Origin of the sequence: Novosphingobium sp. (assembly GCF_036803765.1) — a bacterium.
Lineage (GTDB): Bacteria > Pseudomonadota > Alphaproteobacteria > Sphingomonadales > Sphingomonadaceae > Novosphingobium.
The window spans coordinates 1-57,106 of record NZ_DAIRTS010000007.1; the positions used below are offsets into that span (position 1 = coordinate 1).

Consider the following 57,106-nt stretch of genomic DNA (forward strand, 5'->3'; position numbering starts at 1 on the left):
GTGTGCGGGTCGGCGGGGGGCGACGCGGGGGCTGGGGTCGACATGGCTTGCGGGACTGGCTCCATTCTTCCATTAGTGGGGTGCCGGTGACGGCGAGGCAAGGCGCCTTGCGACGGCACGATGATACCAGACGGGAAGCAAGTCCTTGGCCATGGCCGCATTCGACATTCGCAGCTGGACCAGCGCCGACGGCCTGCGCCTCGCCTATCGGGCCTATCCCGCAGCATCCGGCACAGGTGCGCCGACGCGCCTGCCGGTGGTCTGCCTGCCCGGGCTGACCCGCAATGCCCGCGATTTCGAGGATCTCGCCGCCCATCTGGCCTCGGGCGGGCGCGATGTATTCTGCCCCGACCTGCGCGGTCGCGGCGAGAGCGACTATGCGCGCGATCCGATGAGCTATCAGCCGCCGGTCTATGTGCAGGATCTTGCGGGGCTTTTCGCGGCCGAGGGGATCAAGCGCTTCGTCGCGGTGGGCACCTCGCTCGGCGGCATCCTGACGATGATGCTGGCCGCAGGCCAGCCCGGGCTCGTCGCCGGCGCCGTGCTCAATGACATCGGCCCGGTGATCGAGCCGGCTGGGCTCGACCGCATCCGCGAATACGTCGGCCAAGGTCGCAATTATCTCACCTGGATGCACGCCGCGCGCGGGCTGCGCGAGACGATGCTCGACATCTATCCCGACTTCACCATCGACGACTGGCTGCGCATCGCCAAGCGCCTGCTCGCGCTGGGCAGCGGCGGGCGCATCACCTTCGACTACGACATGAACATCGCCGAGCCGATCGATGCCGCCGCCGAGGCGCAGGCCAAGGCGCTGGCCGAAGGGGCGGAGCAGCCGGCCGTGGATCCCTGGCCGCTGTTCGATGCGCTCTCGGCCGTGCCGCTGGTGCTGGTGCGGGGCGGGATGTCCGACATCCTGTCGGCGCAGACGGCGACGCAGATGGTGGCCAAGGCGCGCGATTGTACGCTGGTCACCCTGCCGCAGGTCGGCCATGCCCCGACGCTCGACGAGCCGGAGGCCCGCGCCGCGATCGACGCGCTGATGGCGCGGCTGGACTGAACCGCGAGGGCCGCCGGTCATGGCACTCCCGCTCGAGCCCGCGCGCCGGCTGCATGTCCTTCACCTGCACTCGACGTTCGACGCCGGCGGCAAGGAGCGGCGCAGCGTTGCGCTGATGAACCGGTTCGGCGGCGCGCTCGAGCATACCGTGGTTTCGGCCCAGGCTGACGCGCTCGGCGCCCGGTCGCTGCTGGCGCGCGGCGTTCTGGCGCATTTTCCGCTGGGATTTCCGCCGCTGGCCGGCAAGCCGGGCGTGCGCCGGCTGCAGGCGCTGGCGCGGGCGATGCAGGGGTTCGACCTCGTCTGCACCTACAACTGGGGGGCGATGGATGCGGTCATGGCGCATGCCGCGTTCGCCCCGCTGTTCGGCCTGCCGCCGCTGGTCCATCACGAGGACGGCTTCAACGCCGACGAGGCCGAGCGGCTGAAGCCGCGGCGCAACTGGTATCGCCGCATCGCGCTGGCGCGGGCCGGCGCGCTGGTCGTGCCCTCCAGACTGCTCGAGGATGTGGCGCTGGGCGCCTGGCACCAGCCTGTGGCCAAGGTCCACCGCATCGGCAATGGCATCGACACCGCCGCCTTTGCGCGCAAGCCGCGCCCCGATGCGCTGCCGCGCGTCATCAAGCGGCCGGGGGAGAAGTGGGTGGGCACGATGGCCGGCCTGCGCGCGGTCAAGAACCTGCCGCGCATGGTGCGGGCGTTCCGCCATCTGCCTGAGCACTGGCAACTGGTGATCGTGGGCGAGGGGCCCGAGCGCGAGACGATCCTGCGCACCGCGATCGATCTCGACATCGGCCACCGTGTCCACCTGCCCGGCGCCGTGCCCGACCCGGCGGCAGCGGTGGGCCTGTTCGATCTGTTCGCCCTGTCGAGCGACAGCGAGCAGTTCCCGCTTTCGGTGGTCGAGGCGATGGCCGCCGGGCTGGCTGTGGTAGCGCCCGCGGTGGGCGACGTGGCCACGATCGTCAGTGAAGAGAACGCCCGCTTCATCACCGCACCGGGTGACGAGGCCGCCTTCGCCGAGGCGCAGCTGGCGCTGGCGCAGGACGAATTGGCACAGCGGCGGATCGGGGCCAGCAACCGCGTGCTGGCGCAGCGCGAATACGATGAAAGCGTGATGGTTCAACGCTATGCGCAGGTCTACGCGCAGGTGATGGGACGGACACGCTTTCCCTGACGGGCTGGCGGTCGGCCCATGCAGTGCTTCACCCCCGGTTCAGCGGTGCCGGGCGAGGACTGGGCCTGCCATCATAGACGTTGAAATGGTGGCGCCATCCGCTAAACACCGCGCCCACTCGTCTTTTTGTTTTCATCCTTCCCGCCTCTCAACGCCGAAAGCGCAGCCTTGGCCCTCAGACCGAACCGTCCCCAGCCCTCCAACGATCCCCGCGCCCTGGCGCGCGCTGCGCAGGGCGATGTTTTCGCACGCGAAGTCGACGATGCCCTGCGCGAGGACGAGGCGCTCAACGCGCTGCGCAAGTGGGGCAAGCCGATCGGTGCGGCGGTGGTGCTCGGCCTCGTCGCGCTGGGCGGGTGGCTGTGGTACGACAACCACCAGGCCAGCCAGCTCGGCAAGCAGAGCGAGACGATGACGCTCGCGCTCGACCAGGTCGAGGCGGACAAGGTCGCTGCGGCCAATCCCATGCTCGCCGGCCTCGCCAAGGACGGCACGCCCGGCTATCGCGCCGCGGCGCAGCTGCTGCAGGCCGGCCTTACGCAGGACGCCGCGCAGAAGGGCGATCGCCCGGATGCCGCCAAGCTGGATGCGGCGGCCAAGGGCTTTGCCGCGGTTTCGGCCGACAGCAAGGCCCCCCAGGCATACCGCGATCTCGCCACGATTCGTGAAATCGCGCTGCGCTTCGATGCCATGCCGCCGCAGCAGGTCGTCGACCGGTTGAAGCCGCTGGCCGTGCCGGGCAACCCGTGGTTCGGCAGCGCCGGCGAGCTGGTCGGCCTGGCCTACCTCAAGCAGGGCCGGAACGATCTGGCTGGTCCGCTGTTTGCCGCCATGGCCAAGGACAAGACCGTGCCGGATTCGATCCGCCGTCGCGCCCGCCAGGTTGCCGGCTCGCTCGGCATCGACGCGGTCGAAGATGTTTCGGCCGTGATGGCGCAGGCGCAAGGCCAGTAATTCGTCGCCTGGCACGACGCGCCGGATCACGGCGCGGCGCCGGGCGAACAGGACAAGGAATACCAAGGCATGATCCGCATTTCCCGCCAGCGCCCGACCGGCATACCGCACGGGACCACGATCGCGACCGCTGGCACGACCGCCGGCAAGACTGCTGGCGTCATGCGCGCCGCTGTCCCCGCGATCTGCCTCGGCCTCGCGCTCGCGCTGTCGGGCTGTGGCGGCAAGGGCAAGGTCAAGGCAACTCCGACCGTGGGCAACCGCGTGCCGGTGCTCTCGCGCATCGAGGCAGGCACCAAGGTCGACACCTCGCTTGCGGCGATGGACGTCGTCGTCCCCGCCCCCGAGGTGAACACCGACTGGGCGCAGGGTGGCGGCACCGCCAGCAAGGCGTCGGGCCACCTGTGGCTGGCCGATGCACCCAAGCGCCTGTGGACGCACCGCATTCCCGGCTCGTCGCCCAAGCAGCGCCTAGCCGCAGCGCCGGTGGTCGGCCTGAATACGCTTTTCGTGATGGACACCGACGGCGTGGTCCACGCGCTCGATGCCGATGACGGTCACGAGAAGTGGAAGCAGGCCTTCCGCCTGCCGAGCAAGAACGAGTCCGTGTTCGGCGGCGGCGCGACCTTCGACGACGGCAGCGTCTATGTCACCACCGGGCTTGGCGAAGTCGCCGCGATGGATGCGGCGTCCGGCAAGATCAAGTGGCGCGTGAAGCCGGCCGGCCCGCTGCGCGGCGCGCCGACCGTCGCCTTCGGCGCGGTCTACGTGATGACGCAGGACAACCAGATCTTCGCGCTCAATGTCGCCGACGGCACCGGGCTGTGGAACGAGAGCGCCTCGACCACGCAGAGCGGCGTGTTCGGCGTCGCTGCGCCGGCTGCGGGCCAGGGCACGGTGATCGCCGGCTACAGCTCGGGCGAACTCGTCGCCTATCGCTATGAAAATGGCCGCCAGCTGTGGTCCGACGCGCTGGCGCGCACCTCGATCGCCACGAGCGTGTCGACGCTGACGGACATCGACGCCGACCCGATCATCGAGCGCGGCCGCGTCTATGCGCTGGGCCAGGGTGGCCGCATGGCGGCCTACGAACTGGTCAGCGGCCAGCGAATCTGGGAACTCAACCTCGCCGGCATCTCGACCCCGGCGGTTGCGGGCGAATGGATATTCACCCTGACCGACGAGGCCAAGCTGCTGTGCATTGCCAAGGCCACCGGCAAGGTGCGCTGGATGACGCAGCTGCCGCGCTACAACAAGCCAAAGAAGAAGGAGAGCCCGATCTTCTGGACCGGGCCCGTTCTCGCCGGCAACAAGCTGTGGATCGCCAATTCACGCGGCGAAGTTTCCGCCGTGACGGTGGGCGACGGCACCATGGCGGAGTTCGCGCACGTGGCCGCGCCGGTGACGCTGGCGCCGATCGTCGCCAACAAGACGCTGTATCTGCTCGACGACAGCGGCAACATCACCGCCTGGCGTTAACCGTCTTCACCGTTTTTCCACTCCTGGGAGGCTAGGTCGGCGGGCATGAACGAATTGCCCGCCAGCCTGCCGCCCGAACCGCCGGCGACGCGCCCACCCAGCGATGTATCGGTGGGCGTCGGATTTGCCGGGCTGGCCGGCCTGCTGCTGTGGGTGATGATCTGCCGCAACTGGCCGGGCATCGCCGAGGCGCTGGCCCTGCCGGGGCCGCGCCAGCGCATGGCAGGGTCGAGCGCGGCCGTGCTCGCGCTGGTCTTCTCGGCCACGCCGATGGTGCTGTGGTCGCTGCTGGTCGACAAGGTTCACACCCGCGCCTCGACCGGGATCGACTGGTCCAGCCCGCGTTCGCTGTCTACCGTCATCGACGACGCGGTCACCAAGCTCGCCGGGCTATGGGCGACCTGGGCGTTGATCGCCTTCATCTTTGCGCTCGGCCGCTGGTACTGGCGGGGGCAGTATCTTTTCGCGATGGACCTGCTGCAGGATGCGGCGCCCTTCCTGTTCCTCGGCGCGATCCCCTATGTCCTGTGGCTCGACCGCGTGCTGGTGGAGCCGCGCGACGGCGCATGGCACTTTGGCGCGATGCTGATCGGGCGCGAGGCCTACGATCCCGAGCAGGTGCGTCATCATGCCCGCGCCTGGGCGGTCAAGGGCTTCTTCTGCGCCTTCATGATCTCGATCCTGCCGGGCGGATTTGCCGCCGTGGTCGAAAGCGACTGGACTGGCCTGGGCCACGATCCGGTGCGCTGGACCAACGCCACGATCGACGCGATGTTCATGATCGACGTGCAGATGGCGATGGTGGGCTACCTGCTCACGCTGAAGCCGCTCGATGCGCAGATCCGCACTGCCAATCCGCTGCTGTCGGGCTGGGTCGCAGCACTGATCTGCTATCCGCCGTTCGTGCTGATGGGCGGCGGCGGCGTGCTCGACTACCACCCGAATACCGCCGAATGGAGCGTCTGGTTTGCCGGCCACACGACGCTGCTGTGGGTCTGGGGTACGCTGCTGGTCGTCCTCACCGCGATCTATGCCTGGGCGACGATCGCCTTCGGACTGCGATTTTCCAACCTGACCTGGCGCGGCGTGCTGACCAACGGGCCTTATGCCTGGACGCGGCACCCCGCCTATCTCGCCAAGAACACGTTCTGGTGGCTGGTCACGCTGCCGTTCCTCGCCACGACGCACTCGCCGGTCGATGCGCTGCGCAACACCGTGACCCTCGCGCTGGTAAGCGCCGTCTATTACTGGCGCGCGCGGACCGAGGAACGGCACCTGCTTGGCGCCGATTCCAAGTACCGCGACTATCACGCGTGGATGAGCCGCCACGGTGTCGTCACCGCGCCGCTGACCCGCGCCGCTGAATGGATCGGCCGGCGCCGCCAAGGGTCAATCGTGCCCGCGACCCGAGCCTGACTTCTTGCCGCCGCCGTCCTGCTTGTTGACCGTCGCCCAGGCGCGGCGCTCGGCCTCGTCCTTGCCGACGCCGCGGTCCTCATATCCTTCCTCGATATGCTCGGCCTTGCGCTTCTGCTTGTCGGTATAGGCGTCCTTGTCACCCTGCGGCATGGTTCGTCTCCTCGACTGTCCTGCGATTGATACAACGGCAAGGGCGGGGCGCGGTGTTGGTTCCGGCGATTTGATCCAGCGCAGCGATGGCGGGGCGGCCGCGCGATAGGACGAGGCAACCCAGCGGGATCAGCAAGGCAAGGCCGTCATACAGCCGGCTGCGCCGGTCCGATCTGGGGTTCTGTCCCGGCCATGCCGTATGAGGGAGGTTCGTCCCATGCCTGCACCCGTCGTTCTCCGCCGCCTCATTCCCGCCGTCTGCGCCATGGCGCTTGCCGCCTTCGCACCCGTCGCGGCCCACGCCGCTGAACGCCCTGCGGCCCATGCCAGTTCGGTCGATGCCCAAGCCCTGCTGACCCGTGCCGTGGCCGAGCTTTCGGCGGTCGGCCCGGCCAAGGCGCTCGCCGAATTCAATGATCCCCACGGCTCGTTCCAGACGCGCGAGCTCTATGTCTTCGTCTTCAGCATGAGCGGGCGCTACGAAGCCTCGGGCGCCGATCCCCGGCTGGTCGGCGTCGAGGCGATCGACATGACCGACGCCGAGGGCAAGCCCTTCGTGCGCGACATGATCGCACTGGCCAAGGCGCGCGCCGGCGGGCGGGTGGACTATGTCTGGCTCAACCGCGTCGACAATCGCGTGGAGCACAAGCGCTCGCTGGTCCAGCGCGTGGGCGATCACATTGTCGGCGTGGGGTATTACGCCGGCTGACGCGGCACGGGCACGTTTGGCCGTGCGGCGGGTTGGAGCTTTCGGCCGCGTGCGCCATCGGGGCGCCGGGGCCGGATGCAACCATGCCGAGGCCCGTGTTCCAGGAAAGCCATATTCTCGTCGCCGAGCGTGCCCGGCTCTCGCGTGCCATAGCGATCGCGCGCGTGTTGTGCATTGTCGGGATCGTCTACGTCCATGCCTGGACCGGCCTGTGGGGGCCGGCGCTGACTGCGCTCGATCGAACCCCGCAGGGCCTGATGCGCTGGGGCCTGATCGAGCTGCTTGCCCGCTCGTCGGTGCCGTTGCTCAGCCTCATATCCGGCTGGCTGGTCGGACCCTCGCTGGCGCGGCGCGGTACGCGCAGCTTCATCAGTGGCAAGGCGCGCACCGTGCTGCTGCCGATGGTCCTGTGGAATGCGATCGCGATCGTGGTCGTATCGGGCGCGGCGTGGCTGGGATGGCTCTATGCCCCGCAGCCGACATCGTGGGTCTGGCTGTTCAACGAGTTGACCGGTGCGCTGCATCCCAACGAGATCAACGTGCAGATGCCGTTCCTGCGCGACCTGTTCGTCTGTCTGGCCCTAGCGCCCTTGCTGGTGCGCTGTCCTGACCGCGTGCTCGTGGCCATCGCCGCCGGTGCCATCGGCTGGGGCCTGGCGCCGCCTCTGCTGCCGCTGCTGCTGCGCCCCACGATCCTGGCGTTCTTCGCGCTGGGGATCGTCGTGCGGCGCCGCGACCTGGCGGCCCGGCTCGGCGCCATGCCGTTGGTCCGGGTGATCGTGCCTTATGCCGTCATGGTGGCGGTGAAGCTCGCGCTCGACATCGTCGGGGCCTCAGCGGGCCTCGATACGCCCGTCGTCACCGGCCTGACCGACATCGCATTGCGCGCGGCGACCGCGTGGTGCTTCTGGGCGCTGGCCTGGCGCCTGGCGAACCGCCAGTTGGGGGAGCGGTTGATGCGCCTCGAGCCGGCGATGTTCCTGCTGTTCTGCGTGCACCTGATCCTGATCTGGTGCGCCGGCCCCGCGATCGGGGCGCTGACCGGACCGATCGGTGCGCCGCTCTATCCGGTATTCTTCCTCGTCCAGCCGGCCCTCGCGCTGGGCGGTGCCCTCGTGATCGGGCGCCTGCTGGTACGACTGAGCCCGCCGCTCGCGAAAGTGCTGAGCGGCGGGCGGCTCGTGCCGCCGCCGTCACGCGGGACGGCGGCGGGCTGAAGCGTCAGTCTTCGTCTTCATCTTCGGGGAGGGCATCGCCCTCTTCCCAGTTGTCGTCTTCCTCGGCTTCGTCCTCATCCTCGTCCAGCGCATCGATCAGCGCCTGGGCGAAGAGGGGGATGTCTTCCGGCTTGCGGCTGGTGATGAGGTTGCCGTCGATCGCGACCGGCTGGTCGACGACGTCGGCCCCGGCGTTCTCGAGGTCGGTGCGGATCGAGGGCCAGCTCGTGACGGTACGCCCGTCGACGATGTCGGCTTCGACCAGCAGCCAGGGACCGTGGCAGATGGCCGCGATCGGCTTGTTGAGGTCGTCGAATTCCTCGATCAGTTCGATCACCCGGTCTTCCAGACGCAGCGAGTCCGGGTTCATCTGCCCGCCGGGGAGCAGCAGGGCGTCGAAATCGTCAGCCTCGACCGCATCGAGGCTGGCGTTCACCTTGACGCTTTCGCCCCAGTCGGTGTGGTTCCAGCCCTTGATGCTGCCGCTCTTTGGGCTGGCGACGACCGTTTCGATGCCGGCCGCCTCGAGCGCCTTCTTGGGTTCGATCAGTTCGGATTGTTCAAAGCCGTCTGTGGCCAGGATCAGGACACGCTTTGCCATGGTTAAACTCCACGAATGGGGGGACTTGCCCACAATGGCCGGCCCCTGTGACAGTTCCGGAGGTTTCGTTTTGTTCACCGCATTGCTACACCGGTTGAGCCATGGCCATTGACCCGACAGATCCCGATCCGTTCGACGCCATCGTCGATGCTCCGTTCGATTCCGCGCTGTCGGAACGCTATCTGGTCTACGCCCTCTCGACGATCACGGCGCGCTCGCTGCCCGACTTGCGCGACGGGCTGAAGCCGGTTCATCGCCGCCTGCTCTGGGCCATGCGCCAGCTGCGGCTGGACCCCGGCAGCGCCTTCAAAAAATCGGCGCGCGTGGTCGGCGACGTCATCGGCAAGTATCACCCGCACGGTGATGCCTCGGTCTATGACGCGATGGTCCGCCTCGCGCAGGATTTCGCGCTGCGCTATCCGCTGGTCGAGGGGCAGGGCAACTTCGGCAACATCGACGGCGACAATGCCGCCGCCTACCGCTATACCGAGGCGCGGCTGACCCCGACGGCGACGCGGCTGATGGCGGGCCTCGACGAAGGCACGGTCGATTTCATCCCGACCTACAATGGCGAGGAAGAAGAGCCGGAGATCTTCCCCGGCCTGTTCCCGAACCTGCTCGCCAATGGCGCCAGCGGCATCGCCGTGGGCATGGCGACCAATATCCCCAGCCACAACGTCGCCGAGATCGTCGATGCGACGCTGCTGCTGATCGACAATCCCCACGCCGAACATGCCGACCTGATGCAGGTCTTCCACGGCCCCGATTTCGCGACCGGCGGCGTGGCGGTGGACAGCGCCGCGGCGATTTCCGCAGCGTATGAGACCGGGCGCGGGTCGCTGCGCGTGCGCGGGCGCTTCTCCACCGGCCGGACCGAGGCGGGGGAGTGGGAGGACAGCGGGATCGAGAAGCTGGGCAGCGGCCAATGGCAGCTGGTCGTCTCGGAAATTCCCTATATGGTCCAGAAGGGCAAGCTGATCGAGCAGATCGCCGCGCTCATCGCCGATCGCAAGCTGCCGATCCTCGAGGACGTGCGCGACGAGAGCGACGAGCAGATCCGCATCGTCCTCGTGCCCAAGAGCCGCAACGTCGATCCCGACCTGCTCAAGGAGTCGCTCTATCGCCTGACCGACCTCGAGACGCGCTTCGGGCTCAACCTTAACGTATTGGATTCACGGCGCACGCCGGGGGTGCTGGGCCTCAAGCTGCTGCTGCAGGAATGGGTCGTCAGCCAGATCGACATCATGCTGCGGCGCGCCACGCACCGGCTGGCCAAGATCGCCGCGCGGCTCGAGCTGCTCGAAGGCTACATCATTGCCTACCTCAACCTCGACCGGATCATCGAGATCATCCGCAACGAGGACGAGCCCAAGCCGGTGATGATGGCCGAGTTCGGGCTGACCGACCGCCAGGCCGAGGCGATCCTCAACATGCGGCTGCGTTCGTTGCGCAAGCTGGAGGAAATGGAACTACGCCGCGAGCACGATGCCTTGCTGGCCGAGCAGGACGACCTCAACAAGCTGCTCGAGAGCCCGGCGCGCCAGCGCACCAAGCTCAAGCGCGAGCTGAACGCGCTGCGCAAGGAATATGGGCCGGAGACCGCACTGGGCCGCCGCCGCACGACCATCGCCGAAGCCGCGCCGACGCGCGAATTCTCGATGGACGCGATGATCGAGAAGGAGCCGGTCACGGTGGTCCTCTCGGCGCGTGGTTGGATCCGCGCGGCCAAGGGGCACCTGCCGCTCGATACCGAGTTCAAGTTCAAGGAAGGCGATGGCCCCGCCTTCGTCCTCCACGCGCAGACCACCGACAAGCTGCTGGTCGCGCTCGACAATGGCCGCTTCTACACCGTGGGGGCCGACAAGCTGCCCGGCGCGCGCGGCTTTGGCGAGCCGATCCGCACGATGGTCGACATCGATCCCGAGGCGCACATCGTCAACCTCGTGCTGTACCGGCCCAAGGGGCAGCTGCTGCTGGCGGCCAACAGCGGGCGCGGTTTTGCCGCCGAGATGGACGAGCTGCTGGCGGAAACGCGAAAAGGGCGCGCCGTCGTCTCGACCAAACCCGGCGTGACGCTCAAGATCGTGCGCGAGATCGCTGCCGAGCACGATCACGTCGCGGTCATGGGCGAGAACCGCAAGCTGGTGGTCTTCGCCCTGTCCGAAGTGCCGATCCTGGCCAAGGGGCAGGGGGTCACGCTGCAGCGCTATCGCGATGGCGGGCTGGCCGATGCGATCACGCTCCGGCTTGAGGACGGCCTCAGCTGGGCCATGGGGGGCGATACCGGTCGCACCCGCGTAGAGAAGGACCTGCTGCCGTGGAAGGTCGCGCGCGGCGCGGCCGGACGCCTGCCACCGACCGGCTTCCCGCGCGACAACCTGTTCCAGTGAAACGAAAAAGGCCGCTCCCGGCAAAAGGAGCGGCCTTTTTCACGTAACGACGATCAGAGCCGTGCGGCGTGCCAGCGCAAGTGATCGTCCATGAAGGTGGAGATGAAGTTGTAGCTGTGGTCGTATCCCGGCTGCAGGCGCAGGGTCAGGTCGATGCCCGCCTGTTCGCAGGCCGCAGCGAAGAGTTCGGGACGCAGCTGCTCGGCGAGGAAATTGTCCGCATCGCCCTGGTCGATCAGGATCGCCCCTGCCGGGCGCTTGCCATCCTCGACCAGCGCGGTCGCATCGTGCGCGCGCCAGGCGGCCCGATCGTCGCCCAGGTATCCGCCCAGTGCCTTGTGGCCCCAGGGAACCTGGCCCGGCGCCACGATCGGCGCGAAAGCGGACAGCGACTTGAACCTGTCGGGGAAAGTCAGGCCCAGCGTCAGTGCGCCGTGCCCGCCCATCGAGTGACCGGTGATGCCCATGCGCGTGGGGTCGATCGGGAAGTTCTCGGCCAGCAGCGCGGGCAGTTCCTCGCTGACGTAGTCCCACATGCGGTAATGGGCCGCGAACGGCTCCTGCGTGGCGTTGACGTAAAAGCCCGCGCCCAACCCGAAATCATAGGCACCGGCCGCGTCATCGGCGACGCCGTCACCGCGCGGCGAGGTGTCGGGCGCGACGAAGACGAGGCCGAGTTCGGCACAGAGGCGCCGGTACTCACCCTTGTCGGTGACATTGGCGTGCGTGCAGGTCAGGCCCGAGAGATAGAGCAGCACGGGCAGCTTGGCGCCGGCGGCGGCCTGCGGCGGGACGAAGACCGAAAAAGTCATCTCCGTACCCGTCGCGGTGGACGCGTGCTTGTAGACCCCCAACGTGCCGCCATGGGCCTTGGTCGTGGAGACGGTCTCGATGCTCACTGGATTTCCCCGTAGTAGTGCAGCGCGCAGAGCTTGTGGCCGTCCGGATCGCGCAGGTAGGCCAGATAGTACGGCGTGCCCTTGCGCACACCCGGCGGGTTTTCGCAGGTCATTCCGCCGTTGGCCGTGCCGGCCGCGTGCCAGGCATCGACCTGTTCCGGCGTCATCGCAAAGCCCATGGTGAAGCCGTTGGCGCACGATGCCGGCTCGCCGTCGATCGGGCGCGTCAGGATGAGGACACCGCCGTTGTGGCGATAGACCAGGCGCCCCGATGGGTCGTAAAAGCCTTCGGGGCCGCCGAACGCGGCGAAGGTGGCGTCATAGAACGTCTTGGCCCGCGCCATGTCGTTCGTGCCGATCATCATGTGGCTGAACATATCTGCAATCTCCCTGCGCGAGAGGGCACGACAGGCCCGATCGCCGCGCTGGGGTGGGTTTGCCCGGCACTCGCGCGCCGGGTCAAGCCCTTCGCGTCGCTGTGGTGTCCTGCCCGGCCGCCAGGGCGTCGATCGACGCCAGCGCGCTGCGCAGTTCCTTGAGGCCATAAGGCTTGGTAATGACGGGAACGCCCGGCCAGGCGTCGAGCGCCAGCCCTTCGCCATATCCGGTGGCGAACGCGAACGGCACCTTCATCTCCGCCAGGCGGTCGGCGATCGGCGCGCTGGTGTCGGCCCCCAGGTTGAAATCGAGCAGCGCAAAGTCGAAGCGCGTCTGCTCGATCCGGCGCAGCGCGTCACGCACCGAAGGGGCGGTCGTGACGGATGCAGCGCCCAGTTCGCGCAGGGCGTCCTCGCCGTCGAGCGCGATGATCATGCTGTCCTCGACGAGGAGGACATCCTTGTCCTTGAGCGGGGTGTGCGAAACCGCCGCGACGTTGGCGAGCGGCGCGACCGGGCGTTCGCCGCCAAGGCCGGCGACCGCACGCGCGGGAATGGAGAAGCGGGCACGAACGCCGGATACGTCGTAGCTGATCTCCGCCGTGCCGCCGAGATCGTAGGGGATCGAGCGCTCGATGATGGTGCTGCCAAAGCCGCGCCGGGTGGGGGCCGTCACCGGCGGCCCGCCGCGCTCTGCCCATTCGAGAACCAGACTGCCATCGGGCTGTAGGCTCCACCGCAGGTCGACCTCGCCCGTCCCGGCCAGCGCGCCGTACTTGGCCGCGTTGGTCATCAACTCGTGAATGACCAAGGCCACGGTGACGTAAGCGGTGGGATAGAGCAGGACGTTGTCGCCTTCGGCGCTCACGCGTTCCGACTGGTTGCGCAAGTACGCGCCAGCCTCGACCTCGATGAGGTCGGCGATGCGGGCGGGGCCCCAGCGGTCGGCAGTGACCTGGTCGTGGGCGCGGGCAAGCGAGCGGATGCGATCATCGAGCGTCGTGATGAAGCCTTCGACATCGGCCGCACCATCACGGGTCTGCGCGATCAGCCCGCGGATCAGCGAGAGAATGTTGCGCACGCGATGGTTAAGCTCGGCGATCAGCAGTTCCTGCCGTTCCGACGCACGGGCGCGTTCGACGCCGGCGGTTTCGGCCAGGCGGACCAGCACCTCGAGCATGCCGACGCGCAGCGCCTCGGCCACGCGGCGTTCTGCGGCGGTGAAGGGAACGCTCGATCCCTTGACCAGCTGCGCCCACTCCTCGAAGCTCTTGCGCGGAGTGAGGCGCGGGCCATAGGGGCCGTGGACCAGTTCCTTCTCGGGCTTGCCGCCCCAGCGCACTTCGCGCAGCCGCTCGGCGCGGAACAGCACGACATAGTCACGCGGCTCGCGCGATAGCGGGATGGCGAGCATGCCCGAGGCCACGCTGGCGTGTTCGGCGGCCTCGGGCAGCAGGGCCTGGATCGATTCGGTTGCGAAGACCTGGCCCGCTGCGAGGCGGTTGAGCATCCGCACCACGGCATCGAACTGCGCCTCGTTGGGGGCAAGGCCGATCAGCGAGGTCTGTCCGCGCACGTGAACACCGATGCCGTCCGCGGGGATGGCATCGCCGATCACGTCGGCCAGCCATTGCGGGTTGTCGAGCAGGTCGTTGTCCTGCGCGACGGTCGCCAGCACGCGGTCGGTGACCAGGCGGCTGCGCGCCTCGTACTCGCGCGCCTCGGCATTTTCGCGGGCGTCGAGCATGAGCGAGAACATCTGCCCGAACAGTTCGGCCGCGCCGCGCGCCGCCATGCTGGGCAGGCGCGGGCTGTAGTGATGGCACGCGAACAGGCCCCACAGCTTGCCACCGACCAGGATCGAGATCGACAGCGAGGCCTGGACGCCCATGTTCTTGAGGTATTCGATGTGGATCGGCGACACTGCGCGCAGCACCGACAGCGACTGGTCGAGCAACTGGCCGGCCGGATCGCGCTGCGGCACGATCGGCACCGGTTCGGCGCCGACATTGGCGATGACGCGGAAGGTGTTGCGGATATAGAGCTTGCGGGCCTGGGCCGGAATGTCGCTGGCGGGGTAGTGCAGCCCGAGGAAACTGTCGACGCCATGCCGGACGGACTCGGCGACGACTTCACCCGATTCCTGCTCGTCGAAACGATAGACCATCACGCGGTCGAACCCGGTGATCGCCCGCACCTGCCGCGCGCCTTCGCGCCAGAAGGCCTTGGTGTCATCGACCTGCTGCAGCCGGCCGAGCATGCCGCGCACGACCGACACGGCTTCCATCGGCTCGGCCGCGGCCGGTTCCGCCTCGATCACGATCTCGCGCCCGGCGTAGTGGACGGCAACGTCGAACGGCGCATGATCGGGCAGCAGCGCCAGCGCGAAGATACGCTCGACCGCATCGGGACCACGCAACCCGGTCAGCCGGTTGCGGATCGTGTGTATCGCCTCGGGCAGGATAACGTCATGAAGCCTAGCGCCGAGTACGGTTTCCGGACGCATGCCCGCAAATCGCTCGATATTCTCGGATACGCGCGCAACCAGCCAGTCTGCGGTCACCGAGATCAGGAACCCGAACGGCTGGATGATCCCGAGCACGTGAATAGGCTCGCGGTCGCAGTTCGACAGATCTACGGTGAATGAATCCGTCCCGTCACCGGAAAGGGGGGCAGCGGGCGGGGGCGTGTACGTCATGTGCGCTATTTAAAACGCACATTCGGTACGAAAGTGCCACAATTATTTTTCCCGGTCGTTTCCCGCAGGATGCGTCAAGACATGCCGGGGATGGGCTGGGTGCTCACGGTTTCCGCCTCGAAACTCGCCATGGGCCAGGCGCAGTAATCCGCGGCATAATAGGCGCTTGGGCGATGATTGCCGCTCTCGCCGAGGCCACCGAACGGCATGTTGGCGGCCGCACCCGTCGTCGGGCGGTTCCAGTTGACCACACCGGCGCGCACGAGGAGGCGGAAGTCCTCCCACAGCGCGCGGTCGGCAGTGACGAGGCCGGCCGATAGACCGAAGGCCGTGTCGTTGGCTGCCTCGAGCGCGGCGGCGAAATCGGCGACGCGGCGCACTTGCAGCACGGGCGCGAAGATCTCGCGGTCGGGCGTGGCGATGCCGGTGACATCGAGGATCACCGGCGCGAAGAACGCCGCGCGGTGTCCCTCGGTCCGCGCCTCGGCGAGAACCATGCGCGCGCCTGCATCGACCAGCGCACCGACTGCGGCACGGGCGCCTTCGGCCTGCGCATCGCCGACGAGCGGCCCCATGAACGCATCGCCTGGTTCGTCCCACGCGGCGATCGGCAGCCTTGCGGCGACCGCCGCGAGAGCGTCGACGACAGCGTCGCCCCAGGCGCCCTCGGGCAGGATCAGGCGCCGCGCGCAGGAACAGCGCTGGCCGCTGGTGACGAAGGCGGAATGCACGATCAGGCTGGCGACGGCGTCCGGCTCGCCGTCCCAGGCGATCAGCGGGTTGTTGCCGCCCAGCTCGAGGGCGAGAATGACATCGGGGCGATCGGCAAACTGGCGGCGGAAGATCTGCCCGGCGGTGGCCGACCCGGTGAACAGCAGCCCGTCGATCCGGCCTGCGAGCAATGCCTCGCCGGTCTCACGCCCTCCCTGGACCACAGTGAGCACGCCCTCGGGCAAGCCCGCCTCGCGCCACAGCTCGGCCATTGCCGCGCCAGTCGCGGGCGTCAGCTCGGACGGCTTGAACACCACGGTATTGCCGGCGAGTAGCGCCGGAACGATGTGGCCGTTGGGCAGGTGTCCGGGGAAGTTGTAGGGCCCGAGCACCGCCATGACGCCGTGCGGGCGATGACGCAGCGTTGCGCTGCCGAACGGCATCGACGCCGTGCGCTCGCCGGTGCGTTCGGCCTGGGCCGCGATCGACACCGCGACCTTGCCCGCCATCGAGGCCTGCTCGGTGCGCGTTTCCCACAGCAGCTTGCCGGTTTCGGCCGAGATCAGTTCGGCCAGCGTCGGGTGCGCCTTGACCAGTGCGGCATAGCGTTCGGCCATGGCGATCCGCTCGGCCAGGGGCGTACGCGCCCAGCCGGGAAATGCCGCACGCGCGCGGGCGAGGGCGGCCTCGCAGGCGGCGGCGTCGGCAACCGGGCCTTCCCACACGAGGCGGCCATTGGCGGGATCGAACGACTGGAGCATCTGGGTCACGACAATCAACTCACGATCACGGCATCGCCGGCACTGACGCCGAGCGCGGCCAGGGTTGCCTGGGGCAGGATCACTTCGGCCTCGGCGACGCGCGCCGGACTGAGCGCGGCGCGGAAGCTGGCGAGGCCGGGGGTGGAGACGAGATGCAGCCGCTCGTCGGCGCCGGCCGAGACCGTGCCGCCGGTGGCGGGAAGCGTGCGCGCGTCGCGCACTGTACGGATCTGGTCGCGCGGAGCGGTCACGGTCGGGCCACCGTCGAAGATGTCGATCAGGCCCGGGCGGGTGAAGCCCTCGTCCTCGAGCATCGCCAGCGCGCGTTCGCCGTGGCGGTGGACCTTGCCGATCGCCTCGCGCGCGGCGGGATCGACCAGCTCGAGATAGATCGGATGGCGCGGCGCAAGATCCAGGATGAACTGGCCGTCGGTGGCGGTGATCATCCGGTCCGCATCCTCGAACGGCAGGCGGAAGAACTTGGCCGAGATGCCGTGCCAGAACGGGCTTTCGTCACGCTCGTCGAACCAGCCACGCAGTTCGGCCATGATCGTCGGCGCGAACAGGTCGCGATGCGCGCCGATCAGGGCATAACGCGCGCGGGCCAGCAGCGAGCCGGCGCCCGCCTGCCGCTTGCGCGGGCGCAGGAACAGCGAACCGACTTCGGACGAGCCGGTGCATTCGTTGACCAGCACTAGCGCCTGGTGGTCGAAGCGCGTGCCGGTGGCTGAGGAATATTGCGCCAGGGTCATGACGCGGAACGAGAAATGCGGGCGGTGCAGGCCGACCCCGCCCTTGATCCCCGCCACGCCCTCGATCGTGCCCAGCTCGGTATCCTCGAGCATGAGCGTGTACCAGGCCTCCGTCGGTGCGACCGAACGGGCAAAACTCTGTTCCGACAGCGCGAGCCGCTCGGCCAGCACCGCGCGGTCCTCGGGCAGGCTGGTGAAACCCTTGCCCGAGAGAAACGCGAGGTCGAGCAGGGCATCGATGTCGGCCGGGCCGGCCGGCCGCACCACCAGCATCAGGCAGCCGCCACTACCGGCGCGGCGTCGACCTTGCCCCAGCCCTTGGCGCGGGCATCGGCGAAGGTCGCCTCGAGACGAGCCAGCGCCTCGTCGACTTCGCTGTCGGTGATGAGCAGCGAGGGCAGCAGGCGGATACAGTTGTCGCCGCCGCCTGCGACCAGCAGGCCGTGTTCGCGTGCCAGGGCCATGACCTCGCGGTTGTTGGCGTGGAGCTTGAGGCCCATCAGCAGGCCCTTGCCGCGCTGCTCGACCACCTGGTCGGGGAAGCGCGCGGCCAGTGCGCCAAAACCGTGGAAGAAACGCTGCGACATGGCGGCAACATGCGCCAGCGCGGCGTCCTGCGCAATCACGTCGAATACGGCCAGCGCGACGGCCATGGCCAGCGGATTGCCGCCGAAGGTCGTGCCGTGCATCCCCGCGGCCATGCCGCTCGCCGCCTCGCGCGTCGCCAGCACCGCGCCGATCGGGAAGCCGCCGCCCAGCGCCTTGGCGATCGCCATGATGTCGGGCTCGGCACCGGGGAACCACTGGTGGGCGAAGAGCTTGCCGGTGCGACCCATGCCGCTCTGCACTTCGTCGAAGATCAGCAGCACGCCATGTTCGCGCGTCAGGCGGCGCAGCTCGCGCAGCGTCTGTCCGTCGAGCGCACGTGCGCCGCCTTCGCCCTGGACCGGCTCGACGATCACCGCCGCCGTGGTCGGGCTGGCGATGGCCGCGGCGATCGCGGGCATGTCGTCGATCGACAGCTGCTGGTAGCCGGGGAGGCGCGGGCCGAAGCCCTCGAGGTAGGTCGGATTGCCCGACGCATTGATTGCGCCATACGTGCGGCCGTGGAACGAGCCGGCAAAGCCGATCACGTCGATGCGCTCGGGCTGGCCCTTGGCGAAATGATAGCGGCGCGCGATCTTGAGCGCGGCCTCGACCGCCTCGGTGCCCGAGTTGGCGAAATAGGCATAGTCGGCAAAGGTCGCGGCGGTCAGCTTGTCGGCCAGCTCTTCCTGCCCGGGAATGCGGAAGATGTTGGAAACGTGCCAGAGCTTGTGCGCCTGCGCGGTCAGCGCCTCGATCAGCACGGGATGGGCATGGCCCAGCGCGCACGTGGCGATGCCGGCCACGCAATCGAGGAAGCGGCGTCCGTCGCGCGCTTCGAGCCACACGCCTTCGCCACGCTCCACTTCGATCTGGGCACGGGCATAAAGCGGCATCAGGGCTTCGGACATGACTTTTCTCCCCCGCGATCGTGGCGGTTCATGGTTCTGGTTGTTTCGCGGCGCAGGGTCGCTGTGCCGATTGAAATGGAGCTTGGCGTTGTCAGGCGGCTTCGGTCATCTTGAAGATGCCGGTGGCGTTGCCGCTGTCGAAATTGAGGTCGAGCTTGCCCGTGCCGGCATCGACGCGACGGGTGATGAACTCGAAGAACGAGCCCGGCACGGTGCGCGCGACGAGCGTGCCGTCCTCGGCGCGGAACGAGCGACGCACCTCGGCGGCGCGCAGCGCGGTCTGGCGCACGCGGCCGCTGGCAGAAACCTCGACCTTGTCCTTGATGCTGCGTCCCGCTTCGCGCTCAGCGGCAGCGGTCGCCTCGACATCGACCACACGGTCGGTCACGTGGTTGAAGGCGTTGCCTTCGGTCGAAATCCACGCCGCTTCCGCGCTCTCGGCGAGCAGGGCCTCGTAATCCGCCTCGAACGGGACGGGATGCTGGCGACCGAACAGGCGCAGCACGGTCTGAAGGGCGGCGGTCGCGTCCTCGAGCGGCACCGATCCGCCGGCCGAGAACTTGCCCAGCACCTCGGCCGTGGCGGCATCGAGATGGTCGAGCGCGGGGCCGAAGACGCGGATCGCGGCCTTGGCGAAGGCGGGCGAGAACTGGTCGACGTGCAATTCGCTGACGAAGAACTGCGGCATCGTCTCGGGCAGGGTGTGATGGCACCAGACGTGGCCGGTCATCTTGAGGCGGGGCAGGGGATAGAGGCCAACCTCGACATAGCCCAGCGGCTCGAGCACGCGGCGGAACGCCTCGACGCCCTGCGGCATCGCGCAGCGCGCGCCCTGCGGCAGCGCGACCGTGCGCAGCGCGCCGTGGTCGAGCACGATGCGGCGGCCCTGGGCCGCGCAGTCCGCCACGTATTCGGCGCCCTCGGGCACGCGGTCGAGCAGGTCGGCAAAGAGGGCGAGGTTCATCGCTTCGGCAAAGCGCAGTGCGTCGATGCCGTTGACCGGGGCATGGCCGCCGGTGGGCACCATCGGCGCGGCCAGCGCACGAATCTGAACCGCCCGGCCTGCGCCGATGACATTTTCGACAAGATCGTCTGTCATGGTGTTTGCGATGGTTGCGCCCTGCGGCATCATGCGGCCTTTCGATCAAGTCTCGTGCAGATCGCCTGTTTATGCTAGGAGGTTCGGATGGCAAAACGGATTAGCATCATCTGTTGATCGGATTTTGGAATGAGCGATTCCCGCCGCGAACTGCCCTCGATGACCGCGCTGGCCTGTTTCGTGACAGCCGCCCGCGAAGGCGGCTTCTCGCGCGCGGGCGAACAGCTCGGCCTGACCCAGAGTGCGGTGAGCCGCCAGATCGCCCTGCTCGAGGAATGGTTGCAGACCCCGCTGTTCACGCGCCACGGTCGGCGCGTTACGCTCAACGAGGCGGGGCGCGGCTATCTCGAGGATGTCGAGCCGGCTCTGCGCCGCATCCGCCTCGCGACGGCCAAGGCGATGGATCGCGGCAGCCGGCGCGACCTTGCCATCGCCACGCTGCCCAGCTTCGGCATGCGCTGGCTCGCCCCGCGCCTGCCGGGCTTCACCGCACGGCATCCCGAACTGACGGTCAACTTTGCCGCGCGCTCGTTTCCGTTCGATCTGCGCGAGGAGCATTTCGACGCGGCGATCCATTTTGGCGCGGCGGACTGGTCCGATGCGGAAATGGTGCCGCTCTTTGCCGAGCAGGCGGTGGTCGCCTGCGCACCTGGCTGGCTGGCCGCGCAAGGGGTGACCACGCCGGCCGATCTGGTCGGCAAGCCGCTATTGTTCCAGACTTCGCGGCGCCATGCCTGGAATCGCTGGTTCGCGCGCGCCGGCATCGTCGGCCTGCCCCCGCTCAAGGGCCCGACATTCGAACATTTCCTGATGCTGGCGCAGGCCGCGGCCGCCGGGTCGGGCGCGGCGCTGCTGCCGCGCTTCCTGATCGAGCCCGAACTGACCGCGGGCACGCTCGTCACGCCGTTCCCGATCGAGCTGACCGACGAGGGCCGGTATTACCTCGTGCTGCGCCCCGACTGGCGCGACCACGCGGGCCTCGCCAAGTTCCGCGACTGGCTGGTCGAGGCAGCGCGTGAGGAGGGCGGCGCAGGCGCGTGATGACGTCCGTGGTCTTTCCCTTCCGTTCGGGCTGAGCTTGTCGAGGGACCGCGTGTGCCGGGACGGGCTTCGACAGGCTCAGCCCGAACGGATGCGGGGGAATGTCCGGGCCGATCCCGTTCGCCCTGAGCCTGTCGAAGGGCCATGCTGGCACGCCCTGCGCTTTCGCCCTTCGGCAGGCTCAGGACAAACAGGCAGCATCCGGCAATCAGGCCGGCGCACTGCGCAAAAGCAGCGCATGATGTCGCCACCCCGGACCTGATCCGGGGTTTCGCTTCCTTCCAGCCAAGCCGGAAAACCTTACTTGCGCACGTCCTTGGCGACCGCGTCGAGCACGCCGTTGGCGAACTTGGCCTCGCGCGCATCGAAGAAGGCATGCGCCACGTCGAGGTATTCGCTGATGACCGTTCCCACGGCGATGTCGGTGCGCGCCAGCAATTCGTAGGCGCCGCAGCGCAGGATCTGCAGCATGGTCTTGTCGAGGCGTGCCAGTGTCCAGCCCTGCGCGAGGCGCGACTGGACGAGGAAGTCGATCTCGTCGCGGCGCGCGATCACGCCCTTGACCACGTCGTCGAAGAACTCGACGTCGGCCGGCGCGAACTCGATGTCCTCGATTTCGGCGCCGAGGCGGTGCTGGTGGAATTCGTCGAGGAGGAAGCGCAGCTCGGTGCCTTCCATGTCGACCTGGTACAGCGCCTGTACGGCGCCGAGGCGCGCGGCGGAGCGGGCCTGGCTCTTGATGTTCGTCATATTCCCAGTCTCAGTTCGATCGAGCGGGCGTGGGCGGCAAGCCCCTCCGCATCGGCCAGCGCGACGGCGGCAGGGCCGACCGCGCCGATGGACGCATCGCTCACCGCGATGAAGCTGGTGCGCTTCATGAAGTCGAGCACGGAAAGCCCCGAGGAAAACCGCGCGCGCCGCCCGGTGGGCAGCACGTGGTTGGGGCCGGCCACGTAGTCGCCGATCGCCTCGGGCGTCATGCGCCCCAGGAAGACCGAACCGGCGTGGCGGATTTTCGCGAACAGCGCGTCGGGATCGTCGGTGGCGATCTCGACGTGTTCGGCGGCAAGCGCATTGGCGAGCGCGGGAGCCTCGTCGAGCGACTGGACCACGATCACCGTGCCATGCGTTTCCCAGCTGGCCTTGGCGACACGCGCGGTCGGCAGCATGGCGATCTCGACGCCGACCATGTCGACCACCTGGTCGGCGAAGGCGGCATCGTCGGTGATGAGGATCGCCTGCGCGGCGGGATCGTGTTCGGCCTGGCTCAGCAGGTCGGCGGCGATCCACTGCGGGTCGTTCTTCGCATCGGCGATGACGAGGATTTCGGATGGGCCAGCGACCATGTCGATCCCGACGACGCCGTAAAGCTGGCGCTTGGCCTCCGCCACCCAGGCATTGCCGGGGCCGGTGATGACATCGACCGGACGGATCGTCCTGGTGCCATGGGCCAGCGCGGCGACAGCCTGGGCTCCGCCCACGCGCCACACTTCGTCCACCCCGGCAAGATGCGCGGCGGCGAGGACCAGCGGATTGACCTCGCCCTTGGGCGTCGGGGTCGTCACCACCAGGCGGCCGACACCGGCGACCTTGGCGGGAATGGCGTTCATCAGTAGCGAGGAGGGATAGGCCGCACGCCCACCCGGGACATAGAGCCCGGCACCATCCACGGCGCTCCACCGCGCGCCGAGGCGCACGCCTGCGGCATCGGTATAGTCGCGGTCCTGCGGCAGTTGCGCTTCGTGATAGGCGCGGATGCGCTGGGCTGCGAGTTCGAGTGCCGCGCGCAAGTCGGGCGCCAGCGCATCGAACGCCTCACGACAGGTCTGCGCGTCGATGCGCCAGCCGTCGCCCTCGGGCAGGTGGCCGTCGAAGCGCTGGGTATATTCGGCCAGCGCTTCGTCGCCGCGCAGGCGCACGTCCTCGATGATCGTCTGCACGTCGCGGCTGACGTTCTCGTCGCTCTCGCGGCGGTCCTTGACCAGCCGGGCGAAGCGCGTGGCGAAATCCTTGTCGGTCGTGTTGAGGCGGAGCATCAGGCGGCCTTGCTCGTCGCGACTTGCGCGCGGAATGCGTCAATCAGGGCGCCCAGCCGGGTGCTGTCGGTCTTTAGCGCGGCGCGGTTGACGATCAGGCGGGCGGAAATCTTCATGATCTCGCTGGTTTCCACCAGCCCGTTCTCCTTGAGCGTGCGGCCCGAGGAGACAAGATCCACGATGCGGCTGGCAAGGCCGAGCGAGGGCGCGAGTTCCATCGCGCCGTTGAGCTTCACCACTTCGGCCTGCACGCCCATCTTCTCGAAATGGCGGCGGGTGAGGTTGGGATACTTGGTTGCGACGCGGGCATGGCTTTCGCGCGCCACGCCGCTGCCGGCCAGGCCCTCGGCCGGTTCCGCCACCGAGAGGCGGCAATGGCCGATATCGAGGTCGACCGGCGCGTAGAGGTCGGCGTAGTCGAATTCGTCGATCACGTCCGAGCCGACGATACCGGCCTGCGCGGCGCCATGCGCGACGAAGGTCGCCACGTCGAACGCGCGCACGCGAATGATCGTGACATCGGCGCGGCTGGTGGCAAAACTGAGCGCGCGCGAGGACTTGTCGAAGAACGCAGCCTCGGGCACCACGCCGGCCTGCTCGAGCAGGGGCAGCGCTTCCTCGAGAATGCGGCCCTTGGGCAGGGCGAAGACGAGCGGAGTGGCGGTGGTCATGACAGCATCGCCCCTATGGCAAGCGCAGGAAAAGGGCAACCGTATGGCGTCGATCATGGATATCACCTCTGTCGAACAGGCCATCGACTGGCAAGCCGACCACGCCGCGCGCAACGGCGCACCCGCGACCGGCCGTGTGGTGCGCGCCCAGCGGCCGCTGCTGGGGGGCGAGACGGCGGTCGGGCGGCACATGGCGGCCTGGCCCGGCCGCCCGGTCGAGGATGCCCTGCCGCTGCGCCTGGCCGGAGGGCTGCATAACCTCGTGCTGACGGGCGCGAACACGCGGCTGGCGGCGGTCTACGATGGCACGGTCACCGACCAGGCCGACGTCGACGCGCTCGTGAGCGACCTCGTCGCGACGTTCGACCAGCGCCTTCTGCCATGGCTCGACGGGCCGCCGCAGACCAACGAGGCGGGGCGCAGCGCATCGATCATGGCAGGCTTGCTGTGGCTGGCGGAGCGCACAGGGCCGCGCATGCGCCTGCATGAACTGGGCGCGAGCGCCGGCGTCAACACCATGCTCGACCGCTTCGCCTTCGACCTCGGCGGCGTGCACGCCGGGCCGGCCGGGGCGACGATGCGGATCGTGCCCGAATGGCGGGGCGAGGGGCGCCCGCCGGCGTCAAAGGTCGTGATCGAGGCGATCGAGGGCTGCGATCGCGCACCGATCGATCTGACCGATGCGGACTCGGCGCTTCGGCTGAAAAGCTACGTCTGGGCGGAAATGACCGAGCGCATGGCGCGGCTGGAGACGGCCATCGCGCTGGCCGAAGAAAAAGCCCCCCGGCTGGCGGCGCAGGATGCGGGGGATTACGTCGATGCGGTGCTGGCGCAGGAACAACCCGAGGACACGACGCGCGTGTTCTATCACTCGATCGTCTGGCAATACCTGCCCGCCGAGACCCGGGCGCAAATTACTGCCGCGCTCGAGGCCGCGGGCGCCCGTGCCACGGCGCACCGGCGGCTGGCCTGGGTGGCGCTCGAAACCGACCGCGCGACGTTCCGCCATGTCCTGACCGTCCGCCATTGGCCCAATGCGGCGGGTGCGGCCGATGGCGCGCCCGTGGTGCTGGGCGCAGCCCATGCCCATGGGGCCTGGGTCGAATGGTTCGGGGACTAGGGTCTGCGGGGATTTAGCCCATGGCGGGCTGCGAACGGCTGCTTTTCGCGCTTCCGGTGCTCACGTACCGAAAGTACGCTGCGCTCCGGGTCGCGAAAATCAGCCATTCTCGCTCAACCCTGACCTAAATCCCCACAGACCCTAGGTTACGGCCTAGCCATCCCCGGTCGGCGGGGTGCCGGCGATGGGGTGGCGGTGGAACGAGGCCCATTCCTGCACCGCCACCACGAGCAGCGCGGCGACGCTGAGCGCGATGTAGAGTGGCGCGGCCATCGGCACGAAGAGGCCGAGCGCCGCCAGGGCCACGATCAGCCCCCCGCCGATCCAGTGGGACAGCGGAAAGTTGTTGTGCGGGCTCGACGGGCGCTTGAACAGGCCGGTTCCGGCAAGAAAGGCGATGAGGCCGCCCGCCTGCGTCAGGATCAGCGCGGGCGAGGCCTGCTCGGTCGGCCGCTCCATCAGCAGGGCGTCGGCCACGGCGGTCACCACGATGCCCGCCACGATCGGCATGTGCAGGTAGGTATAGGCATTGCGCGCCACCCGGCCCGGTTCGGCATGGTGCGCGATGTGTTGCGCGCCGCGTTCGGCACCGCGGTCGAAGTAGATCCACCACATCAGCGCGGACCCGGCAAAGGCCAGCACGAAGGCCAGCGTATGCGCGACATCGGCATCGCCCTTGGCAAAGCTCGTGCCCGTGACGACGATGCCTTCGCCCAGCGCGATGATGATGAACAGCGCGCAGCGTTCGGCAAGGTGGCTGCCTGAGATGTCCCAGTCCGAGGGTTGCGAGCGCCCGAGACCCGGCACGCGAAAGCCCATGAAGGGACCGCCGTAGTCGATCACGAGCGCGGCACCCCACAGCAGCAGGCGGGTGTGGCCGCTTTCGTTCAGCGCGCCCGCGGCCCAGAACGGGGCGGAAAGCAGGAACCAGGTGGTGATGCGCAGCATGTTGCGTGCGCCATCGCTGCGCCAGCCCTCGTCGTGGCTGTGCGCCATGGCCCAGGCGACGAACAGGCTGCGCCCGAACTGCACTGCGACGTAGCACCCGGCAAACAGCCAAGCGCCGTTGCGATCGCCCTCGGCAAAGGCGCGCGGCACGGCCACCGCCATGCCCAGGCTCGCCAGCATCGTGAACATCAGCATGAGCCGGACGGGGACACGCTGCGGTTCGGTCCAGTTGGTGGCCCAGGTGGTGAAGATCCACGACCACCATACCGCGAGGAACAGGATCAGCGCCTCGAGCAGGCCGAGCGGCGAGAGGTGATTGAGGACCGCGTGCGACATCTGGGTAATCGCGAAAACGAACACCAGGTCGAAGAACAGTTCGAGATAGCTGACCGGAGCGTGGCCACCCTCGTGGTCGCGCAGCAGCGAGCCGCCGCGCGGGGGGGGGGCAAGGTCGGTCTCGGCCTTGGGGGCAGGCTCGCCCTTGGCCGCCGCTGCCTCGCCGATGGCCTCGGGATCCTGGTTCATTCGCCGGGCGCGCGGGCGCGGATCGCCAGCGCGTGGACGCGCGTGCCGGGCAGGTCGCCCAGCGCCTGATTGACGAGGCGCTGGCGTTGCAGGCGCGAGACGCCCGCGAAGGCCGCGCTTTCGATCTCCACCGAGAAGTGCGATTCGCCGGTGCCGTCGTCGCCCATATGGCCGCTGTGCGAGGCGGAATTGTTGCTTACCACGAGCCGCGTCGGCGCGAAGGCGTCCACAAGTTTGCGCTCGATTTCCTGGGCGATGGGGCCGGTCATGTCTTTCCTTTCGGGTGTCGAGCCACCATGTGCAATGGCGTGAAGCAAGACAAGTTCCATGGCCGCGTCTCGAATTCCGGGCGCATCTGCAACGCCCCCGGCTGCGACGAAGCGGGGGAATTCCGTGCGCCCGGCGCCGAGCGTCCCGGCTTCGACGGGCCGGGCAGCTACCGCTGGTTCTGCCTCGATCACGTGCGCCAGTTCAATTCGGGCTACGACTTCTTTGCCGGCATGACGCCCGACGAGATCCTCGCCGCGCAATCGCCGATCGCCGGTTGGGAGACGCATACCCGCGCCTTCCGCCCCGACGCCGGCATCGACCAGGCGCCGCGCTGGAACGACTTTGCCGACCCGCTCGAGGCGATCGCCCGCCGCGCCCGTGCGCGCAAGGTCGATCACGAAGCCGCGCAGGAGGCCGCCCGCCGCGGCTTCAACCCCGAGGACCGCGCAGCCTTCGAGGCGCTGGGCCTGTCGTTCGATGCCGACCGCCACGCCCTGCGCCGCCGCTATGCCGATCTCGTGCGGCGCTATCACCCCGATCACAACGGCGGCGACCGCAGCCTGGAAGACAAGCTGCAGCGCGTGGTCAAGGCCTACGACCACCTGCGCCATTCGCCGGCGTTCCGGTAGGGGCGTTCTCGAAAAGCATGACGCCGCGGGCCGTTAGACCCGGCCCTGCGCTCAATTCATCATGGTCTGGAGCAGCGCGCGCAGTTGCGCCGGCTTCACCGGCTTGCCCAGCAATGGCAGCTTTTGTCCGGCAAGCCGCGTCTTGAGTTCTTCCGACCGGTCGGCGGAAATGATGATCGCGGGCAGGTCGCGGCCAAGCGCGGTGCGGATGTCGTGTACCGCCTGGTCGCCGGTCTCGGCATGGTCGAGGTGGAAGTCGGCGATGATCACGTCGGGCAGCGCGCCCTGATCGACCGGGCCCAGGCGGTCGAGCGCGGCGGCACCGCTGCCGGCGGCGGTGACCTGGCAGCCCCAGCCGCTGAGCAGAGTTTCCATTCCGAGCTGGATCTGCGCCTCGTTGTCGATCACCAGGATGCGCCGCCCCTGGATGGTGCGGTCGCGGGCGGGCTTGGCATGGGCGGGCACGGCGTCGGCCTGGCACTCGCCTTCGGGCAGGGTGACGGCGAAGCAGGCGCCGGCGCCGGCCTCCGAGTTCAGCGCGAGCGGGTGCTGCAACATGGCGGTGGCGCGGCGCACGATGGCAAGCCCGAGGCCCTTGCCGGGAATGCGGTTGCTGGTGTCGAGCCGGCGGAATTCCTCGAAGATACGCTCTTGCTGATCGTGCGGGATGCCGGGGCCGGTGTCGGCCACGCTCACGCGGACCTGACCGGGGGCTGGCTGGTCGACCGTGATGCGAACTTCGCCGCGCGCGGTGTAGCGGATCGCGTTGGACACCAGGTTTTGCAGGATGCGGCGCAGCAGTCGCGCATCGCTGCGGACCCACGCGGCGACCGGCTCCACCACGAAGGCAAGGCCGGCCGAACGTGCCATCGGGGCGAATTCGGTCTGAAGCGTGGCGAGCAGCGCGGCGAGGTTGACGTTGCCGAGCACCGGGGTGATGGCCCCGGCGTCGAGACGCGAGATCTCGAAGATCGTCTCGAGCAGATCCTCGACCGAATTGAGCGAGGTCGACGCCTGGTTGACCAGGGCGCGCGTGGGCAGTGCCAGGCGCCGTTCGGTCAGCGCGGCGATGAACAGGCGCGCGGCGTTCAGCGGCTGGAGCAGGTCGTGGCTGGCCGCGGCGATGAAGCTCGTCTTCGAACGGTTGGCGAGTTCGGCGGCGGTCTTCGCCTCGAGCAGTTGCGCCTCGATGGCGCGGCGTTCGGCCACTTCGGAGGCGAGCCGCTGGTTCAGCGCCATCAGTTCGGTGGTGCGCTCCGCCACGCGGCGTTCGAGCGTTTCGGCGGTGTCCTGCAGGATTTGCCGGGCGGTGGCGGGCTCGGTCACGTCGAGAAAGCCGACAACCATGCCGCCCAGCGCGGTGACGGTGGTGCGCACGTCCCAGATTCGCTCGCCCACCTGGCACAGCCGGTTGCGCACCGGCGCCTCGCCCTCGGTGCGCCAGTCGAGCACCTCGGCGCCGTCCATTGCCAGGCTCTCGCGGCAGAAGCGCACGAGGTCGGCGTGCTGGGACAGTGCACCGCTGGCATCGCCGGACAGACCGAGCAAGCGCTGCAGAGCCCCGTTCCACGCGGTCAGCCGGCGATCGGCATCAAACATGCACACGCCCTCGACCAGGTTGTCGAGCAGGGCCTGGAGCGCGAGGTTCTGTTCGGCAAGGTCGCGGGCGCGGGCGCGGGCGTCCTCGGCCTTGGCCTCGGTGATGTCGGTATAGATCCCGACGATGCCGCCTTCGCTGGTGCGCAACTCGTTGATCTGGATCCAGCGCCCGTCCGAAAGCGCCTGGACATGGCCACCTTCGGCCACGGCATGGCGCGCGAGCCGGTCCGAGACCCAGCGATCGGGCGACGACAGCGCGCCTGCGGGGCAGCGCTGCTCGGCCAGCATCGTGATGATCTCGTGGAACGTCGGCCTTTGCTGCGCCACGTCGACAAGGTCGGGCCAGAAGCCGAGGTAGGCCTCGTTGTAGAGCACCAGTCGGTCTTCGGCGTCGAACAGTGCGAAGCCCTCGTTGATCGATTCGATCGCGTCGCGCAGGCGGGTTTCGGCGGCCTCGGCTTCGGCGCGGGCTTGGGCCAGCTTGGCATTGGCGCTGGCGAGCTGGCCGAGCGCATCCTCGAGCGCGCGGGTGCGGTCGCGAACCAGCTGCTCCAGCGTGATCGCCCGTTCGAACATCGAGAATGCCGAGTGCGACAGATCGGTCGAACGCTCGACCCGGTCGATCAGCGCGGCGTTGATCTTGCGCAGCTTGCGCACCTCGTCCTCGAGGCGCGCGATGGTCGCGGCCTCTTCTTCTTCGGGACGAGGGGCGGGCAAGGTGCTCATCGCCCGATGGCCAGCCCGCTGAACGTCTGGTTCACGTGGAGGGCGTGGAACTGCTCGCCATAGGTATTGAAGCCGACCACGCCGTTGCGGCGATAAATGTCGGAAATCGGCCGGCCGAGCTGGCGTCGCTCGGCGTTGATGCGGTTGAGCACGCAATCGAAGGCGATGATGTGATCGATCTCGCCCACGGCCTCGCGGATCTCGGCAATCGTGCTGGTCACGCTCTCGAGCGGGTCGACTGGTTCGCCCAGCGTGAGCACGATGCCCTCGTCGATCGCGCAGTAGAAGGTCAGGCTTCCGTCGGGATTGGCGGTCTGGACGGCACGCACGTGATAGTCTCCCCCGGCACGCACCATGGGCGGGCACGCGGCGAACAGCGCCATGTCGAGGGCGGTGGGGTCGGTGCCGACATGGGGCGCACCCGCCAGCCGCAGGTATTCCTGTGCTGCCGGTTCGGCATTGATTTCGGTCACGCGGCGTGCGCCGGCATCGGCGCCGGTCACCACCATGCGGACGCTGCCGGGCTTGTAATGCTGGCGGCGGAACACGTGGAGCGGACGTGTCGTCGAGACGATCGCCACCACCGCGCCGGCGCCATGGAATTCGCCATCGGCGAAGATCGCGGTCTCCTTGAACATCATGCCGTCGCCCGACGATCCGCCGACCAGCGGGATCTCGCCGAGCGCATCCTGCACGGTCATCGCCAGCATCTCCTCGCTGTGCGACAGTCCGTCGACCAGGAACAGCGCGGCGTGGTTGACGTGCTCGCCCAGTGCGGCGCTGCCCAGTTCGGCCCGCGCCACAAGGTCGCGCACCGCGCGGCGTGCCTCGCTGGCATCGAAATGGATCAGGTCGTCGAAGCGGTGGCTGACCATGTGAAAGCCATCGGCGGGGAAGGCGATGAGGCTGATCGAATCCTCGTCGTAGCCGTCCTCGGTCAGCTCGCCTGAACTGGTGCAGCCGATCATCGGGAAGCGGTCCATCGACCACAGCCGGGCGGCGCGTGCCAGCGTCTCGCGATCGTAGCGATGCGAGCAGAACATGACCGCGCCGGCAAGTTGCCCGGCATCAATCCGGCGCCCGATCTCGGCGAAAGCATCATAGGGATCAGCTGCATGGGATGACGCCACGCCGACCTCGCAAGTGCGAATATCCACGGCCCTCTCCAAAACCGTTTGCGTCCTGTTCTAGGCGCACGGTGTTAACGTGCGCCGGGGACTTTGCAATTCGTCCGGAAGGGCCGGGTGAAATAAACATGAGGGGTTGCTCAGGTGTCACCACGCGGCGGCTCGCCCGCAGCCTCGAGCGCGGCTGCCTCGGCGTCGTCGAACACGCGCGAGCGGGTCAGGAAGCGTATTCCTTCCGGGCTTTCGAGCGACATGCCGGCGCCGCGCCCGGGCACGACGTCGATCGTCAGCTGGGTATGGCGCCAGTATTCGAATTGCGCGGCACCGATCCACACGGGCACGTCGCCGGCGATGTGGCCAAGCAGCACATCCTGACCGCCGACACGGAATTCGCCGCGCGGATAGCACATCGGGGCCGAGCCGTCGCAGCAGCCGCCGGACTGGTGAAACATCAGGGGGCCGTGGCTGGCAGTCAGCCGGGCGATCCAGCCATCGGCCTCGGGCGTGGACAGGACGCGGGGCGGGGGCTGGGTCATCGCTCTATCTCCAGAAGAAGGAAATGGGGCGGGTGCCGGTGACACCCGCCCCCCAATCCCGGCCCTTTGGCCGCGCTCCCGTGTCCGCCAGGAGCGCGCCTCGGCCGGTATGGCTCAGAAGAAGCCGAGCGCCTTGGTGCTGTAGCTGACCAGCAGGTTCTTGGTCTGCTGGTAGTGGTCGAGCATCATCTTGTGGGTTTCGCGCCCGATGCCCGACTGCTTGTAGCCACCGAACGCCGCATGGGCGGGATAGAGGTGATAGCAGTTGGTCCAGACGCGCCCGGCCTGGATCTCGCGGCCAAAGCGATAGGCGCGGTTGCCGTTGCGCGTCCACACGCCGGCGCCGAGGCCGTACAGCGTGTCGTTGGCGATGGCGAGGGCGTCGGCCTCGTCCTTGAAGGTCGTCACGGCCAGCACCGGGCCGAAGATTTCCTCCTGGAACACGCGCATCTTGTTGTGGCCCTCGAGCACGGTCGGGGTCACGTAGTAACCGCTGGCGAGTTCGCCATCGAGCGTGGCGCGGCCACCGCCGGTCAGCACCTTGGCGCCTTCGTTGCGGCCGATGTCGATGTACGAGAGGATCTTCTCGAGCTGGTCGTTCGAGGCCTGTGCACCGATCATCGTGGCAGGGTCGAGCGGGCTGCCCTGGCGGATCTTCTGCACGCGGGCGATCGCGCGCTCCATGAACTTCTCGTAGATCGATTCCTGCACCAGGGCGCGCGACGGGCAGGTGCAGACTTCGCCCTGGTTGAGGCCGAACATCGCGAAGCCTTCGAGCACCTTGTCGAAGTAGTCGTCGTCGGCATCCATCACGTCGGCGAAGAAGATGTTGGGGCTCTTGCCACCCAGCTCCAGCGTCACCGGGATGAGGTTCTCGCTGGCGTACTGCATGATCAGGCGGCCGGTGCTGGTCTCGCCGGTGAACGCGATCTTGGCGATGCGCTTGTTGGTGGCCAACGGCTTGCCGGCCTCGACGCCGAAGCCGTTGACGATGTTGAGCGTGCCGGCGGGCAGGATGTCGGCGATCAGTTCAGCCAGCACCAGGATCGACATCGGGGTCTGCTCGGCGGGCTTGAGCACCACGCAGTTGCCGGCGGCGAGCGCGGGCGCGAGCTTCCACGCGGCCATCAGGATCGGGAAGTTCCACGGGATGATCTGTCCGACCACGCCCAGCGGTTCGTGATAGTGGTAAGCCACGGTGTCGTGGTCGATCTCGCCGAGCGAGCCTTCCTGGCTGCGGATGCAAGCGGCGAAGTAGCGAAAGTGGTCGATCGCCAGCGGAATGTCGGCGGCGGTCGTCTCGCGGATCGGCTTGCCGTTGTCGATCGTCTCGACCATCGCGAGCAGGTCGAGGTTGTCCTCGAGGCGCTGCGCCACCTTGTTCAGGATGTTGGCGCGCTCGGTGGTCGAGGTGCGACCCCACGACTCGCGCGCGGCATGGGCGGCGTCGAGCGCCAGTTCGATATCCTCGGCCGTGCCGCGGGCAACCTGGCACACGGGCTGGCCGGTGATCGGCGAGATGTTGTCGAAATACTGGCCCCGAACCGGAGCTACCCACTTGCCCCCGATGAAGTTGTCGAACTTCTCCTTGATCGGACTTTGGGCCGAAAACTTGGTCATGGCTTCCTGCAACATGGCGCCTCTCCTTGAATCCCCTGGCGGTGCCCGTCGGGTGGCACGCTGTCGGGTGAAGATGCGGAAAAACGGGGCAGGCAAGCAATTGTACCTTGGGTCGAATCCCCGATCGCGGCAGATCAGGCGGTCGATCGGCGCGACGAATGACCGTCAGGCAGACGCGATGCAGTCGGCTGTCGCTGCGCAGCATTTCCAAGCGAATTTAAAGCATTTCTGCGGCGTTCCCGATTGACCACGGTCGCGCGCGCGCTAGGGGGCGGGCATGGCCTTCGATCCGCACGCCGCAAACCAGACACTGCACGGCTTTCTCGATGGGCCGGCGACGAAAGCGTCGCAGGCCTGCGCGATCTATGTGCCGGCGGGCCAGGGCCGCGACATCGACCAGTCGCTGACGTACGCCGATCTTGCGCAGCAGAGCGACGCGCTGGCACGCGCGATCGTGCAGCAATGCCTCGCCTCGGGAACTGCCGGCGCGGAGCCGGTGGTCGCGCTTTTCCTGCCCCGCACCTCGCCGATGCTCTACCTCGCGCAGGTCGCGGTGCTCAAGGCGGGTGCGGCGTTCACCTGCCTCGATCCCTCGTTCCCCGATGCGCGGATGCAGGACATCCTCGACGATGCCGCGCCCGTGCTGGTCCTGTCGGAAACCGCGACCCATGCGCGCCTGCAGGCGCTGGCCGGCGTTCATTGCCCGGTCCGCGACCCAGCCGCCATGCTGGCGGCCGCACCGCTCGACGATGCCGTTGCCCTCCCGCCCGCGGACCCGGCGCGTCTGGCCTACCTGATCTATACTTCGGGCACGACCGGCAAGCCCAAGGGCGTGATGATCGAGCATCGCCAGATCGCCAATCTCGTCGCCTCGGACATGATCGAGTTCGGGCTCGGTGTGGGCGACCGCGTGGTCCAGGGATCATCGGTCGCCTATGATTCCTCCATCGAGGAAATCTGGCTGGCTTTCGCCTCGGGCGCGACACTGCTGGTCATGGACGATGCGGCCGCTCGGCTGGGCCCCGATATCGTCGCATGGCTCGCCGATCACCGCGCCAGCGTGTTCTGCCCGCCGCCCACCCTGCTGCGCAGCAGTGGTTGCAGCAATCCCGCGGTCGCACTGCCGCAGCTCAAGTTGCTTTACGTGGGCGGGGAGGCCCTGCCGGCAGACATCGCGGCGCTGTGGGGGGCAGGGCGCCGGCTGGTCAACGGTTACGGCCCGACCGAATGCGCCGTGACCTGCCTGCGCGGAGACATCGTGCCCGGGGGGCGCATCACAATCGGCCGCCCGGTGCCGGGGATGGAGGCGCATGTCCTCGACGACGCGCTCGACGACGTAGCCGATGGCGCGCAGGGCGAATTGTGCATGGGCGGGGCCGGGGTCGCACGCGGCTATCGCAACCGGCCGGACCTGACGGCCGAGAAGTTCATCGACCATCCGCGCCACGGGCGGCTCTATCGCACCGGCGACCTCGTCCACCGCGAGGCCGACGGCAATCTCTTCTACCACGGGCGGATCGACGCGCAGGTCAAGATCCGTGGCTACCGCGTCGAACTGGGCGAGATCGAGGCGCAGCTTGCGGCGCTTCCCGGCGTCCTGGCCGCCGGCGCCCGGTTGCAGGATCGCGCCGGGGTGCCCGAACTGGTCGGCTATGTCGTGCCGCGCGACCCGGCCGCGCCGCCGCTGTGCGAGGCGCTGCGCCAGACGCTCGCCAGCAGCCTCCCGCCCTACATGGTGCCCCGCCAGATCGCGCTGATCGCGGCGCTGCCGACCACGGTCGGTGGCAAGCTCAACCGCGCCGCGCTGCCCGACATGCATTTTGCCCCCTCGCGCGAGGATGAGGCGCTGGTCGCCCCGGAGGGGCCGCTCGAGGCGGCGATCGCGGCGGCCATGGCCGACATTCTCAAGCGGCCGGGCGGCGTGTCAGTGACCGCCGATTTCTTCGAGGCGCTCGGCGGGGATTCGCTGACCGCCGCAATGCTCGTCACGCTGCTGCGCGAGGACTGGCGCACCGACTGGGTGACGGTGAGCGACATCTACGACGCGCGAACCACGCGGGCGCTGGCCGCCCGTGCTCCAGCTCCGGCCGAGAGCAAGGTCGATGCCGCGCTGCCGCTGATGCGCGAGGGGACGGCGAGGCCGGTCCTGGCGGGGCTGGTCCAGACGCTGTGGCTGGCGGCGATGGTGATCGTCGGCAGCTGGGGATCCTGGGTAGCCGCGTTTCGCGTGCTGCCGCCGGTCTTCGCGCATTTCGGACTGGCCGCGCTGCTGCTCCTGGCGCCGCTCGTCGGGCTCGCCGGGTTCCTGCTCTATCTTCCCGCGACGGTGCTCTTTGCCGTGGCGCTCAAGTGGCTCGTCCTCGGGCGCTACCGGGCGTTGCGTGCGCCGGTGTGGAGCCCGTACTATCTAAGGCACTGGGTGGTGCTTCAGGCCGTGCGGCTGATTCCCTGGCCGCTGCTCGCGGGCACCGAGCTGCAAAACATCGTGCTTCGCCTGCTCGGCGCGCGCATCGGGCAGCGGGTGCACATCCATCGCAATGTCGATCTGCGCCGCGGTGGCTGGGACCTGCTTGAACTGGGCGACGACGTATCGCTGGGGCAGGGCGCGCACGTCGGGCTGGTCGAACTCGACCGCGGGGACATCGTCGTGGCGCCCGTGACGCTGGAGCGGGGTGCCGCGCTCATGGTCCGTGCTGGGGTCGAAGGATCGACGCGCATGGGCGAGGGCAGCGTGCTGACCGCGCTTTCGGTCCTCAACGCGGGCAGCGCGGTACCGGCGAACGCGGTGTGGGACGGCGTGCCTGCGCAGCCGGCAGGCGAGGCCGCGCCGCTTCCCGCGCTGACCCGGACTGGCCCACGCCTTGCGCCGACGGCCCACGGGCTGGCGATGCTCGCAGCGCAGGGGCTCTTCGTGGCGATCTGTGCGCTGCCGGCCGAACTGCTGCTGCTCGGCCTGTGCCTTGCAAGCGGCGTCGACGCCATGGCGATCTGGCGCTGGATGGCCGCGCCCACGCTCGATCCGCGCGTGATCGCGGCGGTGCTGGCAACAACGGTCCTCGGCTTGCCGCTCGACGTGTTCTGGTCCGCGCTGGTGCTGCGCGCCATGGGCCGGGTGCGCCCCGGCGTGATCGACCGCTGGGGGCTCGGCTACATCCGCGTCTGGATCAAGTCCGGCGCGGTCTTCGCGGCGGGCGAATGGCTCTCAGGCACGCTGATGTTCAAGCACTGGCTGCGGCTGGCCGGCATGGCCGTGGGCGACAAGTGCGAGATCAGCACGATCTTCGACGTCACCCCCGAACTCGTCACGATCGGCGCCGAAACCTTCTTCGCCGACGGCATCTATCTGGGCGGGCCGGAACTGCGCGGCGGCACCGTGCGGGTCGATCGCATCCGGCTGGGGCGCAACACGTTCCTGGGCAATCACGCGGTGATTCCGGCAGGCGAGACGCTGCCGGGCGACATCCTCGTCGGCATATCGACGGTCGCCGATGCGCGCGAGATCAAGCGCGGGCAATCGCGCTTCGGCCATCCCAGCTTCGACCTGCCGCGCCGTCAGGTGGTAGAGGCCGACCGCAGCCTGACGCACGACCCGTCCACCATCCGCTATCTCAACCGCGTGATCTGGGAGGCGGCGCGTTTCGTCCTGCCGGTCTGGCCGATGCTGCTGGGCGCGGCCTGGTTCGTGATGATCGGCACGGCCATGGCGCACGGCGCCGGCCTTGCCACGATGGCCTGGCTGGTCGTGCCGGGCGCCACGCTGGCGACGCTGCTGGCGCTGTGCCTGTCCGTCACGGTGCTCAAGTGGACGCTGATCGGCCGGGTCAGGCCGGGGCAGCATGCACTGTGGTCGTGCTGGTGCAGCCGCTGGGACTTCGTCTACGTCGCATGGGCGCGCTATGCCAACCTCGTGCTCCAGCAACTCGAGGGCACTTTCATCCTGCTCGCCTACCTGCGCCTGATGGGCCTGAAGATCGGCCGACGCGCCGTGCTCGGTCCGCTGTTTGCGCAAGTGGTCGATCCCGACATGATCGAGATCGGCGATGGCGCGACTGTCCACGCCAACTTCCAGGCCCACACCTTCGAGGATCGCGTGCTCAAGGTCGACAAGGTCCGCATCGAGGCCGGGGCGACCGTGCATGCCGGGTGTGTTCCGCTCTATGGCGCGGTCATCGGTGCGGGGACGCGGGTCCTGGGCGGTAGCGTGGTGATGAAGCACGAGCATTTGCGCGCCGGCCTCGCCTATCAGGGCGTGCCGGTTCGCGTGGTCGGCTGACGGACAGGCCGAATTTATCCCGTTCCGGTACAAGCCGGATCCGTTTGCCCCACACGGTATTGTCGCTACGTTGCATTTTGCTTGATTGTACGGGGGCGGCGTTCAAAGTGCATATCCGCGTGATAGGTTCGTCGCGCCACGGCCGTGACGGAGGCGTGCGTTGATCCCATCTGCCCAGGTCGGGTGCGAAAAGCATCGATCAGGTTCCTCTTCTGTGCCTGCCCGAACGCCCGCGCATGCATCCTCGTGGCGGGCGATGATCCCTGCGTTGTTGCTGGCCGTGATGGGTATCGCGGGGTTGGCCTGGGTGACGGCTTCGCGCGATTCGCAGGCAGCAGAGGCAGGCCGCGGCGAAGTCGTCGTCGTGGCGCCGCCGGGCGCGAGCCTCGCGCAGACCATCGCGATCGTGAGCCGCGCAGGCGGCGCGATGGTGGCGCCGGGGCGCTTTGCCAACGTGGTCGTTGCCGCATCGCCGCGCGCCCATTTCGCCGATGCGCTGCGCCGGCAAGGGGCCTGGGCGGTGATCGCCTCGCCGCGCCTAGCCGGCTGTGTCGCCGCAGTACCCGATGGGGGCATGCCATGATCGCCGCGTCGGGACCGGACATCCTTCCCGAGCTCGAGGCACTGCGCGTCCGCTTTGCGCGGTTCGTGCTGGTGCTGCTGTGGCTGCACGTGCCGCTGCTCGGGCTGGTCGACTGGGTGGTTCAGGCCACCCCGTGGTTCGGTGCGGCCGCGGCCGGCGTGCTGGCGCTGGTCTATCACTTGGCGTGGTGGCGGGGCGGAGCCGAGCCGTGGGTCCGCCATATCTCCGCCGTGGCACTGGTCGGCCAGCCAGCCATCCTCCTGTTCGTCCTGCGCGGTCACTCGTGGCAGATGGACATGCACATGTATTTTTTCGCGATGCTGGCACTCGTCATTGGCTGGTGCGATCGCGGCGCGCTGATGATGGCGGCCACCGTGATCGCGCTGCACCACCTCGTGCTGCTCTACCTGCTGCCGATCGCGGTGTTCCCCGGCGCGGGCGACATCGGCCGCGTGCTGCTCCATGCGGCGATCGTCGCGTTCCAGACCACGGTGCTGGTCTGGCTGAGCGCGCGGTTGATCGAGGGCATGGCGCGCACCGCCGCGATGGGCGCGGAGATCCAGGCCAAGAACGTCGCGCTCGAGGCACGGACCCGCGAGGCGGAGGACGCGACCCGCGCCAAGAGCCTGTTCCTGGCCAACATGAGCCACGAGATCCGCACCCCGATGAACGCGATCCTGGGGTTCTGCCATCTCGCGCAGCGCACCCGGCTCGATCCGCGCCAGCAGGTCTACGTCGCGCGGATCGCCGACGCGGGGTCTTCGCTGCTGCGGCTCATCAACGACATTCTCGACTTCTCCAAGAACGAGGCCGGCAAGCTCACGCTCGAGGCGCGCCCGTTCGATGTGCGCGCAGTGATCGAGGCGCAGGCCCAGCTCGTCGCGGTAGAGGCCGAGGAGAAGGGCCTTTCGCTCAGGGTATCGGTCAATCCGCGCGTGCCCGGGATCGTCATCGGCGATGCGCTCCGCTTCGCGCAGGTCGTGCTCAACCTGCTCAGCAATGCGGTCAAGTTCACCGAACGCGGGATGGTGATGATCGAGGCGGACCTGGCAGAGACCGGCGAGGGCACGGTCACATTGGAATGCGTGGTGCGCGATACCGGGATCGGCATGGCCCCGGACCAGATCGGCACCCTGTTCGATTCCTTTTCGCAGGCGGACAGCTCCACCACCCGGCGGTTCGGCGGCACCGGACTGGGCCTCGCGATCTCGCGCCAGATCGTCGAGCACATGGGCGGCAGCATCGTGGCAGACAGCACGCCGGGGCTGGGCAGCGCGTTCACCTTTCGCGTCGTGCTGGGCGATGCCGGGGCCATGGCACGCGATGGGCTGCTGCCGGTGAATGCGCTGCGCACGCTGCGCATCGGCTATGCCGACGACAACACCGCCTCGCGCCAGATCATGCACGACCTCTTGAGCGGCTGGGACATGAGCGTCGATCTGTTCGCCTCAGGCCGCGAGGCGCTGTCGGCGGTCGAGGCTGCTGCTGCCGATGGACGTGGCTACGACCTGCTGCTGCTCGACTGGAAGATGCCCGAAGTCAGCGGCATGGACGTGGCGAGCGAAATACGCGCGCGGCGTTTCGCCCGCCCGCCAATGATCGTGCTGGTCACCGCCTATGGCAACGACGGCGTGCTCGATGATGCGGCGCAGGCGCAGCTGGATGGCGTCCTCGAAAAGCCGGTCAGCCCGCGTGCCCTGCTCGATGCCATGGCCCGCCTGTTTCCCGAACGCACCGAGATGGTCGCGCCTGCCGGTGCCCGGGCATCGGGCGAGCGCCAGGCCCCGCCCGACCCTGCCGAAGCGAGCGAGGATGCGATACGCGTCCGCGCCGGCATCCAGGGGCAGCGGGTCCTTCTGGCCGAGGACAACGCCATCAACCGCGAGATCGCGGTCGAATTGCTGACCGACGCCGGGCTGCTGGTCGACACGGCCGAGAACGGCCGGATTGCCTGCGCCATGGTTGCGGCGCAGCGCGGGCGCTACGGCGCCGTGCTGATGGACGTGCAGATGCCCGAGATGGACGGCATCGAGGCGACGCGCCGGCTGCGGGCCGACTGGACGGCGGCGCAGCTGCCGATCATCGCGATGACCGCGCACGCCCACGAAGACGAGCGTCGCCGCTGCCTCGATGCCGGGATGGACGATCATATTCCCAAGCCGGTCAATCCCGCGTTGCTGGTGCGCGCGCTGGACAGGCTGGTGGTGCCAATGATGCGCGATGCCGAGGGTGCGGGATCGGGCCCGATGCCCGTTTCCACCGGGGCGACCCCCGGTGTGCAGGACCTGCCCGACGATCTCCCGCCGTTCGGGATCGCGGCGGCATTGGCGCGGTGCGGCGGCAAGCGCACGCTGCTGCGCCGTCTTCTCGTCGATTTCGCCGATCTTTATGCCGGCGCGCCGGCGCGGCTGAACAGCCTGGTTGCGGCGGGTGATACCGGCGAAGCACATCGTCTCGCTCATTCCCTGCGCGGCGTGGCAGCCTCGCTGGAAGTGCCGCTGGTCGCCGAAGCCGCGGGCAGGGTCGAGCAGATCCTGGCCGCGGGCACCGACGCGGGGCTGGCTGCCGCGATCGACGACCTCGGGGCCGCGCTCGTCCCGGCGGTGTCGGCGGCACGCGGCTTGCGGGTCACCGCCTGATGCAGTCGCCGCGATTGCGGGAAGGCTGCGTTGGTCGCATTCGTATTCCCTGAATCCCCCGGCGTCGGGTGGTAGCGTTACAAACCCCGGCGTTGCGGCATTTGTCCGGTTCGTCCGCGTCATTCGCTCGTTTCGGCCGACCTGCCGCTGTACGCGCGGGGATTGGCAGGGCTGCAGCGGATGTGGCATCGCCGCCTGCGCTTTCCCCGCTGGGGGCAATCAGAGCGCCGCCGCGCCGACCTTTTCGGCGATGGACGCGCATGGAGAGAACGCGAATGGCACTGGCTCCCGGTCAAGCGAGCACCAAGTCCGACGGCGCCGGCGGCGCCTATGTCGATGCACCGCAGCTGCAGGTCTTCGTGATCGGCCTGTTCTTCATCTTCGGCGGAATCACCTCGCTGAACGACGTGATCATTCCCAAGCTCAAGGAACTGTTCACGCTGAGCTACACCCAGGCGATGCTGGTGCAGTTCTGCTTCTTTACCGCTTATGCGGTGATCGGCATTCCCGGCGCGCGGCTGGTCAAGCGCATCGGCTACATGCGCGGCGCGGTCGTCGGCCTGCTGGCGATGATGGCCGGCTGCCTGCTGTTCATCCCCGCCTCGCAAAGCGCGACGTACGGCGTGTTCCTGCTCGCACTGTTCGTTCTGGCGAGCGGCGTGGTCGTGGTTCAAGTCGTCGCCAACCCGCTGATCTCGATGCTAGGTTCGCCAAAGACCGCCAGCAGCCGCCTGACCTTCGCGCAGGCGTTCAACTCGCTGGGCACCACGATCTTCCCGTGGTTCGGCTCGGCGCTGATCCTCGGCAGCCTTGCCACGGTCAAGGCGGCGGATCTGTCCGGCCCGGCGCTCGACGCCTATCGCACGGCCGAGAGCGGCGCGATCGTCAAGGGCTACATCGGCCTTGCCATCGTCCTGGCGATCGTCGCTGCGGTGGTGTGGTCGATGCGCAATCGTCTGCCGCGCGAGGAAACCGCCGAGAGCGGCGGCTTTGCCGGTATCGACCTGCTGAGGCGCCCGCGCTTCGGCCTCGGTGCGCTGTGCATCTTCCTCTACGTCGGCGCCGAGGTTTCGATCGGCTCGCTCATCGTCAACTACCTGCGCCAGAGCCATGTCATGGGCCTTGAGGAAGCCGCCGCCGGCAAGCTCATCAGCCTGTACTGGGGCGGCGCGATGGTCGGCCGCTTTATCGGCTCGGCCGTGCTGCGCAAGGTGTCGCCGGGCAAGGCGCTCGCCTTCAATGCCATTGCCGCGATCGTGCTGCTGGGCATCTCCACGCACACGAACGGCGTGGTCTCGGGCTATAGCTTGCTGGCGATCGGCCTGTTCAACTCGATCATGTTCCCCACGATCTTCAGCCTGGCGTGCGAGCGCCTCGGCAGCCGCGCCGCCGACGGTTCGGGCATCATCAACGTCGCGATCTTCGGCGGCGCGGTGCTGCCGCTGCTGACCGGCGCCGTGGCCGATGTCACCACCAGCCTCGCGCTGGCGCTGGCGATCCCCGCGCTGTGCTATGTGGTGATCGCCGCCTACGGCTGGTACGCGCGCCGTCCGCTGGCGCAGGACTACGCCGACACGCACCCCGGCCACGCAGCCGCTTGATTGTGCAGGACCACGCGCGGCGCTCAGGTGCCGCGCGTGTCTCCGTAAAGATGGATGTGCAGGCGGTCGCTCATCCGCCACCAGTGGTCCAGCGCCACGTCCGACAGCCACCGCTCACGTTCGCGCAGGGTCGCGCTGTCGGTGCCCTCGGGCATCACGAACAGCCGCTCGCCGGGAATGGCATAGGCGGCCTGTAGCGCGGCCACCTCGTCGCAGTCGACCGGCGTCGCCACCACGAACTTGAAGAATGCGCGGGCGTCGATCGCCCAGGCGGCAAGCCGCTCGGGGATCAGCGCCAGGTCTGCCGGGTTGCCCGAGTGCGCCAGCTTGGGGCTGACGTTGAACTGGTCGATGAGCGGATCGATTGCGGGCGTCGGCGCGACGGTGCCGTTGGTCTCGATCTCGACATGCAGCGCCGGGCGCGCCTCTTTCAACGCCGCAAGGACGCGGGCGAGGGCAGGGGCCTGGAGCAGCGGTTCCCCGCCCGTGACGACCAGACGATCCTGCGGGAAAGCCAGCAGCCGGGCGACGACATCGCCCTCGTCCAGCACCAGCTGGTTGGCCTGCCGCTCGAAGGCCAGCCCATCGCGGTGCGGGCGATTATCGCCGGTAAAACGCCAGGTATAGGCCGTGTCGCACCACTGGCACGCGAGATTGCAGCGCGAGAGGCGCATGAACAGCGAGGGTCGCCCGGCCGATGGGCCTTCACCCTGCAGCGAGGCGAAGATCTCCGGCTCGCCCGGGGTGGTGGTGGCAAGAGCAAGCGTCATGGTCTGGATCCTCCCCATCCCATGGGGAGGTGGCAGGCGCGCGAGCGCCTGACGGAGGGGTGGGGGCCGACGTCAAGTGCCCCTCCACCACGCGCTGCGCGCGCGGTCCCCCTCCCCGCCTGCGGCAGGGAGGATCGTGGCGCCGGCAGTCTGCTGTGGGCGGTCACAAGCGTCATGGCTGTGATCCTCCCCATGTCATGGGGAGGTGGCAGGCGCGCCAGCGCCTGACGGAGGGGTGGCGGCGGCACAAGGCGATGCGCGTGGCCGCGCACCAGCCCCCGACCCCCTCCTTTGAAGAGGAGGGGGAGATGGCGCGCATCGGCATTACCCCAGCCGGGCCAGCGCGGCGGCGAGGCGCTCGGCTTCGGCGCTGTGGTGCGCGTGGTCGGCGCGGGCCTTCTCGACCGCTTCGGGCTTGGCGCGTTCGACGAACGAGGGGTTGCCGAGCCGGCCTTCGAGCGCCTTGGCTTCTTTCTGCGACGTGGCCAGCGCCTTTTCGAGGCGGGCCTTTTCGGCGGCGATATCGATCACGCCTTCGAGCGGCAGGACCAGCGTCGCATCGCCCGCGCCGATCTGCATCGCGGCGCCCGCCGGGGCGGGTGCGAAGTGGATCGCCGACAAACGCGCCAGACGCTCGATCGCCGCCGGGTTGGCCTCGATCACCGCGCGCGTGCGGGCGCTGGGTTCGGCGAGGTAGGCCTCGAGGCGGGCGCCGGGCGCGATGCCCAGTTCGTTCTTGGCGGTACGCAGCGCCGAGACCAGCGCGATCAGCCATTCGACCTCGGCCTTGGCGTCGGCATCGACCGCGGCGTGCGGCGCGGGCCAGCGCGCGACGATCAGTTCGTTGTCGCGTGCGCCAAGCGCGTGCCACAGTTCCTCGGTCACGAACGGCATGAACGGGTGGAGCATGACCAGGATCTGGTCGAGCACCCAGCCGGCAACGGCGCGCGTCTCGTCGTCGAACGAACCCTTGATGAGCTCGATGTACCAGTCGCAGAACGTGTCCCACACGAAGTGGTAGATCGTATTGGCGGCCGCGTCGAAGCGCAGATCGGCCATCGCCTGGTCGAGCGCCGCGACGGTCTCGACCACTTCGCCCACGATCCAGCGGTTGACCGCGCTGGTGGCCGTGGGCGCCGCGAGGCTGGACGATGCGCCGATGCCGTTGGCCTGGCAAAAGCGCGCGGCGTTCCACAGCTTGGTCGCGAAGTTGCGATAGCCCTCGACGCGCTTCTCATCCATCTTCACGTCGCGGCCCTGGCTCTCCATCGCCGCCATGAAGAAGCGCAGCGCGTCGGCGCCATAACTGTCGATCAGGCCGAGTGGATCGACCACATTGCCCTTGGACTTGGACATCTTCTGCCCATCGGCGGCGCGCACCAGGCCGTGGAGATAGAGCCGCTTCCACGGCACTTCGTTCATGAAATGCAGGCCCTGCATCGCCATGCGCGCATCCCAGAAAAACAGGATGTCGAATCCCGAGACGAGCAGGTCGTTGGGATAGTGCCGCGCGACCATGGCGGCCTCGTCGGGCCAGCCCAGCGTGGCGAACGGCCACAGCGCCGAGGAGAACCAGGTGTCGAGCACGTCAGAGTCACGGTAGATGTGAATGGAACCTGGATCGATCAGTGCGGCATTTATTTGTGCAATGCGATCGTCATGAATTTTGATATTTTCTGCAGGTGCATCATAAAATTCCGCAGCTTTTATTTTTGCCTCATCTTCACTCTCAGTAACAAAATACTGCAGCTCGAACTCTAGATCTCCATAATTTAGGCTGAAGAGGCCTATTTTACAGTCAAAAACCTTTCGAGGACCAAACCACGCCGGAATGCGATGACCCCACCATAGCTGGCGCGAGACGCACCAGGGCTGGATGTTCTCCATCCAGTTGAAGAAGGTCTTCTCCCACGACTTGGGCACGATCTCGATGGCGCCCGAGCGCACCGCCTCGATCGGCCGGCGGGCGAGGAACTCGGCGTTGACGTACCACTGGTCGGTCAGCCACGGCTCGATCACCACGCCGCCACGATCGCCGAACGGGGTCTGGATCGTGCGCGGCTCGGCGTCATGGAGGACTTCGTTGCCCTCTTTGTCTTTGGTCGCGTGCGGCACGAGATTGCCATCGGCCTTGAGCCGCTCGACCACCGCCTTGCGCGCGGCGAAGCGTTCGAGGCCGAGGAACTCGGCAGGGATCAGCCCGTCGGCGGTCTGGACCACGTTGGCTTCGGCATCGAGCATGTTGAGCATGTCGCGCGCCTCGATCCCGGCGCGGCGGCCGACCTCGAAGTCGTTGAAGTCGTGACCCGGCGTGATCTTGACCGCACCCGTGCCCAGTTCGGGATCGGCGTGCTCGTCCGCCACGATCGGGATGCGCCGGCCGGTGATCGGCAGGACGATGTGCTTGCCGATCACGCTTTGATAGCGCGCGTCCTCGGGGTGGACGGCAACCGCCATGTCGGCGAGCATCGTTTCGGGACGGGTCGTGGCGACGACGATGTGATCGGCACCGTCAGCCAGCGTGACGCCATCGGCCAGCGGGTAACGGAAGCGCCAGAAGCCGCCCTGGACCTCGCGCGTCTCGACCTCGAGGTCGGAAATCGCGGTCTTGAGCTTGGGGTCCCAGTTGACCAGGCGCTTGTCGCGGTAGATCAGCCCCTGCTTGTGCAGGTCGACGAAGACTTTGACCACCGCGCGGGTGAAGTGCGGGTCCATCGTGAACTGCTCGCGGCTCCAGTCCATCGAGCAGCCGAGGCGGCGCAGCTGGCCGGTGATCGTGCCACCGCTTTCGCGCTTCCAGTCCCAGACCTTCTCGACGAACTGCTCGCGCGTGTAGTTGGTGCGCTTGTCGCCCGCGGCCTCGAGCTGGCGCTCGACCACCATCTGCGTCGCGATGCCGGCGTGGTCGGTGCCCACCACCCACAGCGCGTCCTTGCCCTTGAGGCGCTCGTGACGGATCACGATGTCTTGGAGCGTGTTGTCGAGCGCGTGGCCGACGTGGAGCGAACCGGTGACGTTGGGCGGCGGGTTCACGATCGTGAAGGGCTGCGCGTCACCGCGCTCGGGGCGGAACAGGCCGTTCGCTTCCCAATGCTTGTACCAGCGCGCCTCGATGGCGGCCGGCTCGAACGTTTTGGCCAATTCGGTCTGGGCCGATTCCTGCGGTGTGGTGGTCTCGCTCATGGCCCGGGGCCTTGCCCGTTTCGCCGCTTGATCGCAAGCGTGGGCAGGAACTGAACGATTGGTTCATGCGTTCCGCCGCACGTGTTGCACTTGTCGCCCCACATCTTTTCCCGCATGAAGTGGGCCGCATGAGAGCTTTGGCCGAATTCTCGATCGAACCGTCCGACAGTGGCGGGGGCACGTTGGTGTTCAGCGGGCCCATGGTCGTATCCTCGCTCGGCGTGATCGACAGCAAGTTGCGCGCGATTTCCGAACCCGTTGCCGAGATCGACGTCTCGGCGGTGGAGCGGATGGACACGGTCGGGGCGTGGACCGTGTGGCGCCTGTCGCAACAGCTCGACGCCAAGATCGTCAATTGCCGCGAGGAGGCCGAGCGCCTGATCGAGGCGATCAGCAAGACCGACGACAACCGCGAGAGCGTGCGCGCGCCGCGCCTGCCGCTGCTGACCCGCGTTCCCGACGAAGTCGGCACGATCGTGATCGGGCTGGCCAAGGGCTGGTTGCAGGTGGTCGGGTTCCTCGGCCAGGTGGTGATCGCGGCGGGCATGATGCTGCGCCATCCGCGCCGCTTCCGTGGCAAGGCGCTGGTCCACCAGATGGAACTGGTCGGCGTCAACGCCCTCGGCATCGTCGGGCTGATGAGCTTCCTCGTCGGTATCGTCATCGCGCAGCAAGGCGCGGTGCAGCTCCAGCAGTTCGGCGCAGAGATCTACACCGTCAATCTCGTCGGCCGCCTGACGCTGCGCGAACTGGGCATTCTGATGACCGCGATCATGGTCGCCGGTCGTTCGGGCTCGGCTTTCGCCGCGCAACTGGGCACGATGAAGCTGACCGAGGAGGTCGACGCCATGCGTACGATCGGCGTCTCGCCGACCGAGGCGCTGGTGATCCCGCGCATCGCCGCCACCATGGTCATGCTGCCGCTGCTCGGCATCTATTCCTCGTTTCTGGGGATTATCGGCGGCGCGGTACTGGCCTCGCTGGCGCTGGGCATTCCCTTCTTCACGTTCCTCTCGCGCATCCAGGAAGTCGTGCCGCTGCACGACGTCTTCGTCGGGCTGGTCAAGGGGCCGGTGTTCGGACTGATCGTCGCGGTGGCGGGCTGCTACCAGGGCATGCAGGTCAAGACCAACGCCGAGGAAGTGGGCGGCCGCACGACGTCGGCGGTGGTCATGGCGATCTTCATGGTCATCGTGCTGGACGCGGTCTTCGCCATCTTCTTCACCAAGATCGGCTGGGGTTGAGACGATGAACCAGCCCCACCTCGAAGACATTCCGCCCGAGTTCGACGGCGACTATCCGATCCGCGTGCGCGGCCTCGTCAACCGGTTCGAGGACCATGTCGTGCACGACGGGGTCGACCTCGACGTGCGGCGTGGCGAGATCATCGGCGTGGTCGGCGGTTCGGGCACCGGCAAGTCGGTGCTGATGCGCTCGATCATCGGCCTGCAACTGCCTGCCGAAGGCTCGATCGAAGTGCTCGGCCGCTCGATCACCGACGCGCGCGACGACGAGGATATCGACATCCGCAGCCAGTGGGGCGTGCTGTTCCAGGGCGGCGCGTTGTTCTCGACGCTGACGGTGGCGGAAAACGTCGAAGTGCCGCTGCGCGAGTTCTATCCCGAGATCACCGACGATCTGCGCCATGAAATCGCGCGTTATAAAGTGCTGCTCTCGGGGCTCCCGGCCAACGCCACCAATAAGTACCCGTCCGAGCTGTCGGGCGGCATGAAAAAGCGTGCCGGCCTGGCGCGGGCACTGGCGCTCGACCCCGAACTGCTGTTCCTCGACGAGCCGACCGCCGGCCTCGATCCGATCGGCGCGGCGGCATTCGACGATCTGATCCGCAGCCTGCAGGAAACGCTGGGGCTGACCGTGTTCCTCATCACGCACGATCTCGATACGCTCTATGCGATCTGCGACCGTGTGGCGGTGCTGGCCGACAAGAAGGTGATCGCGGTCGGGACGATCCCCGAACTGCTGGCGCTGGACCATCCGTGGATCCAGGAATATTTCAACGGGCCGCGCGGACGCGCCGCCCAGGACGCACAGGGCCGTGACGCGAACCACGTGGTTCCCGCGCGCGCCGCCGAAGGGCTGGAGCAGGACTAAGCGATGGAAACGCGGGCAAACCATATCTGGGTCGGTGCCGTCACCCTGCTCTTGCTGATCGGCGCAGCGCTCCTGACCGTCTGGGTCGCGCGGCTGAGCCAGCACGTGCAGAACGAATACGACATCTTCTTCAAGCAGTCGGTCGACGGGCTGGCCAAGGGTTCCGAGGTCTCGTTCTCGGGCGTGCCCTCGGGCCAGGTGAAGGATATCGAGCTGTGGGAGAAGGACCCCGAGTTCGTGCGCGTGCGCATCGCCATCGATCGCCGCGTGCCCATCCTGCTGGGCACCACCGCCAGCATCCAGGGCAGCTTCACCGGCGTCTCGACCATCCAGCTGGCCGGCGCGGTGAAGGGCGCCCCGCCGATCGACCAGCCGGGGCCGGAAGGCGCGCCCGTCATCCCGACCAAGCGCTCGGGCCTGGGTGAAATCCTGTCCAACGCGCCACTGCTGCTGGAGCGCCTCGCGACGCTGACCGAGCGGCTGACGATGGTGCTGTCGGACAAGAACCAGAAGTCGATCGAGAACATCCTGGCGCATACCGACAAGATGACCGCCAACCTGGCCGACGCCTCGCCGCAGGTCCAGCGCACGCTGGCCGAACTGCAGGCCACGCTGCGCCAGGCGACCTACACGCTCTCGGCCTTCGAGAAGGTGGCGGGTTCGGCCGACAAGATGCTCAACGACGAGGGCAATGGCCTGGCGCAACAGCTGCGCACGACGCTCAAGTCGGTGCAGGGCGCAGCCGATGCGCTGCAGGGCACGGTCAATTCCGCGCAGCCCGGCGTGAAGCAGTTCAACGAGAAGACGCTGCCCGCGGTCAATGACGCGATGCGCGAGTTGCAGTCGACCACCCGCTCGCTGCGCGAAGTGACCGACAAGATCAACGATCGCGGTGTCAGCAGCATCGTCGGCAGCCCCAAGCTGCCCGACTACAAGCACTGAGTGCAGGGGAGTTTCGCATGACCAATCGTTTTATCCCCGCCCGTATCGTCCCGGTGGCCCTGCTGGCCGCCACCGCGCTCGGCCTCTCGGGATGCGTGAGCATCGGCGCCAAGGTGCCGCCTACCCTGTTGTCGCTCACGCCCGATGCGGCGGTGCCGGCGGGGCAGGGCGCCAGCGGCACGCTCGCCAAGTCGGTCGTGGTGATGGAGCCTTCGGCCGATGCCCGCGTGGCCGTGCTGCGCGTACCGGTGCAGGTCGACGCCAGCAGCGTCGCCTATCTCAAGAAGACCGCCTGGATCGAGCGTCCAGCGCGCCAGCTCCAGCATCTCATCGCCGAGACGCTGCGCGCCAAGGGCGGCCGCCTGGTCGTCGAGAGCGACACGAACGCCTGGCAGCAGCGCCTCTCGGGCCGTCTCCTCGCCATGGGTTACGACCTGCCGACGCGCAGCGTGGTCGTGCGGTTCGACGCGGTCAAGGAAGCGCCCGGCGGCAAGCTGGAGACGCGCCGTTTCGAAGGCGTGGTACCGGGTATCGCCGACAACCCGCAGGCGATCGGGCCGGCGCTCAACCGCGCGGCCAACGACGTGGCGCGCCAGGTCGTCGACTGGATGGGCTGAGGCCCAAGCACCCATCGCTAGAGCCGGCGCGACCCGCGCGCCGGCCGATCAGTCGTTTAGAAGCTCTTGGCGGCGTAGATCTTGGTCAGGTCGCCGCCCCACTCGCCGTTGTAGAGGTCGAGCAGGCGTTCGGCCGAAGTCTTGCCGCTGGCGACGATCTCGTCGAGCGGCTGGAGGTAGCCGGTCTCGTTGTCACCGGCGCCATTGAGGCGGCCACGCGCGGCAAGGCCGCCACGCGCGATGTCCAGCACGTGTGCCGCGATGTCGCGCAGCGTGCCGCCACCGGGAAGCGGCGCGTCGAGGCCCAGCTCGGGCACGCTCGAGCGCAGGCGCTCGCGGCCATCCATGTCCCAGCCTTTGACCAGATCCCAGGCCGCGTCGAGCGCGCCCTGGTCGTAGAGCAGGCCGACCCACAGCGCGGGCAGCGCGCAGATGCGGTTCCATGGTCCGCCGTCGGCGCCGCGCATCTCGAGGAACGACTTGAGGCGCACTTCGGGGAAGGCGGTGGAGAGATGGTCGACCCAGTCGGACTTGCGCGGCTTTTCGCCGGGCAGTGCGGGCAGGCGACCATCGAGGAAGTCGCGGAACGACTGGCCGGCCGCGTCGATGTACTTGCCGTCGCGATAGACGAAGTACATCGGCACATCGAGCATGTAGTCGACATAGCGCTCGTAGCCGAAGCCGTCCTCGAAGACGAACGGCAGCATGCCGGTGCGCGCCGGGTCGGTGTCGGACCAGATGTGGCTGCGATACGAGAGATAGCCGTTGGGCTTGCCCTCGAGGAACGGCGAGTTGGCGAAGAGCGCGGTGGCGAGCGGCTGCAGCGCCAGGCTGACGCGGAACTTCTGCGCCATGTCCGCCTCGCTCGAATAGTCGAGGTTGGTCTGGATGGTGCAGGTGCGCAGCATCATGTCGAGGCCCATCGTACCCACGCGCGGCATGTGCTGCAGCATGATGGCATAGCGCCCCTTGGGCATGATCGGCAGCGCCTCGCGCGTCTTGTCGGGCCACAGGCCCATGCCGAGGTAGCCGAGGCCGAAGCGTTCGCCGATCGCCTTGACCTGGGCGAGGTGGCGACCGGTTTCGGCGCAAGTCTGGTGAAGGTTTTCGAGCGGGGCGCCCGACAGCTCGAGCTGTCCCGCCGGCTCGAGGCTGACCGCGCCGTCGGGGCCGGACATGGCAATGACCTTGCCGCCTTCCTCGATCGGCTCCCAGCCATAGTCGGTGAGCGCCATGAGCAGGTCGCGAATGCCGCCGGGCTCGTCGTACGACGGCGCGGCATGATCGGCCGTGCGATAGACAAACTTCTCGTGCTCAGTGCCGATTCGCCAGCGGTCGCGGGGCTTTTCGCCGCGTTGCATGGGCGCGACGAGATCGTCGCGGCTTTCGATCAGAGGATCGTTGCTATCTGAAACCTGTCGGGTGCTCATGGGCGCCTGCGTTAGTGGGCAAAAGGCGGTTGCGCCAGTGCTAAACGCGGGATGAACGGTTGCACCTCGGGAACGATCCAGCCGTGGGCGAGGGGGAGCTCTAAAGCCCCTCCACCACCGGCTGCGCCGGCGGTCCCCCTCCCCACCTGCGGCAGGGAGGATCGGACCAGATCCTCCCCATCCCCGATGGGGAGGTGGCAGGCGCGATACGCGACTAACGGAGGGGCGATGCCGCGATCAGCCGCCCCAGTCCCCCGCCACGCCCATCCACAAGCCGAGCCCCGCCACGGCCGCGGTTTCGGCGCGCAGGATGCGGGGGCCGAGGGTGATCGCGCGGGCAGCCGGATGTGCGCGGATCGCGGCGCGTTCGGTGTCGTCGAAGCCGCCTTCGGGGCCGATCAGCAGCGCGGCCGGCCCCGCATGGGCGGCAAAGGTCTCGGCCGCAGGGGCCCCGCCGGTTTCGTCCGCGAAAAATAGCGCGCGGCCTTCGGGCCAGTCGCGCAGCAGGGCCTCCAGCTTAACCGGCTCGGCCAGTACGGGCAGCGCCGTGCGCGCGCATTGCTCGGCCGCTTCGGTCACGATCGCCAGCGCGCGTTCGGGGTTGAGCTTGTCGGCCACGCAGCGCCGGGTGACCACGGGGCGGATGTGCGCGGTGCCCAGTTCGGTCGCCTTTTCCAGCACCCAGTCGAACGCTTGCTTCTTGATCAGGGCGGGGCACAGCCACAGGTCGGGCACCGCCTCGATCGGGCGCAGCTGCCGTTCGACCGCCAGCACCAGCGTACGCTTGCCCGCCTCGGTCACGCGCGTGAGCCATTCGCCGGTCTGGTTGTCGCACAGGATCACCGCATCACCCGGTCCGGCACGCATGACCTTGCCGAGGTAGTGCGCCTGCGGCCCGTCGAGCGCCAGCGACAGGCCTTCCGACAGGGTATCGCTGACGAACAGGCGCGGGGCGGAGCGGGGCGGCCAGGCGGGGGTGGCGGGCAGGTGATCGGTCATGCCGCCGGCATAGCCAGCGCCGGGAGAACGGGCAATCACGGCGCTTGCACCATGACGCGATCCGGCGCAGGAAACGGCCCGCATGACCACGGCCGCCGAACAGATCGTCCCCGACAGCGAGCATCGCGGGCTGGTGGCCCGCCTGCCGCAACCCTTGCGCGACTATGCCCTGCTGGCGCGGTTCGACCGGCCGATCGGTTGGTGGCTGCTGTTCTGGCCCTGCGCTTGGGGCGTGTTCCTCGCCGACGGGGCGCGGCAATGGCACCTCGTGGCGTGGATGCTGCTCGGCTCGATCGTGATGCGCGGCGCAGGCTGCGTCTACAACGACATCGTCGATGCCGATCTGGACCGCCAGGTGGCGCGCACCGCGCAGCGCCCGGTCGCCAGCGGCCGCGTCGGCAAGAAGGCCGCATGGGCGTGGTTGGGCACGCTTGCGCTGATCGGGCTCGTGGTCCTGCTGCAATTGCGCTGGCAGGCGCAGCTCGTCGCGCTTGGCAGCCTGGCGCTGGTCGCGGCTTATCCTTTCATGAAGCGGATCACTGGCTGGCCGCAGGCCTGGCTGGGCCTGGTGTTTACCTGGGGCGTCCCGACCGGGTGGGTCGCGGTGCGCGACGGTGGCCTGGGGGCGCTGGCCGCGCTCTACGCCGGCAGCATCTGCTGGTGCATCGCCTACGACACGATCTACGCGCTGCAGGACCGCGAGGACGATGCGCTGGTGGGCATCCGGTCGAGCGCGCTGACGCTGGGCGGGCACGTGCGCGCAGGCGTCGCCGCGTTCTACACCGCAACCATCGCCTTTTGGGTGCTGGCGTTCTGGCTGGTGCGGCCCGATCCGCTGGCGCTGGTGGCATTGTTGCCGGTGGCCGTCCACCTGGCGTGGCAGGTCGTGACGCTCGATGTGGCGGACGGCGGCAATGCACTCGCCCGCTTCCGCAGCAACCGCACCGCCGGCCTGCTCATGGCCGCGGCCTGTCTCGTCGTCGGCAGCGCCTCGCTGCTCTGACGCACCACTCTAATGCGCTTCAGGGCCGGGGCGGCACCGGGAAGACGATGAAGTCGGCGCGGGCATCGCGCACCGGCGTCTCGCCCATGCGATCCACCGTTGCGACCAGTTCGGCGATGGCCGACGGCGGCAGTGCGAGCGAGTGCTCGCTCGCATGGACCGGCGCTTCCATCGGATAGTCCCGGCCCGGCGTGGTGGTCATTTCGATATGCGCACCCAGCAGCGCGCGGATCGGATGAGTCTTCGCAAAAGCGGCGAGGCGATGCGCGCTGTCGCGGAACTCGGCGAAATGATTGACCGGCACGTAGAGTCGCCCGGGATAGAGCATGTCGCCGGAAAACAGCAGCTGCGTCTTCGCGTCGTAATACATCGCGTGCGCATTCTCGTGCCCGGGTGTCGGGATCACGGCGATCACCCGCCCGCCAAGGTCGATCCGGCCTTCGCCGTTCGGCCAGCTTGCCACATGAAACGCGGCGGCGACGTCAGCGGGCTTGAGGCCGACCAGCGTGGTATCAGCGCGCCCTGCGAATTCGTCGTCGCCGGCGTGGTGGTCACCATGGCTGTGCGAATGCGCGACCGTGAGGTGGACGGGCCGTCCGCCGTGCGCTGCGCGCCACTGCGCGATCACGCGCTCGATCGTGGGGCGCACCTTGAGGCCACCGGCACCAGTGTCGATCAGCAGCGCGCCGGTCTTGCCAAACAGCAGGTAAAGAAACGGCGCCTCGAAATTGGTCTTCACCGATTGCCGGATGACGAAGGTGTCGGCATCGATCGCCTGGACCTGCATCTCGGGCTCTGAGGCCGCCGTGCCGTCGATCCACGGCGCGAAGGGCGCAGGTGCAGCAAGCGCGGACGGTGGACCGGCCAAGAGCATCGCAGCACCGATGGCAAGGGCGATTGCGGGGGCTGGGCGGCGCGGCGCGAGACGTGTCATGCCGCCCATGCTATCACTTTTGTGCAGTGCGGCAAGAACGCCTTACTGCGCCATCCACCATTCGAGCAGGTGCCGCGCGACCGCGGTATGCGTCGGCGCTCCGAACGGCGCATCCGGCGCGCCGGCGAGGGCGGATGCAACCTCGGCGCGGGTGAACCAGCGCGCATCCTCCAACTCGGCCTCGTCGATCGCAATATGCGGATTGTCGGCCAGCGCGTGGCAGGCGATCATCAGCGACGAGGGGTAAGGCCAGGGCTGGCTGGCGACATAGCGCACGTCGCGCACGCGAACGCCCGCCTCCTCGAACACTTCGCGCGCGACGGCCTCTTCCACTGTCTCGCCCGGCTCGACGAAGCCAGCCAGCGTCGAATAGCGCCCGGCGGGAAAACGCGGCTGGCGGCCGAGCAGCAGGCGCCCGTCATGCTCGACCAGCATGATCGTGACGGGGTCGACGCGGGGGAAATGCGCGGCACCGCAATCGGGGTTCGTGCAATCGCGCTGCCAGCCGCCCTTGGCGAGCCGCGTCGCATGGCCACAGCGCGCGCAGAAGCGATGGCGGGCATGCCAGTCCACCAGGCTGCGCGCCCCGCCGTAGATCGCAAGGTCCGCCGGCGGCATTTCGTCGAGCAGGCGGCGCAAATCCGGCGAGGCCGGTGCCATGCTTCCCGCCAGCCCGGGGGTCACGGCGGCGAAATGCCCGCGTCCCTCGCTGTCGAGGCCGAGGAACACGAGGTCCGCCCCTTGCGGCGCATCGGCGAGCGAGGTCCAGCTCAGCCCGCTGTCGCGTGCGAAGACCGGTGCCAGCCCGTCCATGCGCAGCAGCCGCGCATCGTCGGTCATCAGCGCCGCCAGCTGCACCGGATCGGCCCGCACCGCGTCTGCGCGGTCCAGTGGGTTGCCGGCATAGGCGATCGGGCTGATGGACGGCGTGGTCGTAGGATCTGCGAACGTGGTCGATGTCATGCGGCGGCCTTGCGCTGTCCCATCAGGCGCGCGCGCACGTCGCTGCGCACGGCTTCGGGGAATTCCTTGTCGAACGGATAGGCGGTGCTGGGCATGTACTGGGTGAAGAACCCGGCGCGCACGCCGCCGACCTTGCTGATGAAACCGATGGTCCCGGCCGCGCCCGACCAGCCATAAGTGCCGGCCTGTGCGCCGAGGCCAACGCGGCCACCCGCACCGAAGCCGTGGCCGTCGACCCAGGTACCCGCGACGCTGGCGCCTGGCGGCAGCAGGTTGCTGGTGCCCATGTCGACCGCGCGCTGGCTCATCACGCGCACCCCGCCGAAAGCACCGCCGTTGAGCACCATGGCGAGGAAGCGGTCGTAGTCGCGCGGTGAGCTGACCAGCCCGGCGCCGCCGAACGGGAAGGCCGGCTGATCGAGGTAGATCGAGGTCGCGCCGCTGTCGATCGGCAGGAGCTGGCCGTTGCTGACGAAATAGTTGGTGGTGAGGCGCGCCGCATCGGCGGCGGGCACGCGGAACGTGGTGCTGGTCATGCCCAGCGGATCGAAGATGCGGCCTTTGAGGAACGCGTCGAACGGCTGGCCGGACGCCAACTCGATGATCCGGCCGAGCAGGTCGAGCCCGACCGAGTAGGACCAGCGCGTGCCCGGCTGGTAGACGAGGGGCAGCGTGGCAAGACGCTCGGCGAAGATCGCGAGGCTCGGCGCGGTCTTGCCGGTGGCGCCGAACGCGGGCACCGGCGTGCGGCTGAGCTGCGCGGGAAGGATGCCGGCGGCATTGTAGGCGTCGCGGATCGGCCCCGTCTGGATGATGGTATAGCCAAGCCCGGCGGTGTGCGTCAGCAGCTGGCGCACGGTGATCTGGGCCGTGGCGGGCACGACCTTGTCGACCGGCCCGTCGGGATCGGCCAGCACGGTCATCCTGGCATAGGCGGGGATGAAGTCGGCGATGGGCTGGTCGAGCTTGAGCTTGCCCTCGTCGATCAGCATCATCGCGGCCATGCCGGTGATCGGCTTGGTCATCGAATAGATGCGGAACAGGCTGTCGGCGTCGAGCGGACGCGCATCGCCGCGCGAGCCGATACCGCGCGCGACCGTCTCGGCCACCGGCGCCGCACCCCAGCCGAGCGAGGCGACCGCGCCCATCAGGCGCCCGTCACCGACGTAGCTGTCGAGCAGTGCCGAGATCGCGGGCATGCGCGGATCGGGCGTGGCGGCATGGGCCCAGCGGCGCAGCAGCAGGCCGCCGCCAAGCGCGCCGGCCCCGCCCAGCAGCGCGCGTCGGCTGAGGACGGGGCTGAGAGCGGGCGTGGCGGAAAGGGGCAGGGGGGAAGCAGCGGAGGAGATCGGGGGCATTTCCATCGAAGCCTGGCCTTTCGGTTCAATCGGACGCCATTGCCAGCCGGGCGGCCTTGGCAAAGACCGTGGGCAGGCCGGCGTCGTCGATACGCGCGCGCGGCCACCATTCGGCGTGGCGCACATTAGCGTCTGGCTGGGCCGTGCCCAGCAACAAATGCAGCTCGAGGTCGAAATGGGTGAAGCCGTGCCGCACCATGCCACCGGCGCGCCAGTCGGCATCGGCCCAGTCAGCATTGGCAAGGCCCGTGGGCGGGGAGCCGTCGCCATCGCCGCGTGCCGACCAGCCGTCGTCGGGCAATGCGCGCATCCCGCCCAGCATCCCGCTGCCCGGCCGCGTCACCAGCAGCACTTGCGCCTCGCCATCGGGGCCAGTGCGCTCGATCCAGAAGGTGCGGCCCTGCCGCACGGGCTTGGCCTTCTTTGCGGCCTTGACCGGCAGGTCCGCCGCGCGGCCCTCGGCTTCGGCGCGGCAGTGGGGGCGCAAGGGGCACAGCAGGCAGCGCGGCGCCTTGACCGTGCAGATCGTGGCACCGAGATCCATCATCGCCTGCGCGAAATCGCCGGCGCGTGCCTCGGGCGTGATGGTGTCGGTCGCTTGGCGGATTGCCGGACGCGATCCGGGCAGCGGCGCGTCGATCGCGAACAGGCGCGAGACCACCCGCTCGACATTGGCATCGACCACCACCGCGCGGCGGCCGAACGCGATCGCGGCGACGGCCGCTGCGGTGTAGGCGCCGAGGCCCGGCAGGGCGCGCAAGGCGTCCTCGGTGTCGGGAAAGGCGCCGCCGCGCGCCGCCACCGCCCGCGCGCAGGCCACGAGATTGCGCGCACGGGCATAATAGCCAAGGCCGGCCCAGGCGGCCATGACATCGGCATCGTCCGCGGCGGCCAACGCCTCG

Annotated in this window: 46 protein-coding genes and 1 pseudogene (1 of these 47 cut by a window edge); 21 read left to right on the forward strand and 26 right to left on the reverse strand. The window is 68.4% G+C overall.

All coding sequences use genetic code 11. From position 1 onward, the window contains the following. The first annotated feature begins 151 nt into the window (after positions 1-151). The 5 genes from V7Q48_RS06185 (at position 152) to V7Q48_RS06205 (ending at position 6,086) form a co-directional block, all read left to right on the forward strand. On the forward strand, positions 152-1,060 hold the full coding sequence (locus V7Q48_RS06185; RefSeq protein ID WP_333837112.1) for an alpha/beta fold hydrolase: 909 nt from the start codon (positions 152-154) through the stop codon (positions 1,058-1,060). A gap of 19 nt (positions 1,061-1,079) precedes the next feature. Continuing rightward, the gene (locus tag V7Q48_RS06190) at positions 1,080-2,237 is read left to right on the forward strand and encodes a glycosyltransferase family 4 protein (RefSeq protein WP_333836919.1); all 1,158 of its coding nucleotides are present in this window, start codon (positions 1,080-1,082) and stop codon (positions 2,235-2,237) included. Positions 2,238-2,405: 168 nt separating this feature from the next. After that, positions 2,406-3,191, forward strand: a complete 786-nt coding sequence (locus V7Q48_RS06195) for a tetratricopeptide repeat protein (protein ID WP_333836920.1) — start codon at positions 2,406-2,408, stop codon at positions 3,189-3,191. 162 nt (positions 3,192-3,353) lie between these two features. Then, a complete protein-coding gene (locus V7Q48_RS06200; RefSeq protein ID WP_333837113.1) occupies positions 3,354-4,670 on the forward strand; it encodes an outer membrane protein assembly factor BamB family protein in 1,317 nt (438 codons plus the stop codon). A gap of 45 nt (positions 4,671-4,715) precedes the next feature. Beyond that, complete coding sequence (locus tag V7Q48_RS06205) at positions 4,716-6,086, forward strand: methyltransferase family protein (protein ID WP_333836921.1); 1,371 nt, start codon at positions 4,716-4,718, stop codon at positions 6,084-6,086. On the opposite strand, the pseudogene V7Q48_RS06210 reads toward V7Q48_RS06205, so the two are convergent. Beyond that, positions 6,069-6,239: pseudogene (locus tag V7Q48_RS06210) on the reverse strand (plasmid stabilization protein); the annotation flags it as partial. The gene V7Q48_RS06205 and the pseudogene V7Q48_RS06210 overlap by 18 nt on opposite strands. 217 nt (positions 6,240-6,456) lie before the next feature. On the opposite strand from V7Q48_RS06210, the gene V7Q48_RS06215 reads away from it, so the two are divergent. Then, positions 6,457-6,948 (forward strand): cache domain-containing protein, encoded by a 492-nt coding sequence (locus tag V7Q48_RS06215; RefSeq protein ID WP_333836922.1) that lies wholly within the window; start codon positions 6,457-6,459, stop codon positions 6,946-6,948. 83 nt (positions 6,949-7,031) lie between these two features. After that, positions 7,032-8,165 (forward strand): acyltransferase family protein, encoded by a 1,134-nt coding sequence (locus tag V7Q48_RS06220; protein WP_333836923.1) that lies wholly within the window; start codon positions 7,032-7,034, stop codon positions 8,163-8,165. A 4-nt stretch (positions 8,166-8,169) separates the two neighbouring features. On the opposite strand, the gene V7Q48_RS06225 is transcribed toward V7Q48_RS06220, so the two are convergent. Beyond that, a complete protein-coding gene (locus V7Q48_RS06225) occupies positions 8,170-8,766 on the reverse strand; it encodes a type 1 glutamine amidotransferase domain-containing protein (protein ID WP_333836924.1) in 597 nt (198 codons plus the stop codon). Between the two features lie 101 nt (positions 8,767-8,867). On the opposite strand from V7Q48_RS06225, the gene parC reads away from it, so the two are divergent. After that, a complete protein-coding gene (gene parC / locus V7Q48_RS06230; RefSeq protein WP_333836925.1) occupies positions 8,868-11,156 on the forward strand; it encodes a DNA topoisomerase IV subunit A in 2,289 nt (762 codons plus the stop codon). A 53-nt stretch (positions 11,157-11,209) separates the two neighbouring features. On the opposite strand, the gene fghA is transcribed toward parC, so the two are convergent. The 7 genes from fghA to V7Q48_RS06265 form a co-directional block, all read right to left on the reverse strand. Further along, complete coding sequence (fghA, locus tag V7Q48_RS06235; protein WP_333837114.1) at positions 11,210-12,049, reverse strand: S-formylglutathione hydrolase; 840 nt, start codon at positions 12,047-12,049, stop codon at positions 11,210-11,212. A gap of 2 nt (positions 12,050-12,051) precedes the next feature. Beyond that, positions 12,052-12,432: a VOC family protein gene (locus tag V7Q48_RS06240; RefSeq protein ID WP_333836926.1), complete on the reverse strand. Its 381-nt coding sequence runs from the start codon at positions 12,430-12,432 to the stop codon at positions 12,052-12,054. 82 nt (positions 12,433-12,514) lie between these two features. After that, positions 12,515-15,130, reverse strand: a complete 2,616-nt coding sequence (locus V7Q48_RS06245) for an HWE histidine kinase domain-containing protein (RefSeq protein ID WP_333836927.1) — start codon at positions 15,128-15,130, stop codon at positions 12,515-12,517. 74 nt (positions 15,131-15,204) lie between these two features. Next, positions 15,205-16,602 (reverse strand): succinylglutamate-semialdehyde dehydrogenase, encoded by a 1,398-nt coding sequence (gene astD / locus V7Q48_RS06250; RefSeq protein WP_333837115.1) that lies wholly within the window; start codon positions 16,600-16,602, stop codon positions 15,205-15,207. Positions 16,603-16,616: 14 nt separating this feature from the next. After that, positions 16,617-17,627, reverse strand: a complete 1,011-nt coding sequence (locus V7Q48_RS06255) for an arginine N-succinyltransferase (protein WP_333836928.1) — start codon at positions 17,625-17,627, stop codon at positions 16,617-16,619. Then, positions 17,627-18,850: an aspartate aminotransferase family protein gene (locus V7Q48_RS06260; RefSeq protein WP_333836929.1), complete on the reverse strand. Its 1,224-nt coding sequence runs from the start codon at positions 18,848-18,850 to the stop codon at positions 17,627-17,629. The genes V7Q48_RS06255 and V7Q48_RS06260 overlap by 1 nt, the downstream gene beginning before the upstream one ends. Positions 18,851-18,941: 91 nt before the next feature. Further along, positions 18,942-19,949, reverse strand: coding sequence for a 2-oxoadipate dioxygenase/decarboxylase family protein (locus V7Q48_RS06265; protein ID WP_333836930.1), 1,008 nt, complete (start codon positions 19,947-19,949; stop codon positions 18,942-18,944). 129 nt (positions 19,950-20,078) lie between these two features. Here V7Q48_RS06265 and V7Q48_RS06270 point away from each other — a divergent pair, with 129 nt between their 5' ends. Together V7Q48_RS06270 and V7Q48_RS06275 are read left to right on the forward strand one after the other, a co-directional pair. Continuing rightward, a complete protein-coding gene (locus V7Q48_RS06270; RefSeq protein WP_333836931.1) occupies positions 20,079-20,990 on the forward strand; it encodes a LysR substrate-binding domain-containing protein in 912 nt (303 codons plus the stop codon). A gap of 101 nt (positions 20,991-21,091) precedes the next feature. Beyond that, complete coding sequence (locus tag V7Q48_RS06275) at positions 21,092-21,232, forward strand: hypothetical protein (RefSeq protein WP_333836932.1); 141 nt, start codon at positions 21,092-21,094, stop codon at positions 21,230-21,232. Positions 21,233-21,290: 58 nt separating this feature from the next. On the opposite strand, the gene nusB is transcribed toward V7Q48_RS06275, so the two are convergent. The 3 genes from nusB to hisG are packed head-to-tail and all read right to left on the reverse strand — an operon-like array spanning position 21,291 to position 23,697. Continuing rightward, entirely contained in the window at positions 21,291-21,740 is a 450-nt protein-coding gene (gene nusB / locus V7Q48_RS06280) for a transcription antitermination factor NusB (protein WP_333836933.1), read from the reverse strand. Continuing rightward, positions 21,737-23,026 (reverse strand): histidinol dehydrogenase, encoded by a 1,290-nt coding sequence (hisD, locus tag V7Q48_RS06285; RefSeq protein ID WP_333836934.1) that lies wholly within the window; start codon positions 23,024-23,026, stop codon positions 21,737-21,739. The genes nusB and hisD overlap by 4 nt, the downstream gene beginning before the upstream one ends. Beyond that, positions 23,026-23,697, reverse strand: a complete 672-nt coding sequence (gene hisG, locus V7Q48_RS06290; protein WP_333836935.1) for an ATP phosphoribosyltransferase — start codon at positions 23,695-23,697, stop codon at positions 23,026-23,028. Before hisG ends, hisD begins: the two co-directional genes overlap by 1 nt. A gap of 55 nt (positions 23,698-23,752) precedes the next feature. Here hisG and V7Q48_RS06295 point away from each other — a divergent pair, with 55 nt between their 5' ends. Beyond that, entirely contained in the window at positions 23,753-24,817 is a 1,065-nt protein-coding gene (locus tag V7Q48_RS06295) for a DUF2332 domain-containing protein (protein WP_333836936.1), read from the forward strand. A 153-nt stretch (positions 24,818-24,970) separates the two neighbouring features. Here V7Q48_RS06295 and V7Q48_RS06300 read toward each other — a convergent pair whose 3' ends face one another. After that, a complete protein-coding gene (locus V7Q48_RS06300) occupies positions 24,971-26,290 on the reverse strand; it encodes a low temperature requirement protein A (RefSeq protein WP_333836937.1) in 1,320 nt (439 codons plus the stop codon). Beyond that, a complete protein-coding gene (locus tag V7Q48_RS06305) occupies positions 26,287-26,559 on the reverse strand; it encodes a BolA family protein (RefSeq protein ID WP_333836938.1) in 273 nt (90 codons plus the stop codon). The genes V7Q48_RS06300 and V7Q48_RS06305 overlap by 4 nt, the downstream gene beginning before the upstream one ends. A 39-nt stretch (positions 26,560-26,598) precedes the next feature. Here V7Q48_RS06305 and V7Q48_RS06310 point away from each other — a divergent pair, with 39 nt between their 5' ends. Next, positions 26,599-27,189 (forward strand): J domain-containing protein, encoded by a 591-nt coding sequence (locus tag V7Q48_RS06310; protein ID WP_333836939.1) that lies wholly within the window; start codon positions 26,599-26,601, stop codon positions 27,187-27,189. 51 nt (positions 27,190-27,240) lie between these two features. On the opposite strand, the gene V7Q48_RS06315 is transcribed toward V7Q48_RS06310, so the two are convergent. The 4 genes from V7Q48_RS06315 to adh form a co-directional block, all read right to left on the reverse strand. Beyond that, positions 27,241-29,514, reverse strand: coding sequence for a hybrid sensor histidine kinase/response regulator (locus V7Q48_RS06315; RefSeq protein ID WP_333836940.1), 2,274 nt, complete (start codon positions 29,512-29,514; stop codon positions 27,241-27,243). Next, on the reverse strand, positions 29,511-30,671 hold the full coding sequence (locus V7Q48_RS06320) for an FIST N-terminal domain-containing protein (RefSeq protein ID WP_442947099.1): 1,161 nt from the start codon (positions 30,669-30,671) through the stop codon (positions 29,511-29,513). Before V7Q48_RS06320 ends, V7Q48_RS06315 begins: the two co-directional genes overlap by 4 nt. Positions 30,672-30,781: 110 nt before the next feature. Beyond that, the gene (locus V7Q48_RS06325) at positions 30,782-31,177 is read right to left on the reverse strand and encodes a DUF779 domain-containing protein (protein WP_333836941.1); all 396 of its coding nucleotides are present in this window, start codon (positions 31,175-31,177) and stop codon (positions 30,782-30,784) included. Positions 31,178-31,291: 114 nt separating this feature from the next. Beyond that, positions 31,292-32,812: an aldehyde dehydrogenase gene (adh, locus tag V7Q48_RS06330; RefSeq protein ID WP_333836942.1), complete on the reverse strand. Its 1,521-nt coding sequence runs from the start codon at positions 32,810-32,812 to the stop codon at positions 31,292-31,294. A gap of 262 nt (positions 32,813-33,074) precedes the next feature. Between adh and V7Q48_RS06335 the strand changes: the two genes are divergently transcribed. The 4 genes from V7Q48_RS06335 (at position 33,075) to V7Q48_RS06350 (ending at position 41,893) form a co-directional block, all read left to right on the forward strand. Beyond that, positions 33,075-37,070: an amino acid adenylation domain-containing protein gene (locus V7Q48_RS06335; protein WP_333836943.1), complete on the forward strand. Its 3,996-nt coding sequence runs from the start codon at positions 33,075-33,077 to the stop codon at positions 37,068-37,070. Between the two features lie 256 nt (positions 37,071-37,326). Beyond that, complete coding sequence (locus V7Q48_RS06340; protein WP_333836944.1) at positions 37,327-37,653, forward strand: hypothetical protein; 327 nt, start codon at positions 37,327-37,329, stop codon at positions 37,651-37,653. Further along, positions 37,650-40,292 (forward strand): hybrid sensor histidine kinase/response regulator, encoded by a 2,643-nt coding sequence (locus tag V7Q48_RS06345; protein WP_333836945.1) that lies wholly within the window; start codon positions 37,650-37,652, stop codon positions 40,290-40,292. The genes V7Q48_RS06340 and V7Q48_RS06345 overlap by 4 nt, the downstream gene beginning before the upstream one ends. Before the next feature lie 275 nt (positions 40,293-40,567). Then, on the forward strand, positions 40,568-41,893 hold the full coding sequence (locus tag V7Q48_RS06350) for a sugar MFS transporter (protein WP_333836946.1): 1,326 nt from the start codon (positions 40,568-40,570) through the stop codon (positions 41,891-41,893). A gap of 23 nt (positions 41,894-41,916) precedes the next feature. Here the strand turns inward: V7Q48_RS06350 and V7Q48_RS06355 are convergent, their stop codons facing one another. Together V7Q48_RS06355 and V7Q48_RS06360 are read right to left on the reverse strand one after the other, a co-directional pair. After that, positions 41,917-42,663: a 7-carboxy-7-deazaguanine synthase QueE gene (locus tag V7Q48_RS06355; protein WP_333836947.1), complete on the reverse strand. Its 747-nt coding sequence runs from the start codon at positions 42,661-42,663 to the stop codon at positions 41,917-41,919. Between the two features lie 324 nt (positions 42,664-42,987). Further along, positions 42,988-45,846, reverse strand: a complete 2,859-nt coding sequence (locus V7Q48_RS06360; RefSeq protein WP_333836948.1) for a valine--tRNA ligase — start codon at positions 45,844-45,846, stop codon at positions 42,988-42,990. Between the two features lie 128 nt (positions 45,847-45,974). Here V7Q48_RS06360 and V7Q48_RS06365 point away from each other — a divergent pair, with 128 nt between their 5' ends. The 4 genes from V7Q48_RS06365 to V7Q48_RS06380 are packed head-to-tail and all read left to right on the forward strand — an operon-like array spanning position 45,975 to position 49,517. Next, on the forward strand, positions 45,975-47,090 hold the full coding sequence (locus V7Q48_RS06365) for an MlaE family ABC transporter permease (RefSeq protein WP_333836949.1): 1,116 nt from the start codon (positions 45,975-45,977) through the stop codon (positions 47,088-47,090). Positions 47,091-47,094: 4 nt separating this feature from the next. Beyond that, entirely contained in the window at positions 47,095-47,958 is an 864-nt protein-coding gene (locus V7Q48_RS06370; protein WP_333836950.1) for an ABC transporter ATP-binding protein, read from the forward strand. A 3-nt stretch (positions 47,959-47,961) separates the two neighbouring features. Next, positions 47,962-48,900, forward strand: coding sequence for an MlaD family protein (locus V7Q48_RS06375; RefSeq protein WP_333836951.1), 939 nt, complete (start codon positions 47,962-47,964; stop codon positions 48,898-48,900). A gap of 17 nt (positions 48,901-48,917) precedes the next feature. Beyond that, positions 48,918-49,517 (forward strand): ABC-type transport auxiliary lipoprotein family protein, encoded by a 600-nt coding sequence (locus V7Q48_RS06380; protein WP_333836952.1) that lies wholly within the window; start codon positions 48,918-48,920, stop codon positions 49,515-49,517. Between the two features lie 56 nt (positions 49,518-49,573). Here the strand turns inward: V7Q48_RS06380 and V7Q48_RS06385 are convergent, their stop codons facing one another. Both V7Q48_RS06385 and V7Q48_RS06390 read right to left on the reverse strand, forming a co-directional pair. Then, entirely contained in the window at positions 49,574-50,947 is a 1,374-nt protein-coding gene (locus tag V7Q48_RS06385) for a glutamate--cysteine ligase (RefSeq protein ID WP_333836953.1), read from the reverse strand. A gap of 237 nt (positions 50,948-51,184) precedes the next feature. After that, positions 51,185-51,934, reverse strand: coding sequence for a 16S rRNA (uracil(1498)-N(3))-methyltransferase (locus tag V7Q48_RS06390; protein WP_333837118.1), 750 nt, complete (start codon positions 51,932-51,934; stop codon positions 51,185-51,187). Positions 51,935-52,028: 94 nt separating this feature from the next. Here V7Q48_RS06390 and ubiA point away from each other — a divergent pair, with 94 nt between their 5' ends. Further along, entirely contained in the window at positions 52,029-52,949 is a 921-nt protein-coding gene (gene ubiA, locus V7Q48_RS06395) for a 4-hydroxybenzoate octaprenyltransferase (protein ID WP_333836954.1), read from the forward strand. A 19-nt stretch (positions 52,950-52,968) separates the two neighbouring features. Here the strand turns inward: ubiA and V7Q48_RS06400 are convergent, their stop codons facing one another. The 4 genes in view from V7Q48_RS06400 to V7Q48_RS06415 are tightly spaced (at most 42 nt apart) and all read right to left on the reverse strand, a layout consistent with a single transcriptional unit that may run on beyond the window. Next, complete coding sequence (locus V7Q48_RS06400) at positions 52,969-53,883, reverse strand: MBL fold metallo-hydrolase (protein WP_333836955.1); 915 nt, start codon at positions 53,881-53,883, stop codon at positions 52,969-52,971. Between the two features lie 42 nt (positions 53,884-53,925). After that, positions 53,926-54,846, reverse strand: a complete 921-nt coding sequence (gene nudC, locus V7Q48_RS06405) for an NAD(+) diphosphatase (protein WP_333836957.1) — start codon at positions 54,844-54,846, stop codon at positions 53,926-53,928. Continuing rightward, positions 54,843-56,210, reverse strand: a complete 1,368-nt coding sequence (locus tag V7Q48_RS06410) for a serine hydrolase domain-containing protein (RefSeq protein ID WP_333836959.1) — start codon at positions 56,208-56,210, stop codon at positions 54,843-54,845. Before V7Q48_RS06410 ends, nudC begins: the two co-directional genes overlap by 4 nt. Positions 56,211-56,229: 19 nt before the next feature. After that, a protein-coding gene (locus tag V7Q48_RS06415; RefSeq protein WP_333836961.1) for an A/G-specific adenine glycosylase crosses the window boundary here: on the reverse strand, positions 56,230-57,106 show its 3' portion. Its footprint extends 236 nt past the window's final position; only the last 877 of its 1,113 coding nucleotides appear in the window; the start codon falls outside the window, past its right edge; its stop codon occupies positions 56,230-56,232.

Excerpts from the sequence above, each read along its gene's own strand:
- V7Q48_RS06185 (WP_333837112.1), top strand. The coding sequence starts at position 152 with ATGGCCGCATTCGACATTCGCAGCTGGACCAGCGCCGACGGCCTGCGC.
- V7Q48_RS06190 (WP_333836919.1), top strand. The coding sequence starts at position 1,080 with ATGGCACTCCCGCTCGAGCCCGCGCGCCGGCTGCATGTCCTTCACCTG.
- V7Q48_RS06200 (WP_333837113.1), top strand. The coding sequence starts at position 3,354 with ATGCGCGCCGCTGTCCCCGCGATCTGCCTCGGCCTCGCGCTCGCGCTG.
- V7Q48_RS06205 (WP_333836921.1), top strand. The coding sequence starts at position 4,716 with ATGAACGAATTGCCCGCCAGCCTGCCGCCCGAACCGCCGGCGACGCGC.
- V7Q48_RS06215 (WP_333836922.1), top strand. The coding sequence starts at position 6,457 with ATGCCTGCACCCGTCGTTCTCCGCCGCCTCATTCCCGCCGTCTGCGCC.
- V7Q48_RS06220 (WP_333836923.1), top strand. The coding sequence starts at position 7,032 with ATGCCGAGGCCCGTGTTCCAGGAAAGCCATATTCTCGTCGCCGAGCGT.
- V7Q48_RS06225 (WP_333836924.1), bottom strand. The coding sequence starts at position 8,766 with ATGGCAAAGCGTGTCCTGATCCTGGCCACAGACGGCTTTGAACAATCC.
- parC (WP_333836925.1), top strand. The coding sequence starts at position 8,868 with ATGGCCATTGACCCGACAGATCCCGATCCGTTCGACGCCATCGTCGAT.
- V7Q48_RS06240 (WP_333836926.1), bottom strand. The coding sequence starts at position 12,432 with ATGTTCAGCCACATGATGATCGGCACGAACGACATGGCGCGGGCCAAG.
- V7Q48_RS06245 (WP_333836927.1), bottom strand. The coding sequence starts at position 15,130 with ATGACGTACACGCCCCCGCCCGCTGCCCCCCTTTCCGGTGACGGGACG.
- astD (WP_333837115.1), bottom strand. The coding sequence starts at position 16,602 with ATGCTCCAGTCGTTCGATCCCGCCAATGGCCGCCTCGTGTGGGAAGGC.
- V7Q48_RS06255 (WP_333836928.1), bottom strand. The coding sequence starts at position 17,627 with ATGCTGGTGGTGCGGCCGGCCGGCCCGGCCGACATCGATGCCCTGCTC.
- V7Q48_RS06260 (WP_333836929.1), bottom strand. The coding sequence starts at position 18,850 with ATGTCCGAAGCCCTGATGCCGCTTTATGCCCGTGCCCAGATCGAAGTG.
- V7Q48_RS06265 (WP_333836930.1), bottom strand. The coding sequence starts at position 19,949 with ATGACAGACGATCTTGTCGAAAATGTCATCGGCGCAGGCCGGGCGGTT.
- V7Q48_RS06270 (WP_333836931.1), top strand. The coding sequence starts at position 20,079 with ATGAGCGATTCCCGCCGCGAACTGCCCTCGATGACCGCGCTGGCCTGT.
- V7Q48_RS06275 (WP_333836932.1), top strand. The coding sequence starts at position 21,092 with ATGTCCGGGCCGATCCCGTTCGCCCTGAGCCTGTCGAAGGGCCATGCT.
- nusB (WP_333836933.1), bottom strand. The coding sequence starts at position 21,740 with ATGACGAACATCAAGAGCCAGGCCCGCTCCGCCGCGCGCCTCGGCGCC.
- hisD (WP_333836934.1), bottom strand. The coding sequence starts at position 23,026 with ATGCTCCGCCTCAACACGACCGACAAGGATTTCGCCACGCGCTTCGCC.
- hisG (WP_333836935.1), bottom strand. The coding sequence starts at position 23,697 with ATGACCACCGCCACTCCGCTCGTCTTCGCCCTGCCCAAGGGCCGCATT.
- V7Q48_RS06295 (WP_333836936.1), top strand. The coding sequence starts at position 23,753 with ATGGATATCACCTCTGTCGAACAGGCCATCGACTGGCAAGCCGACCAC.
- V7Q48_RS06300 (WP_333836937.1), bottom strand. The coding sequence starts at position 26,290 with ATGAACCAGGATCCCGAGGCCATCGGCGAGGCAGCGGCGGCCAAGGGC.
- V7Q48_RS06305 (WP_333836938.1), bottom strand. The coding sequence starts at position 26,559 with ATGACCGGCCCCATCGCCCAGGAAATCGAGCGCAAACTTGTGGACGCC.
- V7Q48_RS06315 (WP_333836940.1), bottom strand. The coding sequence starts at position 29,514 with ATGAGCACCTTGCCCGCCCCTCGTCCCGAAGAAGAAGAGGCCGCGACC.
- V7Q48_RS06325 (WP_333836941.1), bottom strand. The coding sequence starts at position 31,177 with ATGACCCAGCCCCCGCCCCGCGTCCTGTCCACGCCCGAGGCCGATGGC.
- adh (WP_333836942.1), bottom strand. The coding sequence starts at position 32,812 with ATGTTGCAGGAAGCCATGACCAAGTTTTCGGCCCAAAGTCCGATCAAG.
- V7Q48_RS06335 (WP_333836943.1), top strand. The coding sequence starts at position 33,075 with ATGGCCTTCGATCCGCACGCCGCAAACCAGACACTGCACGGCTTTCTC.
- V7Q48_RS06340 (WP_333836944.1), top strand. The coding sequence starts at position 37,327 with ATGATCCCTGCGTTGTTGCTGGCCGTGATGGGTATCGCGGGGTTGGCC.
- V7Q48_RS06345 (WP_333836945.1), top strand. The coding sequence starts at position 37,650 with ATGATCGCCGCGTCGGGACCGGACATCCTTCCCGAGCTCGAGGCACTG.
- V7Q48_RS06350 (WP_333836946.1), top strand. The coding sequence starts at position 40,568 with ATGGCACTGGCTCCCGGTCAAGCGAGCACCAAGTCCGACGGCGCCGGC.
- V7Q48_RS06355 (WP_333836947.1), bottom strand. The coding sequence starts at position 42,663 with ATGACGCTTGCTCTTGCCACCACCACCCCGGGCGAGCCGGAGATCTTC.
- V7Q48_RS06360 (WP_333836948.1), bottom strand. The coding sequence starts at position 45,846 with ATGAGCGAGACCACCACACCGCAGGAATCGGCCCAGACCGAATTGGCC.
- V7Q48_RS06365 (WP_333836949.1), top strand. The coding sequence starts at position 45,975 with ATGAGAGCTTTGGCCGAATTCTCGATCGAACCGTCCGACAGTGGCGGG.
- V7Q48_RS06370 (WP_333836950.1), top strand. The coding sequence starts at position 47,095 with ATGAACCAGCCCCACCTCGAAGACATTCCGCCCGAGTTCGACGGCGAC.
- V7Q48_RS06375 (WP_333836951.1), top strand. The coding sequence starts at position 47,962 with ATGGAAACGCGGGCAAACCATATCTGGGTCGGTGCCGTCACCCTGCTC.
- V7Q48_RS06380 (WP_333836952.1), top strand. The coding sequence starts at position 48,918 with ATGACCAATCGTTTTATCCCCGCCCGTATCGTCCCGGTGGCCCTGCTG.
- V7Q48_RS06385 (WP_333836953.1), bottom strand. The coding sequence starts at position 50,947 with ATGAGCACCCGACAGGTTTCAGATAGCAACGATCCTCTGATCGAAAGC.
- ubiA (WP_333836954.1), top strand. The coding sequence starts at position 52,029 with ATGACCACGGCCGCCGAACAGATCGTCCCCGACAGCGAGCATCGCGGG.
- V7Q48_RS06400 (WP_333836955.1), bottom strand. The coding sequence starts at position 53,883 with ATGACACGTCTCGCGCCGCGCCGCCCAGCCCCCGCAATCGCCCTTGCC.
- nudC (WP_333836957.1), bottom strand. The coding sequence starts at position 54,846 with ATGACATCGACCACGTTCGCAGATCCTACGACCACGCCGTCCATCAGC.
- V7Q48_RS06410 (WP_333836959.1), bottom strand. The coding sequence starts at position 56,210 with ATGGAAATGCCCCCGATCTCCTCCGCTGCTTCCCCCCTGCCCCTTTCC.